The following is a 57,671-nucleotide window of genomic DNA, read 5'->3' on the forward strand; positions in this document are numbered from 1 at the left end:
TGCGCGACGGGCACGGGCGAGGGAGGCACTTGCGCGGCGCGCGGTTGGCTTGCCGTGGAGCTCGGAGCGCGGGCTGGAGGGCGATCCTGCGGTTCGCTCGAACAGGCTGCGCATATGAATGCAAGCGTGGTCGCGATAGCGCGCGATCCGGAGAGGCGTGCTCTGGACTGGTTCGGTTGCATCGCCGCACCTTTCGATTGTCCTGGGGAAGTGGGCGTGATCCGGTTCGATGGACAGGTTGACGACGCCGCTGCTCTTTCGAACCCGGCCGGTGCAGCGTAGCCGATTGCCGAGGGCATGCGCTGTGCACCGTCCTTCTTCACCAACCCCCATGTGCCTGCCCTCCTGCTACCAGCGCGCAGCAGGAGGGCAGATTTCTTCCCGACCCAACCAGGCGCTAGAAACCGACGGCCTGGAGGCCGGCGCCCATCTCACCCGGGCTCTCTCCGCGTGTCTTCGTATCGCCGAGCCCGAGCTGGCCATAGTCGTTGTCACCCCAGCACTTGACGTCGCCATCGTCGAGGGTGACACAGGTGTGGGTGCCAGTCGTGAGTGACGTCGCGGTTCGGCCCGTACCGAGGTTGACCGGAGGCAGCGCGTCGCCCATTTGAGCTGGGAGCTGACCGCGGTTCTTCGAATCGCCGAGTCCGAGCCGGCCACTCTCGTTGGAACCCCAGCACTTGACGGAGCCGTCATCGAGGAGCGCACACGTGTAGAATGCACCCAAGGAGAGCGCCTTCGCGGTCCGCCCCGTGCCGAGGTTCACCGGGGGCAGCGCGGCAGCCATCTCCCCGGGACCGTCTCCTCGGGGCTCCGTATCGCCGAGCCCGAGCTGGCCATATTCGTTGTAACCCCAGCACTTGACGGAGCCGTCATCGAGAAGCGCACACGTGGAATAGCCACCAGCGGCGATGGCCCGCGCGGTCCGCCCCGCGCCGAGCTCCACCCGGGGCAGCGCGTCGCCCATCTCGTCCGGGTCATCTCCCCGGTCTTCCGTATCGCCGAGCCCGAGCTGGCCAAAGACGTTGTAACCCCAGCACTTGACGGTGTCATCGTCGAGGAGCGCGCAGGTGTGACCAGAACCCGCGGCGAGCGCCTTCGCGGTCCGCCCCGCGCCGAGGTCCACCGGCGGCAACGCATCTCCCATCTCCCCCGGGCCATCTCCGCGGTTCCTCACATCGCCGAGCCCGAGCTGGGCACGGTCGCTGTCACCCCAGCACTTGACCGTGTCATCGTCGAGGATTGCACACGTGTAATCACTGCCATTGGCGGCGAGAGCCTTCGCGGTCCGCCCCGTGCCGAGGTCCACCGGCGGCAGTGCCTCATCCATCCCTCCAGGAACAGCTCCTCGGCTCTGCGTATCCCCGAGCCCGAGCATGCCAGCGATGTTCCTCCCCCAGCACTTGACCGCGCCACTCTCGAGGAGCGCACAGGTGTAGTAGGCACCGAGGTGGAGCGACGTCACCTTCTGACCCGCACCGAGGCGGACGAATGGGAGCAGGTCGCCCATCTCACCTGGGCCGTCCCCGCGGTTGGCCGCATCCTCGAGCCCGAGCTGACCATATTCGTTGAAGCCCCAGCACTTGACACGTCCGTCCTGGAAGACCGCGCAGGTGTGCAGCGGCCCGGCGACAACCGAGTTCGGAACATCGTCACGGACGCGCACGGCGACCGAGCCGGTCGCGGTCGTGCCGTGAATGTCGGACACCTGGTACTCGAAGCTGGCTGCGCCCGCGAACCCGGGCGTCGGTGTGAACTTCACCTCGTCGCCGACGAGTTCAACCGTGCCGTGGTCCGCGCTCGCGACCTGGCTCACCGTCAGCCCATCACCCTCCACATCGCTGTCATTGGCGAGGAGCTTCGCCACCGAGAGGGTCAGCCCGCCATTCATTCGGGTGACGGCCGAATCGGCGGTGGCAACGGGAGCGTCATTCACGGATTGGACGGTGACGGTCACCGTCGAAGTGCTGGTGTTCGTCCCATCGCTGACCGTGTAACCGAACGTCGCCGTCCCGAAGAAGTTCGCCTCCGGGGTGAAGGCGACATTGCCGCCCGCCAGCGTCACGGTGCCCTGGGTCGCGTTGCCAACGACGGTGACAGCGAGTGAGTCGCCGTCCGCGTCGGTGTCGTTGGCGACGAGCGTGGTAGCCGGGATGACCACGGCGGTGTCCTCGTCGGTCCTCACCCTGTCCGCCACCGCGACCGGGGCCTTGTTTGCCGGAGGAGTCGGCGGTGGCTTCTCCCCTCCTCCTCCTCCACACGCGGCGAGGACCCAGGAGCCAAGAAGGACGGCGCACCGGATGTCAGGGAAGAATCCCGGGGGGCAGGCGAACCGCGACAGCCACCGCGCGGAAGAACGACTCAGAGACAGACGACCAAGCTGATGTTTCACCAGTTCCCCTCATGGAAAGACGCACCACCCCTCGCGAAGAACCCCAACGGGATGCTGCCCCCCCATAACGGGGCCTGGCGACGCAGGTCGCAGAGCCAGACGCTCAATTCAACGAGATGGCCTCATCCGAGGAGTCACCAGGTCCCGGAGGGAGGGAACGTCGGACCGTGTGCGCGGGACGCATCAGAACACGCCCGCGAGCCCCAGCGCGGCACCCTCCGGGCCCAGCGCGGCCACGGGCAGGGACTGCGTGTCGGGCCACAGGAGCAGCAACGCGCCGCTCAGCACCGCGAGGCCTCCCGCGCCATAGAGCAGGCCGCCGGTGGTGTTGAGGTCGTGGATGCGGCCGTTGCGCCGGGCGACCTCCTGCTGCGGCAGGCCCGAGGTGATGCCGTCGCGCTGGCTCTTCGCCTCCAGCGTGGCCCATGCGCCAGCACCTAGGGAGAGTGTCCCGAGTGTGAGCGCACCCCACCCCAGCGGCTTCCTCCAGCTCCATGGGCCACCCCCGTCCGGCTCCACCAGCGTGAGCGGGGGCGGCCGTGGCTCGAAGCCCGCCACGAAGTCGCGTCCGAATGGCAGGGTGAAGATGTGCTGGAAGGCCGCGTGCGCCGCGCCGCGCGAGGCCACGCGGGGCGCCTCGGCGGACAGGGACTCCAGGTGGACGACGTCCTGGGTGGTGGGCAGCAGGTACTCAGCTTCGTCCTCCACGCGCCTCAGGAAGACAGGGCCGCGCGGGGGCGGGCGCAAGAGGCGCAGGGGCTGACCGGCGGCATTGTGGAACTCCGCCAGCCGCACACCATTGGCGTCCTCCAGCAGGTAGTGCGCGCCCCGGGAGCCATCGACCTCGAGGCGACGCTCCAGCCCGGCCCGAAGGTCCACGAGCTGCTCGGAGCCCTTTGGCGGGCGAGCGTGAACCTGGGGACGGAAGCGCTCGTTGGGGATGGCCGCGTTGGCGCGCTCCACGAAGGCGGCGATCTCCCGGTAGCTCACCTGCCCGTCACCGTCCGCATCCGCCGCGCCGAACAAGCCCGAGCGCACCTCGTGGTTGAAGATGCCCGCCTCGAAGGCCTCCCACTCGTGGCTCTCCCGGGCGGAGGACGTGGACAGCAACAGACCCACGTTGTCCGCCAGCGCCAGGCCCACCGCGCGGGTGAAGCCCGCGGGCAGGGGGCGACGCTGGCCGCCCGGGGCGCGGCTGTAGGCGAGGAAGTACGAGTAGCAGGCGTCGACGATGAGGTGGACGCGGTCCGCGCCGAGGCGGTCCACCACGTCGGTGGCGAGCATCCGGCCCGTGAGTGGCCCGTCCTCGAGGCTCACGTAGCCCTCGCCTTCGCGCACGTTGCCGTGGCCGGCGTAGATGACATAGGCCACGGTCTCCACGCCGCGCCTGCGCGCGAGCGAGATGTCCTCACCCAGCTTCTTCACAGCGGAGGAGAGCTCGGCGTGGTTCGGGTCCAGCGCCTCCGCTGAAGCCTGCGGGTGCAGCCGGCGCGTGTTGTCGTCCAGACGCGCCAGGAGGTACGTGCGCGCGCCGAGCATCCGGAAGAGGTCGAGATAGCGCGCGGCGTCGTCGTCCGCGAACCGCAGCGTCGGCGCATCCGGTTCGTGTCCCCGGTTGACGCCGATGACGAGCGCGAAGGCAGCGGTGTGCGGTGGTGCAGGTGCCCCGGTTGTATGGGGTGACGCGGGCGAGGTGGCGGTGTGTGGTAGCGCGGGCGCGGCGGCCGGGGGCTGCGATGTGTGTTCCCCGGTCGCGGGCGGTGGCGCGAGCACGGAGGCCGTGTGCGTCGGCGCAGTCACTACGGACAGAGGCATGGCGCCCACAGCGCCCGTGGCCAGCAAGGTCAGGAGCGAAGCGGCGGCTTTCATGGGGCAACCTGGAGTGTCATCGAGGTGGTATCCGCCCCCGCGGGGAGTCTCGACTCCAGCGGTCCAGCCGCGAGCAGGGCCTCCAGCTGCTTCACTGTGAGCGGCGAGTCCAGGAAGACAGCGTGGAGGGTGAGGAGGCCCGGCGCCAGCGGATGAGAGATGGCCTCGGGCAGCTCTCGCAAGTCACCACCAGGGGGAATCGGGAGGGCGGAGGGGTCGCTGGCCGGGTCGGTCCAGCTCGGGTGGTACCAGTAGACGTGGCCCGCGGCGTCGCGGGCGAAGACCATGAGGTAGCGGTGGCCATCGGGATTGCGGAAGGCGAAGGCCAGCTCCTGGTCGGGCTTCAGCGTGGGGCCGAGGAGCGACGTGTGCCCTCCGGGCTCCACCGCATAGGCCAGGAGCCGCGCGTCCCCGCCTCGCGTCCCCACGCTCCGCGCCGTGAAACCATCATCGCCAGTCGTCCCCACGCGAGGAAGACCGAGCACGAGCAGCCCCAGGCAGGCCATCGCGACGGGGACGAGGAGCCAGGGGCCGCGGCGAGCAGCGCCGTCTGAGCCGAGGACGAGGGCGAGCAGGGGCCATCGGCTCGGAAACGGGGACGCCGGGTCGTCCAGGCCGAGCCCCCGCGCCAGCCGCGTCTTCGCCTCCGGAGCCCGAGGATCCAACCGGGCGAGGAGGAGTCGGCGCTCGTAATGCTCGCGGCACCTGTCACAGTCCGGGAGATGGGTCCGCAGGCGCCGCTCATCCGGGGGCGAGCCGCGGCCAGAGAAGTGGCGGTCGACAAGGGAGAGGAAGTCACAGGTGGAAGTCATCGTGCCTCCGGGGTGAGGAGGAACTTCTCCAGGAGCCGGCGGACCCGCAGCTCCTGATAGGCGAGAGTGGTGCGGTGCATCCCCAGGGCGGTCGCGGCCTCCCGCTGGCTGAGGTGCCGCACGAAGCGAGCCTCGAAGACGGGCGCCCACTTCGCCGGGAGCCGCTCGCGGCGGAAGCGCTCCACCAGGAGGTCCGCATCGAGCTCCAACTCCGGGGGTGCGGGAGGCTCCACGTCACGGGGCTCGGCGGCGAGCTGAGCCAGGGCGGCCCCCTCCCGCTGCCGCCTGCGCACGCGGTCCACCGCGAGGTTGCGGGAGAGGGTGTGGAGCCACGCGGATAGCGAGCCTCCCTTGAAGGAGCGCCGCGCGGACTCGTCGGACATGAGCCGGAGGAAGACGTCGTGGACCACTGTCTCCGCGTCCACCGCCGGCAGGACGCGGGCGGCGGCCCGGTACACGGTGTCGAAATGCTCGCGATAGCACGCGTTCAGCACCGGGCGGTCCCCGGCGTGGAACAGAGACAGCCACCGGCGTGCCTCATCCGGGACGCCGTCGCTCATGAGTCCTGCCTCAAAGGGGGTTGCCGGGTCCACGCAAGGCCCAACGTCCGGTGCCGAGGAGTTGGACGAATCGATTTTTCTCCCGGGGGCATCCCAACCGATACGGACTGTAGGCGGAATGCAGGCCCCAAAAAATTCGGGCGCGGCTTCATGGGGGTGGGTGAGACGGGCGAGGTCCTCGAGTTCCAGCGTGGGCAAAGCGCCCGGCACGCTCGGGAAGGTAGAAGACTTCGTCCACCTCCGACCCGCCCGGCGTTGGAACCGCATATGACCTACCGCGCCCTCGTCCTCACCCTGGCTCTCGGTGCCACACTGACCGGGGGCTGTGTCTCCGAAATCCAGGAGGCGGGCCTCCCCTGCCCCTGCTCAGTGGGCTGGACCTGCTGTGAGGGGGAGTGCAGGCCCGGCGCCGGTCCTCAGGACTGCGGTGAGACGGGCGGGTCGAACCCGCCCCCTCTCCCGCCCCCGCCGGACACGCAGGCGCCCGAAGCCCCCAGCCTGGACAGCGCGCTGTCCGGCACTCCGACGAACCAGTTGCAGGTGACGCTCGCGGGCAGCAGCGAGCCGCTCGCCACGGTGCGCGTGTACTCGCAGCCCGGCTGCGGTGTCGCGCAGGTGGCCCAGGCGGTGGCGGACAGCGCGGGGGGCGTGCGCGTGGACGTGGGGCTCGCGGAGAACGCGACGCGAACCTTCTGGGCGACAGCGACCGACGCGGCTGGGAATGCCTCGCTGTGCTCCGCGCGGGGGCTCGCCATCGAGCACGACAGCGTGGCGCCCGCCGTGCCCGTGTGGGAGGGGGTGATGCCGGCCTCGCCCTCGCCGGTCGCCACGCCCACCTTCAGCGGCTCGGCCGAGCCCGGCAGCCTGGTGCGGCTGTTCACGGACGCCGCCTGTACCCTGGCGTCCGCATTCGAGCAGCGTGTGGATACGGCGGGGCGCTTCGCCATCTGGACGAATCTGGCACCGAACGCCGAGGTGGCGTTCTCGGCGCGTGCCTTCGACGCCGCCGGAAATGCCTCGGCGTGCACGGGCAGCGCACTCGCCTACCGCCACGACGATATCCCCCCGGTCGCCCCACAACTCACCGCCCTCACGCCGGCCTCACCCTCGCGCAATCGCGCGACGCAGTGGGAGGGCACGGCGGAGCCCGGCTCGCTCGTGGAGATGTTTGGTGAGGCCAGTTGCGCCGAGCCGGTGCCACCTCGGCTGACCGGCGGCAGCGCCGGCACGTGGTCCTTCCCTCTACAGGTCGAGGCGAACCTGGTCTCGCGGCGCTGGTCACGCGCGGTGGATGCCGCGGGCAACCGCTCGGAGTGCATGTTGCTGGGCAGCTTCGAGCACGACGACATCCCTCCCCCGGCGGTGTGGCTCATCAACACCGAACCCCTCTCACCCAACAATCACACCCGGACACCCGTGGTCGTGGGCCGGGGTCCGCCGGGAACGACGGTGTGGCTGCACGGGGGTATCGCGCCCGTGCGGACCGTGGTGGACGCGAACGGAAATCTGCGCGCACAACTCGAGGTCGGCGAGGGCACCCACTTCATCCATGCGCAGAGTGTCGACGCCGCGGGCAACGAGACCTACGCCCAGGGCTCGCGCATCTACGTCTACGACACCCAGAAGCCCGCACCGCCCTCGCAAGTACGGCACGCGGGGCTCTCGCCCGCGCTCGGCGCGCAAGGAGTGAACGTGTATGGCACCACCGAGCCCGAGGCCACCGTGCATCTGTACCTGGCTCCCGACTGCACCGGCCAGAGCGTGGGGACGGGAACGCTGTCGCCGCCCAACTCCTCGTCGCTCAGCGCGCCGCACTGGTTCACCGCGTACTCGGGGGTGCTGCCCCTGGGCACCACGGCCTTCGGAGTCACTGCCACGGACGCGGCGGGCAACACCTCGGCGTGCGCCGCCGCGGGGCAATCCTTTCAGCGCGTGGAGGCGGGACCCGCATGGCGGCCACGAGCGGGACTTGCTTTCAACAACACGAGCAGCTTCGCGACAGGGGAGCAGGGCGAAATCTTCGCCCTCACCACGACCTACGTGACGGTGGGCAGCGGCGGGCGAGTGGAGCTGCGCGTCCACCAACGCGCGAGCGACGAGGAGGGAGCGGCGTGGAGCAGCCCGCACGTGCTCACCCTCCAGGCCCGGCGCTACGACACCTCCTCTCTCGTGACGAATGCCCGCGGGGACGCCGCGGTGGTCTGGCAGGAGGGCGAGTCCCTGGGCCCCGTGCGCCTCGCCCGCTTCGACTCCCTGCTGCAAACGTGGTCCGAGCCCGTGCAACTGACGGCGGAGGGCGCGTCAGGGGGCGAAGCGCGGGCGGCCCTGGACCCACAGGGCAACGCCGTGGCCTGCTGGAGCTCCCCAGCACCGGAGCGCCAGCTGCTATGTGCCCGCGTGCCCCGGGGAGAATCGCCAGGTGCTCCCGCGCTCATCGGCCCGCTCTACACGCCTTACGCGCGCTCCCTGGTGTTGCTCGCGGATGGGCGCGCGCTGCTCTCCTGGCAGCGCACCGAGGGGAGGGACGGCCCCGTCGTCACGACAACACACCTGCTGGGCGCGGATGGGACATGGGGCACCGCGCCGGCGCCGCTGCCGGAGGGCACCTTCCTCCTGGGTGGCGCGCCGGACGGGCGCGCCTGGGCCACCTGGAGCGACGCGCAGGGCACGTGGCTGCGACGCTTCGACGAGAGAAACGACGACTGGACGGAGCCGGAGCTCGTCGCGCCCGTGAGCCTCACGCGGCTGCAGGTCGCGCTGGGCGGCGAGGTGGAGACCGTGCTCGGAATCACCGCCAATAACGTCGTGGCCAGCACCCGCGCGGCCGGCCAGCGCTGGGAGCCGCACAGCGTACCCCTGCCGGCCGGGACGTCATTGAGTGGCAACTCCATCGAGCTGGTGACGACCGCCGAGGGCGAGGGCTGGGTCTTCTACGAGCACGAGAAGTACGGGCCCTACTGGAGTGGAGGGGGAAGCTTCGACTGGCAGCGCGCCGCCGTCTACGCACGCCGCTTTCGGCACGAAGCCGGCTGGGAGGAGGAGCAGTTGCAGGAGGTCGAACCCACGCACCACGTCGGCATCATGGCCGCGCTAGGTCGCAAGGACGGCCGCGTCCATCTCTTCTGGTTCTACCTGGCCGACTCGATCTTCTACCGAAGCATGCGCACCTTCCGCTGAGCTCCACACCACGGGCGAATCCCCCGAGTCAGCGACGACGACATCGAGGTGATCTAATCTGCTCAATCGCAGCAATCCGACCAGCGGTTCAGCTTGCCAATATTGCTGTCGCCATCATCCGGAACGTTGCTGTCGCACCACTCCAGCGTCGAGTCATGACAGCCCCTGACGGTCGACCAGCGAGACATGCAGCCAGCGCATTCCTGGCGCAGCGGCCGCGATGACGCGGGCCTGCCACGGACTGGGCTTGTTGTGTCTGCCCAATAGCAATGGCATGATAGTCGGCCTGGCGGCTTCAGAGTCGCCCGGTGTTGGGCGCCTCCCACCAGGCAGGAGGAGATGGTCATGACCACGTCGTCCAAGTCGAAGCGGTTACAGGCGCAGCTCAAGGTACTCGACAGCGTACTGCCTGCCTCCACGGTGTCCGACCCCGGAGCGCCAACGGCTCCGAAGATAGACGAGGGCAACGACCGGTACGGCGGCTATCCCTAAGTCCATCGATTGATCGCGATGTTGCACGCCGACCTTGCGTTCGATGACCTTGCAGCCCCCCTTGGCCTCGTCGAGGGGGGCTTTTCCATCGGAAGATCGCGGGTCTTGCTCGTGCAGCACCGGATGTTGCGGGCCGTGCTCCTGGAGGGCGCCGAGCGGATCGTCGCCATTGTTCTAGAACGCTTCGCAGACGACCCGGAAGGGATTGAGCATGTCGTCGGCGCTACGGAAGGCTTGATCCAAGAACACCTCGATGAGCTTGAAGACTACCCGCTTGATTTCGCCGCATTGACCATCGACCGTCGGCGGCGGGCAATCCGCTACACGGCGTCGCCGACGATATCGATCCCGGTCTATTGCCTCGCGACGGAGGGCCGCGTTCGCTTCGATTGGGACTATGCCCGCCTGCTCGGCACCAGCCCCCACGAGATGGTGTGGGACTACGCGCTCGCCCAGATTGCCGGCATCTCCACCTATGGCCCGGCGACGATTCTGTCGGGGCTCTATCGCGCCACGGCAGGGGCGACCCTGGTGGTTACCACGGCGGGGGTGGATGCCGTTCTGCCAGAGCCCGTGCGCCACGACGGTCCACGCGAGACGCCGCACGGTGTCGATGTCGAGGCGTTGTTCCGAGAAACGGTGATCTCAATCCTCGACGCGCGCCCCCTTGACCCGCGGCGAACCGCGGTGGAGCTGAGCGGGGGTATGGACTCGGCGCTGACCGCTCTCGCCACGGCGCATGTGACTGGCGCCGGCGCGATGAGCATGGGCGCGCAGTTCGACGGCGCGATGGGTGAAGCACAACGCGCGCGCCGCCTGCTGTTGTGCCGTGCTGGCGGCTTCGCCGACCTTTCCCTACCGGCCGAGCGTTATGCCCCATTCGCCCCACGGAGCTTGCGGCGACGCCGCTATCAGGTGTGGCCCGAAGATGAGAACTACCCTGAAATCTTCGAAGCCGCATTTCACATGCTGCGCGCCGCGGGAATCGACACGCTCGTCTCGGGCTTCGGTGGGGACGAGCTCTATTTCGCCTATCGAGGCGAGGCCGAGGAGGCTGGGGTCGCGGCCGAGCCGCCGTCGTGCCCGTTCCTCACGGCCCGAGGCATGGCTACCGCGCTCAGCGCGCGCAGCACCTATCCGTCGGCCTGGCTGCAGCAGACCTGTTGGCAAAGCGCCGCGAGCCAATCGCAGCGCGTGCTGCGGTACGGCCTATGGCCGGTCTATCCCTATCTGAACGTCGCCCTGGCGAGATTTGTCTCACGCCTGCCCGCAACGCTCCGACGGGACCGCCGCATCCTGCGCCGGACGCTGACCCAGTGGCTGGGCGAACCGGCGTTCGAGACGGCGTACGTCAAGGAGAGCTTCGACCCGGTGGCGCGACGTGGCATCGCCGAGAACCGCGCCTATCTGCAACAGCTCGTCAAACAATCTCCGCTCTCGCGCCATGGAGATATCAACACCGCCGCCATCCTCGCGGCGCTGGCCGGCGACATCGACCGGCTCGATAGGGCCAGCTACAACGCGCTGTTCCGATTCCTTAAAATCGCCTGTTTCTTCCAGTCCGACTGAGCATTCTGGAGCAAGGACAGCCAGCCACCCGTGCCTACCCCCAATTCGGTCGCTGCGTCATGGATACGTCAGGCCAGTCCCGCATGTCGTCAATGCGAGTGAGCGCAGCACCAGCGAGTTGGCAGGGGTACCGGCATCGTCAACCTGGCCACGAGAGCGGAGCATTCCCAGCGGCCCGAGTGGGCCATCCCAGACGGCCAGAATGGCGGGCACCCGGTCGAGGGCCTTCAGGTATGCCAGCACGCGCCGCCTGCCGTCACTCCACGCGGGCCAACATGTCTAGCGCTTTCCGTCCTGCGCGGAGGCCCTGCCAAATCCAATCCTGGCGCGAACTCCTTCGTCGACTCCACCGTCGCGGCGAGGGCTGGGCTCGCGGCTCCAGCCCTGGCTTCGCCCCCGCCTGAGTGGGGCGCTATCGTGTTCGGAACGACAGCGCCTCTTCATTTCATATGCAGCAGAGTGGTAATTGTTTCCCCGAAGATGCTGCCCACCAGGACCTCGAGGACTCCGTCGTGGTCGACGTCCAGCAGGGCCAGCTCCGTGGGGAGTATTCCGAGGGTCCCGAAGCACCTTCCCGGGAGCCAGTCTTCGATTCCCCTGGAGGGCACGACACATATGGCTTGGTTTCGCACGTCGGAGACGAGAAGCTCTGGCACCCTGTCTCCGTTCAGATCCTCTATCGCGAGGCCCGAGGCGGTACTGCCGACGGGTTGAAGTTCTTTCGGGAAGAAGATGAAGTCACCCCAGGCCATGATGGGAAGCACCCCGACCCGCCCACACGAGACCGTCATGTCCACTCGGCCGTCAAGGTTGAGATCCTCGACCACCAATTTCGATGCGCTACAGGATACCCCGGGGGTGTACTCGCGCACTTTGAGCAGTCTGCCGTCTGCTCGCGCCTCGAACATGATGATCTCGAAAGCCGGTGCGACGGGACGTAACACCAACAGGTCCGCCCGGCCGTCCCTGTTGAGATCCGTCAGCGCGAGCTGCCTTAGCGAAGAGTAGGCGGCGAGCTTGCCTCCGTCCTCGAAGGTGCCGTCGCCCCGGTTGCGCAGCAGGTACACGTTGTTGGTCTGATACCCGGAGAAGTTGAGATGGGTGTTGAAGACGACATCCAGGTCGCCGTCGCCGTCCACGTCGCCTGCGGCGAACAGGTCTCCGATGGCACCCTCGGAAACATCGCCCAATAGGAGCGGCTCAGGCTCGGTGAAGGTGCCATCCCCCCTGCCGCGCACCAGCGACAGGTCGCGGACGGCCGGAGGGCCCGTGAGGCTCCTCACAAGCAGGTCCGTGGTGGGTCCCGCGTCGAACCGGCCTGGCAGTAGTTCCTCGGCGCCTGGTGGCGCGGTGGATGGGCCCCGGGGCACGAGTCCTCCCTCCGCCCGGGTGAGGTGTACCTGGAGGTCGCCGTCCATCAATGAAGCCACGTCCTTCCAGCCGTCGCCATCAAAGTCAGCCGTCGCGAACCGGTGGCCGATAGGCGGTGGCTGCGGGGCCTCCAGGTCCCGAATCACTCGCACGTTTCGGTGCATTTGACTGAGCACGGCGATGTCCAGTCGGCCGCTGCCATCGAAGTCCGCCACAGCGAGGCGTGTGGGGTGCTCCGTCGTGGGGATCTCCCGCAGCGTGAAGGACCCATCCCCGAGACCTTGCAGCAGCGTGACAACACTTTTGTCGATACGGACGTACGCGAGGTCCACCGCGCCGTCACCATCCAGGTCGCGCGCGACGAGGTCGCTCATGGGCCCCCAGTAGGGGCGCCACGTGTGGTGGTGCAGGACCGTGGGGGCCCCGAAGCGCCCGCGGCCGTCGCCCCGCAGGAGGAGGATGGAGGCCTCGTCATTCCCTATCGCCAGCGCCGCGATGTCGAGGTGGCCGTCCCCGTCGAAGTCCGCGGCCTCAGCGACAGAGATCCGCCCCTCGAGAGATCCGAGATGCTCCTTGGTGAAGTCGAGGCGGCCCCTCCCAATGAAGGCATGGAGGGTCGATCCCACCACCATCACGTCCGCCAGTCCATCCTCGTCGAAGTCTCCGGAGACAACCGCGCCGCGGGGGGTGACGAAGTCCTCGAAGGCAACGGCCATCTCACCGCCCCCTGTGTGGCGCAGGATGACGAGGCTGTTGCGCTGGGACACCACGAGTTCGGGACGTCCGTCTCCATCCAGGTCCGCGGCGACAGGGGCCGTAGGGTAGGGGGCGTCGTCCGGGGCCAGGACCCTGCTCGTCACCGCATCATGAAAGTCGCCATTGCCACGGCCGAGGAAGACGTGGACGCTCTCGCCAAAGAAGAAGCTGGGATTGACGGCGACGAGGTCAAGCACTCCATCCCCATCCATGTCCACGGCGACGAGATGGTTTTTCGTCGCCGGGGTGTCGAACTCCGCGAACAGGTCGAAGCTGCCGTTGCCGCGCCCCCACAGATAGCTGAACCCCGAGGGGTAGTCAGTGCCGACGACGAGGTCCGGCCTACCGTCCCGGTCGAAGTCACCGCTCGTCAGGGGGGCATTGAAGTTCCCGGTATCTGAAGCCAACTCCAGCACCGGAGAGGCGCCTAGCTCCACCTCGCAGCGGCGCCCGATGGGATCCAGCGGCACCGGGAGCGTGCTCGCGAAGGGCCGCGCGCCGGGGACGGTGGCGGTGATGCGCATCCGGGCCGCAGCAGCGGCGCCGGGCACGTCCCGGGAGCGGTTCCAGCGGAAGATGTGCGGCATTCCCACGGAAGATGTAGCGAGCGCCTCCAGTCCGGAGGTCGGCGGGAATCCGGGCCACAGGTACCGGGAGTCGCTGGCCTGCGTGGCCCGCCGGAACACTCCGTCTCCCGTCGAGTCCACTTCCACGAGGACGTCGGCGCGCTCGCCGTCCACCTGTCGCAGGGAGTACTCGATGTAGCGGCAGCCCGTCTCGTCCGCTGGCGCCTCCAGCCCGTACACCTCCGCGGGCGCGGGGTGCGTCCTCACCAGCGCGGGGGCCATCGCCGCGTCACCCGAGCCCACGGCGTTGTGAGCGGTAACGGTGATGACCTGCGCTCGCGTGCTGGGCACCGACTCCAACACGGCCTCTCGCGCGCTTGCCCCCACCTCCACACGCACTCCCGATGGCTCGGCGAGCACGGTGAAGCCGATGAGGGCCGAGCGGCCGTCGGAGACAGGCGGCCCCCACGAGACGAAGAGTGAGCGCACCCCGGGCTCCACGTGGACGACGGAGGGAGCCCCGGGCCGCGCGGGAGTGCGCGCGGTCGCCGAGGCGGCGTCCGGCCCCTGGCCCACCGCGTTCCGCGCGGCCACGGTGAAGGTGTACGTGGTGTCGTCCAGCAAGCGGGTGAAAGTGACACTTGTCTCGGCGCCGTCCACCTCGAGGGTGGCTCCTCCTGGAGCGGCCATCACCACATAGGCGTCGACCGGCAGGCCACCGGTGTCCTCCGGCCTGCTCCAGGTGACGGACGCCCCGCGAACACTCGGAGTGGCGGACACCGCGACGGGCAGCCCGGGCCACGCAGCCGGCACCACCGAGTGGGAGTGAGCCGAGTCGGGGCCCTCGCCCACGGCGTTGACGGCGCGTACCGTGAAGGTCGTGGACGCTCCATTGGTCAGGCCTCCGAGGACCGCCGTGCGCTCGGCGCTGTTCGCCATGACGCTTCGGCCCGTCGGCCAAGCCGTCACCACATAGTGGAGGATGGAATGGCCCCCGTCGGACGCAGGGGCCTCCCACTCGACGCCCACCTGCCGGTCTCCCTGGCGGATGGCCAGCACCCTGGGTGCGCCTGGCACATCCGGTAGTTTCACGGACTCCACCACCGCCGTGGAGCCCGCGCCCACCGCGTTCCTCGCGGCCACGGTAAACCGGTAGACGCCACCCGCGCGCAGCCCCGTCACGCTCGCGGAGTCTCCTTCCACGCGCACCTGCTGACCGTCCTCGCGCGGGTCGACTTCGACGCCGTAACCGGTGAGGGGACTGCCGCCGTCGTCCTCCGGCTCGAACCAGGTGAGCACCACCCGGCCTGGCTCCCGCGAGGCGGCCAGCGCGCGCGGCGCCGAGGGCGCGGTGAGGTCGGGCGGCTTCGGCTGGAGCTGCTCGCAGCGTGAGGCGTCCGCCACGCACACGTTTAAATCGGGGCAGCACGTCCAACCGGCGGCACAGGGACACGAGCGCTCACCCTCGCTCGCGGGGGAGCAGCCGGAGCACAGCAAGGCTCCCAGCAACAGGGCCAGGGTGCGGGGAAGGAGTCTTCGTGAGGTCGTCATGTCAATCTCCCAAACGGGTCGAGTCCCGAATCTTGTGTATTTTGTCGAGAGCGGTTGGAGAGGGAGTGCCCTGGAGTCATCCTGCGATGATGTCTGGGGTTGACTTCAATGGGGACGTGTCGAGGTAGTGGCGGTCGCGCCAGACGCCGATGACTTCAAGCGCGTCGCCAAGCACTGCGAGCCCCACGCCATAGCGCAGGCCAGTGGTGGAATAGTAAGTGGTTCCCCTTAATCACATACCGAGTCCTGGCTTGAGTTAGCGGGCAGAGTGTGGCGAAAGCACCACCATACTCGGGGAGTTCGAACGCATTGGCCGCGTGGGTGACGAGCTTTTCGAACACGCGCTCGAGCGGCTTCGAGGTGAGCATCCGGTAGAACTGGTTGCGCAGGAACAACCCGGGCCGCGTGCGGGGGGCGAAGAAACCGCCCACGCGCTTCGCGCCGTCCTGTGCCGGTGTCGCATAGGGCCGCAGCCAGGCCTCGAAGCGCGCGAAGGCGTCGGGAAGTCCACGGCCTGCCCGCCGGTGCTCAGCGAGTGGGCGCGTTCGACGACGGTGATGCGCCAGCCCTGGCTCGCGAGGCGACGCGCCCCGTGAGCGGGCGTGAGCGACTCCAGGCCCAGGTGGAAGAGGAAGTGGAGCGAGGAGAACCGTCACTCGCCAGCGTGTGCGCGCGCCTGGGAATGAGCCCGCGCGGTCTCCAGCGCCGACTCAAGGCAGAGGGGCGGACATTCCGCGAAGTGACCGAGGACATCCGCCTGGAGAAGGCCCGCCGCCTGCTTGCCGACGACTCGCTCAACGTCGCGGGTATCGCGGAGCGCGTGGGCTATTCAGATGCACGAGCCCTGCGACGCGCCTTCCAGCGATGGACGGGGATGAGCCCGGGACGCTACCGCCGGAGTACGTCCGCCGCGTGAGCCGTGGGCGCTCCGGGCTCGCGATTTCGGGTGTGCCGTGGCGCGGAGCGGTTCCCATTCGTTCCGTGCTCGGAACGGGTGCGTTGCACACCATGCGTTCGCGCCCGAGGAGAGGGCAATTGTTGGGGGGAGCGGCCTCGGGCTAGAAGTCTCCGACGAAGAAGGAGGAGTGAATGTCGAGTCGAACCGTCTCCCGGAGGACGTTGCTCCAAGGTGCGTTGGTGGCCGTGGCATTCAATCCCCTGAGCCGAAGCTGGGCCTCCACGCTGGAGGCGGGCTCGGCCCCGCTGCCGCCACTCGATGGCGAATTGCTGATGGACACGGCGTCGCGGACCGCGGCCTCGGAGGACTTCGGCCACATCCTCCACCGCACGCCGTGGGCGGTGCTCGTTCCGGGCTCGGTGAAGGACATCGTGGCCATGGTCCGCTTCGCGCGGCGCCAGGGCCTGAAAATAGCCGCCGCTCGGGGCCTCGGTGAGAGCCACAGCACCTTCGGCCAGTCCCAGGTGGCGGCGGGCATCGTCATCGACATGTCCACGCTGTCGACCATCCACGAGATTGACGAGGACAGCGCCTGGGTGGATGCGGGCGTCCGGTGGCACGAGTTGCTCCAGGCCTCGCTTCCGTGCGGCAAGAGTCCGCCGGTGCTGACCGACTACATCGAGCTGAGCATCGGTGGGACGCTGTCGGCGGGGGGCATCGGCGGGCAGGCGTTTCGCTGGGGCCTCCAGGTGGACAACGTCCTGGAAATGGACGTCGTCACGGGACGGGGAGAGCTCGTGCGGTGCTCGCGCTGGCGTGAGCGGCCCCTGTTCGACGCCGTGCGCTCGGGCCTGGGCCAGTTCGGCATCATCGTGCGAGCAAGGGTGCGGCTCGTCGAAGTGCCGCCCCGCGCCCGGACGTACACCGCGCTGTACAGCGACCTCCACCGCTTCATGGAGGACCAGCGGCGGCTCATCGAGGACGGTCGCTTCGACTACGTCGAGGGCTCCGCCGTCGCCTCCAACGGGAGCCGGGCGTATCAGCTCGAGGTGGTGAAGTACTTCACCCCGGGCTCGGAGCCGAACGATGCGAGACTGCTCGCGGGCCTGGGCTTCCAGCCGGGAACGCTCCAGGTGAGCGATGGCAGCTACTTCGACTTCGCCAACCGGCTCGCGCCGCTCGTCGAGCTGCTCAAGCAACTCGGCGTCTGGGGTTTCCCCCATCCGTGGCTGGACATGTTCGTCCCCGCCCGGGCCGCCGAGTCCTTCGTCCAGGAGGTCCTCTCACAGACCACCGAGGCCGACATGGGACAGGGGCCCATCCTGCTCTACCCCTTCCGCGCCTCGGAGCTGACCGCGCCCTTCCTGCGCACGCCCAACGACAGACACGTCTTCCTCTTCTCGCTGCTGCGCACCGCCATTCCACCGACGCCGGAGAACGTCGCCTCCCTCGTGCGGAAGAACCGCGCCATCTTCGACCGGCTCACGGCCATCGGCGGGAAGATCTATCCCGTGGATGCCGTGCCTATGAGTTCCGGCGACTGGCGCCGCCACTTCCACCCCGCCTGGGAGCGGTTCGAGCACGCGAAGGGGCGCTACGACCCGGACCGCATCCTCACGCCGGGACAGGGCATCTTCTGAGCGACACCCCGCCTGTTGTGAGACCACCAGCAGGCGGGGAGCGGAACGAGGGACGCTGACTGGCTGACCCAACGTATGGGAGATGCCCCTTCGCACTCGCCGCACCAGGCTCTGCGCGCCAGCAAGCACTGCATGGCGCGCATGGAGACAGCAGCCTCCGTAGGGCCGTCTCTCTCAGGTTCTCTGCGCACACAGCGCCGAACAGCACGAAAGCAGCCGTCCCTGCGCGAAACTAGCAGTGCCAACGGCGAGCCCTGCCGCGTTGAATGCCTGGAGATGGACTTCAGTGCGCTCCTTTGCCTGCCGAGGACGCAGGCGCGTAGGATTGGCATAAGCGCAGGGCAGCAGGTCGGCTTCGATTCCAACACCAGAGGCGCGAGGCGGGACGCATCAGCCACAGGGGCCGCGTCCCAGTAGCGGCGACTCATGGGAGGAATCATGTCGAGTATTCTCAAGGGCATGCTTGCGGCAATCCTGCTGGTGGGCTGTGGCACGGAGGAGGAAGTCGACTCATCGACCGAGCTCGAGTCCAGAGAGGATGCAATCTATGCCTGCGTTGTAGGGGCCGCGCCCTATTCGCTTTGCAATGGCACCGGCGGCACATGTGTCTATGTCAAGAATGGAAGCCGCAATGCGGACTGCCGCCCAAGGTGCGGAGTCGGGTGTGGAACAGAGCCCGAGGAGTGCTGCATTGGGTATGGGCCCTTTGACTATTGCGAGCTGAACAGGGGCTGCCTCAACTACCCGCCCCCTGGGCTCCCCTGACATTCAGGGAGGACCGTCCGCATCCCTGAGTTCGGGCGAAGTCAGAATCAATCGCGTGGACATCGTCGACGTTGAAGCCCGGGCTTCCACCTGTTTGTGGGACCACCGTCCTCAGCCCTATCAGGGGCCGAGGGCGGTGCGCCTACCCCAAACCTGGTCGCCGCGTCATGGGGTGCGCCAAGGCCGCCATGGGCAACGCGTCAATGCAATTGAGTGAGTCGCGCATGTCATCGCTCTGCCTGGGCTGGCAAAACGGAGCCGGAAGCACCGAGCAACCTTGAGAGTGGAAGCTCAGGAGCTGCTCAAGGCGCGCTCAATGCCTGAACGACCAGCACATCCAGCTCGATGACCTCGCCAGGGACGCCCTCGGCGCCAGTCACTGCCACGGACATCCGTTCCGTTCCCGCCGGAGCCGTCAGCTCGCGCGCGGTCCGGACCCACTTGGAGGAAAGCACCGGGCTGGAGAGCAGGTCCGACTGCAGCTCCCGGCCGCTTGCATCGCGCCAGCTGACCCGCATCTCGGCGACCGGGGAGCGCTCCGACATCCCGCGCACCCAGAACGAAGCGCGGTGCGCCCCCGGGGATGCGGCGAACCCGGGCCAGTTGTCGAGGTGCACGCCCCAGCCATACGGCTCGGTCACCTCCACGCGCAGGACTGCTTCACCTTCTCTCGCGTCGGTGGACGCTCTCGAAGCGGTGACGCCGTACCACGCAATCCAGGCGCCAGGCCCCGTCTCCAGGGAAGCCGACTCGGCATCGAGCAGATTGGACGTCGCCGAATGGTCGATGATGGCGGGCTCGCACGCGGTCAGCGCCGCTGCCAGCCACAGCAGGCTCCAGCCTCCCCGTTTCATCGCGCGCTCTCGCGGTCTCGGCCCTCGCAGGCCAGCGTCCCACGGGCACGCTGGACCGCCTCCGCGTAGTGCCCGCGCTGGAACTGCTGTTCGTGCCGGGCCCAGTGGGAGCAGGCACGCCGCGCGTCCTTGAGCTGGTACGTCAGCAACGAGCCCAGCTCGAAGCTCAGGCGCTCCCGCGTCGCCACCGGCTGCTTGCGCATCGCCTCCTCGAGGTACCTCGCCGCTTGCTCGAACTCGTGCCGACCGCGAAGGACCTCCAGCTCTCGCAAGACGTCCTCCGCGCTCGGAGTACGAACCGGTGTGGAGGGAACACGAGTGGGAGCAAGCTTCGGGCTGGGCGCCGCCAGCGGTGCGGGCCTTCCCGACTCGGGAGGCGCTGACTCGGGAAGGGCTGGCTCGGAGGGCACGGCCACCGGCCACGCCAACGTCTGCCCCACCCCCACGGGAACCACCGCGCCACTGAGCCCACGAAAGGCAATGGCGCCTTCGTGCAGGGTGACGGTGCCTTCCCCTCCCCGCTCCTCCACCGTGAAGCGCGTGCCCATCACCTCGATGGCGCCGCCCGACACGAGCACGACGGCGGGAGGCGCGCCTGGCTGGCGGTGATTCACCGAGAACTCCGCGCGACCGTGGACCAGTCGCACGCCGGAGGGTTCACGACGAACGACGAGCGGCCCCTGGTTCCTGAGGGTGATGCCTCGGGCCACGTCCATCAGGGCGGCCTCGCCCCCTTCAATCATCACACCCGCGGCATCTTCCCGCGCCATGAGGTCCACACTGGCCCGCGCGACCTCGAGTCCCCCGAGAGAGCGTGCGGAGGGGGCCCGCATGAAGAACACCGCGAAGGCCAGCGCCACCGCCGACGCGGCGAGTCCCCAGAACACGGGACGCCTGTGCCATGCGGGCTTCGGCGCGCGTGAGTTCCGCAGCCGCGACCACAATCGGGCCCGGACGGCGGGTGGCATCCCTTGCTCGCGGCGGAGCGGGTCTTCACGCCGGAGCTCTGCACGGAAGTCACGGGGAGCCATCATCCACCTTCCATCCCCAGGCCGTCAGGCGGCCCTGGGCGCGGCTGATCAACTTCGACACGTAGCCCTCTGACAGCGAGAGGAGCTGGGCAATCTCGCGCTGGCTCAGGTCGTCCAGAAGCTTCAAGGTCATCACCACCCGCTCCTGCCCCGGCAAGCGGTCCAACGTCGCCGTGGCGCTGCGCAACGCCTCGCGCCGCACGAGGGCCGCCTCCGGCGTGGACTCCGTCTCCGCGGGGTGCACAGGAAACAAGAGCTCGGCGATGCGCTGTCGGAACGTCTTCTCGCGCCGCAGGGCGGAGAACGCCACGTTCTGCGTGACTCGAAAAAGCCAGCCCCTCACATCCTCCTCGCGCAGCCAGGCCTGGTGCTCCCACGCCTTGAGGAAGACGTCATGTGCGACGTCTTCAGCCCAGCCCGACCGACCCGCCGCATACCGCATGGCCCAGACGTAGACGTCCTCGGCGTGCTCCTCGTAGAGCGTGTCGAATGACACAGGCCGGGCAGGCAGGGCGAGCGGGGCCTTTGAGTGCGGAGCACGCGACATCCATCACCTGCGAACCTACGAATGAAGCGGGAGAAACTTTCCTCGGAGGCTACTGCCCCCAAGAAAGCTGGGCGCCGGTTTCGAGCCTCACCCCTCCCCGAGACCACAGTGTCTCGCCCTCGCGCACATGCGTCACTGGCCGCAGCACCCCCAGGGCCACGCGCAACTCCGCCGCCAGACGCTCGGTGAACCGCCACCGGAGCTTCATCCGGGCCCAGCCCGCGGGAGACACCTGGGTACCGGTCCGGCCCGACGCCCAGGCGTCCTCGAGTCGGAAGGTGTGGAGGACGAGGCCCGCGCCCACACCCGGTTCGAGCTGCAGGTGCTCCTCCACGGGGAGCCGATAACTGAAGAAGGCGCCACCTTGCGCCTCGAACACGGTCAGCGCCGCATCGCGGGACACCCCGAGCCCCGCCTCCGCCTCCAGGCCGAAGGCCCCCAGGCCCCGCCTGACGGAGAGCAGGAGGTGTGGATCGACTCCAGGTCCGTGCCAGAGCGTCCCCAGCCCCAGGCCCAGGTCCAGCTCGGGGCGCGCTGGGGCGGCAGCCACCTCCACGGGAGGCTGGAGCACGAACTCGGGCAGAGGCGGCTCCGGCTCGGGCGGCTCCGGCTCGGGCTGCACCGCCCGCGTCATCTCGGAGAGCTTCTGTGCGACCTCCAGATGAAGCTCCGCGATGGAACCCCGTCCCACTCGGACGCCCTGTTCCACCCGTTGCCGCGGCCCGACGGCCTCGAGCAACAGCCCTTCGGGAGTGCGGCTCGCACGCAGTCGAAGCTGGGCCGGACTCTGTGGGGAGACGACCGCGAAGCCCTCCTGAATCAGCCGCAGGGCCACCTTGCGCTCCAACTCCACCGCGTCCCACCGCCGATAGTCCTGCTCGGGAAGCGCGCGCAGGTCGAACGACACCGACACCACCGGGGACTGGGTCAGGGCGACGAGGGAGAACGCGCAGAGCAGAGCAAGCATGCGGTGATGGCGAGAGTACCGTCGCCGGTGGCCCACCGGGCAGGAAAGTATTTTCGGCCCCGCGCGTAGCCAGGGACATGACGCTTCCTCGCTCCGTGGGCATCCTGCTTCTTTGCGCTGGCGTGGTCGCCTGTGAGGGCTCCGCCCAGCACACCCATCACCCCGGCGGAAACGAACCGGATCCGCCTCCGCCGGCCACGTCCGATTCCGTCCGTCCGGCGCCAGCGAAGTTCTCCTGTGACGCGAGCGCCGTCCCCGCGGACCTTCCGTTTCCCCGGCTGTCCCGGACGCAGGTGATGAACTCGCTTCGCTTCTCCCTTGCCCGTGCGCTGCCGAACGAGGCCGACGCCGTCTGGGAGAACCTCGCCCCCCTCCTTGCCCGCTACCCCACGGACCAGCGCACTCCCGCGCCTGGTGACTTGAAGGGTGGCTTCAGCCGGCTGGACCAGTCCATCCAGCAGACCCAGATTGACGTCATGTATGACCTGGGCAACGCCGTGGCCCAGGAACTCACCAGCACCGACGCGCGCCGCAACGCGCTCCTGGGAAGCTGCGCGAGCGACAGCCAGACCGCCAACGACCGGGCCTGCCTGGAGACCTTCATCCGGGGATGGGGCTCCCGCGTCCTGCGCTACCCGCTGCCGACGGCGGAGGTCACCGCCTTCGCGGACATCGCCGGGGCCACGCCGGTGAACAGGGCGGCGGTGGCGGATGTCATCACCACCGTCCTGAACTCGCCCTGGTTCCTCTACCGCGTCGAGCACGGCACCGCCGCCGGCCAGCCGGTGAGCCCCCTCTCCGCGTTCGAGCTGGCCGCGAAGCTGTCCTACCAGCTCTGGCAGGCGCCTCCGGACGACGCACTCTGGGCCGCGGCGACCGATGGCTCGCTCCTGACCGAGAGCGGCTTCAGCGCCCAGCTCGACCGGATGATGAAGAGCCCCCAACTGCGAGGCTCCCTGGACGAGTTCGTCAGCGAGTGGCTGCGGCTCGAGGAGCTGCCGTCGCTGGAGGCGCTCCGCAACGACCCGGTCTACCGGTCCTTCGTCGGAGCGCAGATGCCCTTGGACGCCACGCGCACCGCGATGTTCGAGGACGTCCAACTCTCCGCCTGGAACACCGTCGTGTCCGGTGGCACGGTGAGCGACTTCCTTCATGACAAGAGGTCCTACACGGCGGACCCCTTCCTGGCCGGCATCTACGGTGTCCCCGTCTGGAGTGGCTCCGGTCCGGCGCCGGTCATGCCGTCCCAGAACCGCGGCGGACTGCTGACCCGCGCGGCGTTGCTGGCCACGGGGACCCCGTCGACGCGTCCCATCCACAGGGGCTACCTGGTGCGAAACGCCCTGCTCTGCCAGCAAGTCGGGGCCCCTCCGCCCAATGCCAGCACCAGGCCGCCCGCGCCGACGGAGCGCATGACGACGCGACAGGTGGTGAGCCAGCTCACCTCCGGAGGCAGTTGTGGGGGATGTCATAACAACACCATCAATCCACCGGGCTTCGTGCTGGAAGGGTTCGACGCGCTCGGACGGGAGCGCGACGTGGAGCGGCTGTTCAACCCGCAGGGCCACGAGACGGCAACGCCCTCCGTGGACACCTCGGCGGACGTGTTGCTCTACGACTCCGAGCAACGCGTCATCTCCAGCGCCTCGGAGCTGTCGCGGATGATTGACGACAGCCAGCTCTTCGAGTCCTGCGTCGCGCAACACTACTTCCGCTTCGCGCATGCTCGCGTGGAGTCCACTTCCCGCGATGGGTGCCTTCTTTCGGAGATGGAGACGGTCGCGCGCAGCGGCGCACCGATGGCCGACCTGCTGAAGACCGTCGTCCAGCATCCCACGTTCAAGCAGAGGAGCTTCCAATGAGCAACACACCTGTCTTCCGTTGGGACCGCCGCATGTTCCTGCGCGGCGCGGGCGGAGCCGTGCTGGCTTTGCCGCTGCTCCCATCGCTCTTGAGCCCCCGCGAAGCGAAGGCCCAGGCCGCCTGGCGCCCGAAGTCCTTCGTGCATTTCCGCACCCCCCACGGCGCCATCTTTGGCGCGAGCATGTGGCCGGGGGACCCGGCGCTGACGCAGTCCCTGTTCTACGCGGACCACGACGTGCGGCGGGGAGACCTGGCCGCGACGGCCCAGGCGAACGGTGATGCGGTCATCAGCCGGGTGCTGACCGCGAAGTCGTCCGTGCTCACGCCCACGCTCATCTCGAAGATGAACATCCTGCGGGGACTCGATTTCCCCCTGTACATGGGTCACAACTTCGGCGCCCCGCTGGGCTACTACGACTTCGACAAGCAGAGGCCCGGCTCACCTCGAGCGACCATCGACCAGGTGATGGCCTATTCACCGGCCTTCTACCCGAGCGTCGCCTCCGTCCGGAAGCGAAGCGTCGCCATCGCCGGCGCAAGCACCTCGACCGGCAGCTGGGGATACAACACCCCCGGGGTTCGCTCCTCCGGAGTCGCCTCCAGCGCCATCGGCGGCACCGAGAGTTCGCTCGCCCTCTTCGACACCTTGCTGGCCGGCAGCAGCAACCCCGGCACCGCCCGGACTCCCGTGGTGGACAAGGTCCTCGAAAGCTACCGGCGGCTGCGCAACGGCAACAGTCGGCTCTCGGCCGAGGACAAGGGGCGACTGGACCAGCACATCGACGCGGTCGCGGAGCTGCAGCGCCGGCTGGAGACCACCAGCACCGGCTGCCAGGTGCCAGCCCGTCCCACCACCGACAACCTGTCGCTGCGAAACTCCAGCTCCTTCGCGGGAGACCCCGCGAAGAACGTCGAGTACTTCCGGCTCATCAACGAGGTGCTCGCCGTGGCGATGAACTGCGGCGTCTGTCGCGTCGCCACCATCAGCATCGACGAGCACAACCAGAACCTGACCTTCACCCCCCGCGCGCCCCAGGGCGAGGACTGGCACAACAACGTCGTTCATCCCTCGACCGTGCCCGGGGCGAACCAGGACCTGGTGGTCCAGTTCAACCAGGTCTTCTTCTCGCAAGTGTTCCTCGACCTCGTCTCTCGCTTCGAGCGGTTCTCGAACGGCGCGGGCGGGACCCTGCTGGATGACTCGCTGCTCGCGTGGGGACAGGAGAACGGCAACACGCCCCACTTCTCCTTCTCCGTCCCGGTGGTGACGGCCGGGAGCGCGGGGGGCGCCCTCAAGACGGGCAACTACTGCGACTACCGGAACATCACGCGCAAGGTGAGCGGCGACTCGAGCACGGGCAGCGAGGGCAGCTTCCTGTGGTCGGGCCTTCTCTACAACCAGTGGCTCGGCACGGCGCTCCAGGCGATGGGCATCCCGCAGGCGGAGTGGAGCGAAACCGACCACTCCGGCTACGGCTGGAAGGCGTCGTACCAGTCCACCTACGAGTACCTCTTCACGAACAAGGGCTTCAGCTCGGCGCAGGCCTATCCCGCGGTGATGTGGCAGAAGGCTGGAGAGCTGCTGCCGTTCCTCTCGCCCTGACAGACCCGAGGGGCCACGTGTGCCGCCCCCAGCTTCGCTGCATCGCTCACGCGCCAAGGCCACGGTCGGCTGTGCGTCAAGGCGCGTGAGCGAGGCCCTTCAGACTGTCATTTCGAACCCGGCTCCAGCTTCCGCAATTCTCGCTCCGCGTGCTTGCGTTGAGCCGCGGTGCCCTTGCGCTGCAGGAAGGACCGATAGGCCTTGATGGCCTCGGGTCCCTTCCCCATGTCCCGAAACAAATCGCCCCGATTCAGGTGGAGCACGTTGCGCTCGCGGCCCGTCTCGGTGAGCAGCGCCAGGCATTCGTCGAGGACGGCCTCGGCCTGGGACCACTCCTTTTGGGACCACAGCGCGAAGCCGAGGTTGTTGAGGATCTCCGCCCGGAGGTCGATGGTCGCATTCAACTGCTGGTTCATCTGCTTCCTCAGGCTGGCGTCCTCCACGGTGATCGCGGCCAGGGTGCCCTCAATGGTGAGCCGGCCGCTCTCGAGCCATGTCCGGTACAGCGTGGTCCACGCTGCGAGCGCCTCCTTCTGGTGCCCCGTTTTCCACTGACTGAGTGCCTCCTCGTTCGCGGCGAGCAGGCCCTGGTGGGTGCGACGGAAGTCTTCCAACTCCATCCGGTTCGCGTCCTCCATCTTCTTCGTCAGCCTTCCGTCCTCCGCCATCTCCTCGAACTCCGGAAGGGAGTATTCGCGCCCCATGTATTCCTTGCACGTGACGCTGGCTTCGCCCGTCTGCGCGAACGTGCAATCACAGGTAGGAAGCGCGGTGCCCCCACCCGTCCAGCTCATGGAGTACACCGTCTGGGGAAGTTCGAACTCCGTTTCGCCGAAGGAGATGGTCTCGTCGAGACACTCGCAGAGTTCCCGGGTCATCGCCTCGCTGGCGGTGGCGTTCACCTCGGAGGTGAGGCTGTCGACGACCCACAGGCCGCACTCCTTCGGGGACGCGGCGAGCAGCCAGCGGGAGTTGGGCAGGTAGGACCAATTGAGCTTGCGAGCCCCTCCGCCCCGGGGACCCAGCACCTTCTCCAGGGCGACCGCTGCCGCTGGGAAGGTCTCCACGGGGGAGCGGGCCTCATCCGGGGAGAGGGAGACGACCCAGGCCTCCTTCACGCGCCGCAACCGGAGCAGACACCGCTGAGCACCATTGCCAAAACGGACCGCGGCGGAGGTCTCGCTCTCGGGCTCGGGGATGAGCCGCGCGACCTTGCCCATCGTCGGACAGCCATTGAGCGGCAGACTCGTTCGTACCAGGGCCGGGGCAACGGGCTGCCCCGTGCGTGGGTCCACCACGAAGAAGGCATCATGGAACGGAGGATTATCCGAGGACTCGCGGGTCCGTGGGCTGGGGACGACGAAGTAGCCCACGCGAAGTCCGGCCTCCGGGAGTTCGACCCAGAGTTCCTCCAAGAGGAAGCGTCCGCCGCGCCAGTCCTGGAAGGCGGGGGTCTTCTTGAGGTTCGCCGACGAAATCTCCGGGGAGGTCGCGGGCGCGATGGCGACAAGGAGTGGCAGGAGGAATGAAAGCATGGGCCGTCTGTGACTGTAGTCCTCGCGCTGCCTTCGCGCGAAGTCCGGAACGCAGCGGTTCGTGTCGCTGAGGTTGAGCCACGGCGTCGCGGGCGACCAGGTGGTCACCGCGATGGAGAAGCTCAAGCAAGAGGGCAAGTACGGCTACATCGACTTGCGCGCCGTCCTGGACGACAAGGGCGAGGGATTATTCAAGACGCAGAAGGAGTGGGCGCAGGAGCCGGAGGACGACCAGAACCGTCCCGTCAACGGCCCCAGGCCCGGGTTCACCGACGCGCTTCGACTGGCACGGCAGCCCTCCCCGGGGCGAGCCAGCGTGCCGTCACGCGGTCGGCGGGGCGGCGTTGAACACCGCTCGTTGCGCGGCGAACGCACGCTGGTAGGCGGGCCGCGCTTCGGCGCGGGCGATATAGGCGGCGAGGCTCGGATACGCCTCGAGAATGCCCGACGTCTGCAGTCTGCGCAGGACCGTCACCATGAGGATATCGGCCGCGCTGAAGGCGCCTCCGAGCCAGTCCGCGTCGCCGAGAAACGCGGAGAGGTCGTCCAGCCGTTTCCGGATGAGGGTGTCCAGCGCGCGCAGGCGATGCTCGTACCAGGGCTGGTCGCGCTCGAGAATCATCACCAGACTGCGGTCGAAGATGGGCGGCTCAACCGTATTGAGCGCCGCGAACATCCACGCAATCACGCCCGCGCGGCCATTCGCGTCTTCCGGCAGCAGGCCGGCATGGCGCTCCGCGATGTGGAAGACAATCGCGCCGGACTCGAACAAAGCGAGACTCCCCTCCTCATAGGTCGGAATCTGACCGAACGGATGCAGCGCCTTGTGCGCGGGCTCCTTCATCGCCTCGAACGACAGCAGACGGACGTCGTAGGACTGGCCCACTTCCTCCAGCGCCCAGCGCACCCGCATGTCCCGCGCCAGCCCGTTGCCGCGATCAGGTGAGCGCTCAAAGGCGGTGATGGTGATGGTCATGTCCTGCTCCTTGCCCTCACCCATATCACTCCCGTCAGAGTGACTGGATGAACTTGAGCAGGGCCGCCCTCAGGGAGCCGCCCAGGGTGCGGAAGGCCTCCTTGGAGGACTCAGCTTCTCCACCGTGCCACAGGATGGCCTCGGAGAGGCTGCGCGCACGGCCGTCATGCAGATAGGCCTCCCCGCCGCTGACGCCAGCCGTCAAGCCAATGCCCCAAAGAGGTGGCGTGCGCCACTCCGCTCCCGTGGCCCCCTCCTCGGGGAGGTTGTCCGCCAGCCCCGGTCCCATGTCATGCAACAGCATGTCGGTGTAGGGACGAATCACCTGGCTGCGCAGCTCGGCGTGGGGGTGATACGGGCTGGTCGCCAACGTCGCGACGTGGCACCGGGCACAGCCCATGCTGCCGAAGAGGCCTTCCCCCTGAAGCGCCTGAGCGTCAGTGAGATTGCGGCGCGCGGGGACCCCGAGCAGGGCGACGTAGCGCACCATCCTATCCAGGTCCGCGTCAGCCAACTCGGTGCTTGCTCCGACACAGGTCTGTCCCGAGCCGCAATCCGGAACAGGGAAGACAGAGGTGGTGACCCCCATATCGACATTGAGCGCGCTCGCGATCTGATGCCTGAGCCGCGCCTTGCCCGCCTTCCAACCGAAGCGCCCCATGCGCGCCTGGCCCGTCTGTGGATCAACCACGGTCTGCATGCGACCCGAGATGCCGTCGGCATTGGCGTCGTTGGGATCGGCGAGGCTGGCAATCATGTTCTCATCGAGCGCCTCCAGCAGTCCCAGCCCGACCAGGGGCGGAGTGATTCGGGCCGAATGGTGCGTGGGAACGGGCCCCGTGAAGCTGTAGAGGGGGCGCCGCAACTGATAGCCCGTGCCATCACCGAACGTGCCGTTCGTTACCGTCCAGCCCGAGATGCTCACGTTGCCCTCGGGGCTCCCGCTGGTGCTCTGCGGTTGAAGGACCCACCCCAGTCCAGGATGCGCCGTCACGGTGGTGCCGACCGCGCCCACCCTGACGGTATAGAGGAGAGGAGGCGCGAGGACGACGTGGCCAGGATTCCCTCCACTGGCGCCACCGCCGTTCACCGTGAAGCTCACCGGGGACGTCGTGCTCAGCCCCCCCGAGATGTTGCCGATGGTGAAGTGGTACTGGACGGCCGTGCCCGCCGGGATGTTCTTGAGGAGATGGGTGTTCGCGTTGGAGCTGTCATGCGCCATCCGGAAGCTCTGCTGGGCGCCTCCGTTGAGCTTGTAGTGAAGGTCCGCCCAGGGCGCGTCATTCACATAGAAGCGCAAGGTATACAGGGACGTCGCCGGGTCGGGAGGAAGCCCGCGGCCATTGTTGGTGTGACAGGCCACGCAGCTGCGACCGATATAGGAGGGCCCGAGCTTGTTCTGCTGCGCGGTGAGGCTTGGGTTGCCAGCCTCCGAGTGGGAGCCATCGCTGAAGTCGGTGTGATGCAGGCGCCGCCCCTCGACGAATGGCTGAGCGTTCCCCGGCGCCGTGTTCGTCGCCATCTGCTTGAACAGGTGCGCCGGCTCGTTCGAGTAGCTGTAGCCAAGCGTCGTGCGCCCTCCCAGCCAGGCGGTCTCCGGCAGGGGAAACGAGTCCAGGTTCGAGCCCCTTCCTTCCCAGGGCACCATGCCACCCTGGCCCACGATGTAGAGGAACGCCGTCCCGTAATAGTTGGCGCGTCCCACGACGGGAGGGAGCAGGAACGGGCTGATTTCAATCTCCATGCGGTCGCCCATCTGGATCCGCCGGTTCTCCTTCGCATTGTAATTGATGGTGGCCGTGTAGTGCAGTGGATCCACCTGCGTCATGTCCACGTTGAACCAATACTGAGAGAGCACCGCCTGCCCCTGGTAGAACGCGCGGAAGTCCGGCGTGTCCAAGGGCCAGAGCGTGGTGATGTTGACGGTGATGTCGCCGCCACCCTTGGCGACCCTGTCGATGATCTCAATGCCGTGGGTGCGGTATTCGAAGTACAGCGGCAGGTAGTGCTCGTAGCTTTGGAACTGGGATTCACGGGCGTGGCGATCACGCGACCGGTCCGCGAGGCGGGTGATGAGCGCCGTCGGCGTATCCACCACGACCGCGGGCTCCAGCGGGGTGCTGGAGTCGAAGAGCGGGACCACCGAGAGCATGGACGCCGGCATCGAGGAAGGCGCGGGCTGCGCTTCATCGCGCTCGGCCTGGGGCGCGTTCCCGCAGGCGCCGATGAACACCCCCATGATGGCCAGACTCCAAGCCGCCGCTCGTGTGCTGGAAGGTTCTCTCATGCCCTGAAGTCTATCGCATCAAAAGCCGGAATAGACTGATTTCGAGCTTAACTCGCCATATGTATGGCGTCTGTGTGGAATGAGATAATCGAGCGGCTTGCTCAGGCGCGCCCTGGCGTCATCCGTCTGGATGACGCACACCGCCCATACACCAGCGCTACAGGAACTCGTCCCCTCCCCCAGCCTCCGGCTCCTGCGCGGAGAGCAGAACATTCCCGGGCCGCTGCTCCACGCGGAGGCCCAGGCCCAGGGCCGTCAACTCCTCGAGCGCGGCGAGGGCCTCCATGACGGGCTGGACATCCGCGACCCGGGCAGGCACGGCGATGCGCTCCAGACGCGAGCCCACCCGCTCCAGCAGCACGTGCGGAGGGAGTGCCTCGATGTATCGGCCATACAGATAGGCGGGCGCGCTCAGCTGGGCGACCTCGGAGGGTGAGAGGGTTGCGACACTCGTATCGAAGCGCGCCCTCACCTCCTCCACCGAAGTGTCCTGACGCCACAGCCCGAGCAGGGAGCGCAGGAAGTCCATCAACGGTTGCGCCCGGGACGAGCCCAACTTCGCCGAGGCGACCTCCAGCGCCCGCTCGGCGCGTGCGGTGTCCGGCTCGACGAAGAACAGCGGCAGCACTTCTTCGATGCCTGGGGTGTAGAGGGGTTCGGCGAGTTGCTCCGGCGCACCCGCGAACGCGCGCAGCGTCTCGGGTTCGAGCGGCTCACCCGCGAGCCACCGGCACCACAGCGCCTCCAGCGAGCCCGCGGCGAGCGAAGCGCGGCGCAGCAGATGGGGTCGGGCCTGCTCCACGCCTCCGAACAACACGACGGTCACCAGGTCCGCGGTGCAAGGCCCCTCGGGGAACTCGAGCGCATCCACCCCCGTCCAGCGCGCGTACCGTTTGCGCTTCAGGTCGCGCTGGACCTCGCTCGCCACCTCGCTCCACGCGGACCAGGGCACACCCAGCGCCGCGTAGTCCTTCCGGAGTCCCTCATCCGCGGGGGCCGAGACCTCGTTGGGGCGCTTCTTGAAGTCGGTCCGCACGCGCTTGAGTTCCTTCGCGAGCGCGGGCAGCTCTTCCGCTGGACAGCCCCCAGTCAGGAGCCGGAGGCGGGAGATGGGGACTCCGGGCAACTTGAGCAGCCAGGATTTGAACGCCGACCAGGCGGGTGCGGAGAGGTCTCGGGATTCCACGGTCTGTCCTCGTTCAGGCGCCAGGCCCGCGCCCCCTCGATGAGGCATGGGGTCATGTGGCCTGCCTGGTCCATCATGAAAGTTTGCTCCGGTGATGGCTACGCCCTCGGCCTGGACCCCCGGGGCGTCCAGGCTTTGTCGGCACATGTGGTCGGTCGAGCGCCAGCGTGGGCCCGGAGGGCGTGGTGTGCTCCATTTTCTGTCAGCCCCTCGCAGCCGAACGATATGCTGAACTCATGGAGACGCTGACTGACTGGCTCTTGATTCTTCTACCCTTCGCGGGATTGGTCTCGCTCTGGCTCGTCACGAACGCACGCGAAAAGCAAGTCGCCGAAATAGTATACCGAGCCGTGGACGAAGGCCGGCTGAGTGACGTCAAGTCCATGCTCTCAAAGCATGCCTTTCCGAACCAGCGCACAGTCGTCGTCGCGACCTCCATCGTCAGAGCCGTTCAATCAAGACAACCTGCGATCCTCGACTTTCTTCTCAGCAAAGAGCTGAAACCCATATCACTCACTCAGAAGCTTGATTCATTTCTTCACGAGCAGTCGCTGAGAGGTGGCTGGAGGGGCGTTGTTCTCTGGCAGTCGCGAACCTCGCACATGTTCGAGCCTTGGAGAGACCTGAGCAAAAGCGATAAACTCAAGCTGAGAAGCAGGGCCTCTCGCGGCGACACGGTAGAAACGGCAAAGGCCCATCTTCGTGGCGAACGTGGACGATGGACCGTCCCATGAAGAGGGAGAAGCTCGGCCACCCTGCATGAGTGCGTCAAAACGCGCATCACGACGGTGATCGATGCTCACGGCGAGCCGCCTTCCCCCCACTGAAGGAGCGCGAGTCAGCGCCGGGCGGGAGGGAGGCTCACCTCCGTCTTGCCGGGGGATGCGACGCCCTCACTCCTCGCGAACGCGCTCGGCATCAACCTCCCCGGCTCCAACCCGGATGGCGGCACCGCGGCGCGCTGAACCGCCCCTGCCGCTCCGTCTTCCGCCGTTCGGAGGCTGGGTGTACGCTCGGTGTCGCAGCGGTAGATGTCCTCCCCCTCATCGGATTTCCCTGATGCGCGACGGTGATGCCCTCAGTGAGGTCTGCCGCAGACTGGGACCGGCCATCTACCGCCGGTGTCTGAAGATCCTGCGCAATCCAGACGAGGCCGCGGACGCCTGTCAGAAGGTCTACATGCAGTTGGTGCGTCATCGCTCCCGGCTTCCTCCGGAACCCGAACAACTGCGCTGGGTCTACGTCGTCGCGACGCGGGTGTGTTTCGCCCAACTGCGCGACGATGCCTGGGAGACGGCGAGCGGGGCGGAGCTGAACCACGACGCGCCCGCGCCCACGGACAGCTTCGCGGAGGTGGCCGACCGGCAGATGGCGCTCAAGGCGCTCTCCTGCGCCACGGAGCACGAGCGCATGGTCGCGTGGCTCGTGCTCGTCGATGGCCACTCCCAGGAGGAGGCCGCCGAGCTTCTCAGCCTCTCGCGCAAGACGGTCGGCAAGCGCATCCAGCTCTTCCTGGCGAACGCCCGCCGAGGGGTCTTCGAATGAACGCGGCACGGACGGCGCAGTGCCCGAGCGACCTCGCGCTCGAAGAGCACCTGCTCCACGCGAATCCCGCCACTGCCCGGCACATCGCCGGGTGTGCCCATTGCCAGACCTGGGAGTGGTCCGCCGCGGAGGCCTCGCGCGCCTTTGCCCGCGAGAATCCTCGCTGGATGGCGAAGACCCAGGCCAGGTCCCGGCCTCTGCCGCGATGGGCACCGCTGCTGCCGGCGGCCGCCCTCGCCGCGGCCGCCCTGTTCTTCCTCCGCTCCCCTCCCCCGGAGGCCCCGCTCTATGCGACCAAGGGCGAGGAGCTCACCGTCTACATCGGAGGGCAGGGAGCGCCGCGAGCCGCGACCCAGGGCGAGCGGGTGCGACCGGGAGAGGCGCTCCGCTTCCAGGTGGCCCCGGGCTCGGCGGCCTTTGTCTGGATTGCCTCCGTCGACTCGACGGGCTCCGTCTCCCGCCTCGTGCCCGCGGAAGGGACGACACCACTCGCGGTGGACGGGACACAACTGCTTCCGGGCAGCGCGGTGCTCGATGCGACTGAAGGACCGGAGCGGATCTGGGCGGTGATGTCGCGGGAGCCCCTGAGCTGGGCCGTCGTGGAGCAGGCCCTCCAAGGGAGCCCGGTGCGAGACTCCACGGCGGTTCAAATCCCCGGCGCTCGGACCGCCACGGTGTTGCTCGAGCGCGGCGCGCCATGAGCCGGCTTGCGTTGCTCCTCGTGTTCTTCTTCGCGGCCTCCGCGGAGGCCCAGTTGCCCGAACGGCGCTTCGCTCTCGCGGTCGGCGGCAACGTGGGCGCACCGGGCCACGCGCGGCTCCGCTTCGCGGAGGCGGATGCCTCGCGCTTCGCGGACACGCTGAAGGAGCTCGGGGGCTTTCACGGCGAGGACGTGCGCGTGCTTCATCAGCCCACTCGCGCGCGGCTGCTCGCGGAGGTGCGAGCGCTCGAACAGCGCATCGCCGAAGCGGCCCGCCACTCCTCGCGGCGAACCCTGCTGCTCCTCTACTGGTCCGGGCATGCCACGGAGCAAGGCCTGGAGCTGGGAAGCGAGAGCCTCTCCTTCGCCGAGCTGAGGAAGCTGCTCGGGGCCTCGCGTGCGCACGTGCGACTGGCTTTCGTGGATGCGTGCAGGTCCGGAGGGCTCATCACCCCGAAGGGGGCGAAGGCCCTTCCCGGCGGCTTCGCGCTCGACGTCACGAGCGACGAGTCCCCGGATGGGACCGCGATTCTCGCGTCCTCGGGTCCAGGGGAGAACGCGCTCGAGAGCGCGGAGCTGCGCGGGAGCTTCTTCACCCACCACCTGACAGCCGGGCTCCGAGGCGCCGCGGACGCCGATGGAGACAGTCGCATCACGCTCCAGGAAGCCTATCGCTATGCCTATGCGAAGACCGTCTCCCACACGGCCGAGGTCTCCGGAGTCGCCCAGCGTCCGACGTATGCCCTGGACCTGAAGGGAAAGGGCGAGCTCGTGCTCACCGAGCTGCGCCACGCGGACGCGCGTCTCGTCTTCGCTCCGGGGACGGAGCCCGACAGGCGCTGGCTCGTCGTGCGCGACGAGGGGCTCGGCGAGGTGCTGGAGCTCCGAGAGGACCCGGTGAAGCCACGGCAGCTCGCGCTGCGTGCCGGAAGCTACCGGCTGATTCGCACGACCGCGGACGATGTCCGGACCGGCGCCTTCGCACTCATGCGCGGGGAGGAGCGGACGGCCACGACCGTCACGCTGACGCAGCGGCCTTTCGCCGAGCGCGGAGAGAAGGGAGGCGAGGCCGTCGGACGGGAGCTGGAGTTGTTCGCCGCGGTCGGTCTCAACACGCCGCCACTTCGGGGCATGGGACTTGCGCCCGCGCTGGTGCTGGGAGGGGACGTCGCGATGGGGACATCCCAGACGCTGCGGCTCCGCGCGAGATATCAGGACGGCCGGGGCCAGGATGCCGGGCTGCCCTACGCGCTCCGGAGCCTGGGAGGGGATGTCGCGTGGCTCTGGAGGCTTCCTATCCGGGGGCTCGAAGCCGGTGGCCGGCTGGGTGCGGATGCGGTCCGGCAGTCGGTGGCGAGCACGTCGGAAGGGACGGCGTTCCGCGGACGCGTGGGGGCGGTGCTCTCCCATGCGCTGCCCCTCGGGGGCCGGGTCTCCTGGTTCTCGGAGGTGGAGGCACAGCTCGCCTCGTTCAGGCTGAATGACCGCGTGGTCCTTCGACCCGCGGTCGAAGCCGTCACCGGCCTGGGCTTCCGACTCTGATGCGTGGCGTCCTCCTCGTCGCGGCCCTGGGCATCATCGCGTGCGCGTGTGGCGAAGGCCTCTTCGATGCACGCGGGCGGCCCGACGTGCGTGTCATCGGGCGCGAAGGCGGCACCGTCACCTCCCGCGATGGTCGCCTCCGGGTGACCCTTCCGCCGGGAGCACTCAAGAGCGAGGAGACCGTCTCACTCCGGGAGCTGGGGGTGCGGAACTGGTCGGTGGGGGTGGCTTATGCCCTGGAGCCTTCCATGCGGACGCTCGCCGTCCCCGCGCGGGTGGAGATGCGCGCCGAGTCGGCCCCGGGCCACCGTGGCCCCGCCTCCCTTGTCCGGATGACCCGGGATGGCCTCCCAGCCCCGATGGCCGGTTCCTGGAGCGAAGGGACGCGGAGCTTCGGCCAGCTCTCCGCGCTCGAGGACCTCGCGCTCGCGCAGCCCTTGTGCTCCGAACCCATCGAATGCGCGGATGGCTTCCGGTGCGAGGACGGCGCGTGCAAGTCCTGTCCCGCCAACGTCTCCTGCCGGGCCAACCCGGACCTTCCCGGCCCGCGGAACACCGGAGTCCCCCCGGGCACGACGCTGGTCCGGCATGAGGGAGACGTCGTGCTGGACACACCGGGGGCCGTGCTCGAGGACCGGGACATCCACGGTCGACTCATCATCCGCGCGAACGACGTCACCGTGCGCCGGTGTGTCGTGCACGCGCCGGTGCCCCGCGAGATTGACGGCATCATCAACGTCTCAGGGGCGACGGGCGTCCTGCTGGAGGACATCGAGGTCTTCGCCGAGGAGTCCTCGACGCTCCAGTGGGGCGTGGTGGGCGGAGGCTTCACCGCGCGCCGGCTCGACGTACACGGGGTGGTGGTGGGGATGGGCCTGCGGTCCGGCGCTCGGGTGGAGTCCTCGTGGATCCACGCATTGGACCCGGTGGGCGCCCAGTACGGCATCAGCGTCTTCGAAGGGCGCGACATCGGCATCTATGACAGCAACGTGCATGGCCCCGGGGAAGACATCGGCGCGGCGGTCTTCGTGAACCAGCAAGTGGGGCCCACGCGAGACGTGAGGGTGGAACGCAACCGGCTCGACCGCGGCAGTTGCATCGTGAACCTGGGACATGCGGGCGGCACAAGCCTTCAAGGCATGGTGGTGCGCAACAACGTCTTCGGCGCCCGGACGGTCTACGACTGCGCCGTGCTCGTGAGCACCCAGACGCAGCTGTCCGCCGAGGGCAACGTCTGGGAGGCCACGGGCGTGGAGGTCCCCATCGAGCGACACGATTGAGACCTCCGGGATGCCGCCCTGAGGCGGCTCGCTAGTTCGACGGAGGAAGGACCGTTCCGTCCTCCCAGGTGTTGTTGGACCAGACGTTCCCCGGCTCCGAGGTGTCGAAGCTGGTGATGGCCCCGTACCAGCCGCAGCGCCCGCTCTGACCGCGACCGAAGACATTGCCGATGAAGCGGATGTTGTTCGTCGCGCCCGAGTACGGCTTGCCCTGGGACGACCCGCCGTAGGCGCAGAAGCCGCCCGTCGTGCCGGGGAAGAAGTTGTTCTCCACCAGGTTGTTCTCCACCGGAGCGAAGTCGCCATAGCCGGTGAGCGCCGCCGAACAGCCCGCGTCGGGCGGCACGTCCGGCGCGTCGCAGACGATGGTGTTGTGCCGGAGCGTGACATTCCGGCCCATCCGGATGCCGGACTCGTGCGCGGTCCCCGTCTCGTCCGTCATCTGGCCATGGACGTAGGAGTCGCGAATCTCGCAGTCGTGCCAGCAGTGGATGGAGCGATTGCCACCCTGCACGTGCACGCGAACGGCGGTGAAGTTCACGGCGCCTACTCCCGTGACGATGCGGTCACCCGCGTCGACGTGGGAGTCGGTGAGCGTGAAGGAGAAGCCGGTGGAGTTCTCGTCGGTGGAGACACTCCCGTTGATCTTCGAGTTGCGGATGATGACGCCCGCCGCGCGGATGGTGAGGTCGCAATTCACCGTCTTGGAGTCGATGAGCGTGTTGGCCACGGAGATGGAGCACGGTCCGGTGTAGGGCGTGAGCTGCGTTCCCGCCGGCACGCCTGTATTGCTCGCATTCGGAAAGCCGCCGGCCGGAGGGCTGGAGCCGGTCGTCGCCGTGACGGCGTTCGAGTCGGCGCTGAGATTGCCCGCGGCATCACGCGCCTTCACCAGGTAGCTGTAGACCGTGGCCGCCGTGAGTCCCGTGTCCGAGTAGGTGCGGCTCGCCGTGGAGGCGATCTTCACGCCATCGCGGAAGACGTCGTAGGCCGCGACGCCGACATTGTCCGTGGAGGCATTCCAGCCCAGGTTGATGGCGCTCGCGGACGCCGCGGACGCGACGAGTCCCGAGGGGGCGGTCGGCGCCTGGGTATCCGGCGAGGGCTCGCTGCTGTCCGGAAGGAAGACCACATCCACGGCGTAGTCGGTGTTCTGGTAGCCCTGCGTCGGAAAGCCGCCGCCATAGCGATAGACGCCGTTGACCCCGTCCACGCCCGATGCGAGTCCCCGGATGGGGCCGCGTGACTTCTCCGTGTTGAAGCCGCCCACGGTGGCGCCGTACCGTCCGGCCGCCGCGTAGTACGACACGACATAGGTGGTCCCCGCGATGACGGTGATGGGGGAAGCGAAGCGCACCGTCTGCCAACCCGTCGTCGTCTCGCTCGTGGAGGTCGCCTCCGCGAGCTTCGCGCCCGCCCGGTTCCACAGACTCACGCGGTGCGGACCGGCATTCTGGGCCCCGCCCTTGAAGAAGCGCACGCCACGGACGGTGCCCGGAACGGACACGCGGAACTTCATCCCCAGCTCCACCGCGCCGGTATCGCTGTCCATCGCGATGGTGGGGCGCGCCGAGTCGAGGAAGAGCGAAACCTCGCCCGCCTCGAGGGATTGGTGCTCACCGGCGAGCGACCCCTGGCGCGGGGAATCGTCCACGGTGCCGGCGGAACAGGCGGACAACACGATGAAAAGGACCGCTGCAAGACTCCGAACTCTCATGGGCACTGCCTCCGAAGGATTTCTTTTCGGGCGGCTAATGCGCGAGCCGCGATTCATGGGAACCCGAAGCGCACGAAAAAGCCCTGGCACCTTTCTGTCGGTGAAAGTCCCTGAAGCTGCCCCGCGAAAAACGAGGCAGCTCCAGGCACCTGGTAGAACGCGACGCTATTTCTTGCAGGTCGTCGCCGCATCGACCTTGGCCACGTCGGCGCCCCACAGGCAGACGATGCGGTCCAAAGCCACGCCGCTGCGGGAGTTGCTGAAGAAGACGATGCCGTCGCCGGATTGCGGACGCATCGAGAAGAAGGCGCGGAAGCCGGCCTGGTTGCGTCCGTCGTGACCGACGGCGGTGCTGCCGTCACCGAGGCGTTCGATGAAGTGGCCCAGGCCGTAGGCCGGCGCATCGGGCGCGCGCGGCGTGCTCAGTTCCGCGGGGGTGTACAGCTGGACCAGTTGCGCCTGGCTCAGAGGGTGCGCGCCGGCGGTGTTCGTCATGCCGGCAATCATCCAGCGGGCGAAGTCGCGGACGGTGGTGGTCAGCGTCGACGGCGCCTGCTCGACGTAGTAGCGCATCGGCACCGGCGCACCATCGTCGCCGTGCCCCTGCGCCGCGCCGGCCAACACCTCCGGCGTCATGGCGACGCTGCTGTGTTTCATGCCCAGCGGCCTGAACACCAGCTCACGCGCCAGGTCTGAATACTTGCGCTTCGTGGTCCGCTCGATGGCCAGTTGCATCAGGGTGTAGCCGCCGCCGGAGTACTGGAGCTTCGCACCGACCGGTGCGAACAACTCCACCGCGCCGCGTCCATTCGTCTTGCCGGCCAGCGACTCATCCAGGCTCGGCAGCTCCTTGAAATCGAGCCACCCCTGATACCCACCCAAGGTCGTGCCCGCGGTGTGCGACAGCAGGCGACGGATTGTGATGAGTCGATGGTCGAACTGGCTCTGCGCCAGCGGCCACGGCGACAGCATATCGGCCACGGGTTTATCCAACGGCACGCTCCCCTGCTCGGCCAGACGCATCGCCACCCAGCTGGCGACCGGCTTCGCCAGGGAGGCGGCGCTGAACACCGTGTCGGGGGTCACCGGCACCTTGCCCGCGTGGTCCGCGAAGCCGAAGCCCTTGGCGTAGACCAGCTTGCCTCCGACAATCAGCCCCACCGCCGCGCCTGGGATACGGGCTTCTTTCATGAGGGCCGGCACTTCGCGCTCGATGACCTGGGCGAACGTCGGCGCCGCGACGGCGGGCACGGTGGGGGGGCCTGGCCTGGCCTGGAGGCCCTGGGCCTGGGCGAGGGACAGCGGAAGGATGAGGGACAGCAGGAGCACGGCACGCATGAGCGTTCCTCCGCAAGGGGGTACGGAGAAGAGGATGCGGTAGCCGGCGCGGCGCGTGGGGTGCCCGTCGCCCAACGTCTCACAGCGTCGCCGGAGTGCGCGTGGGGCGGCGCCGCGCGACGTCGTTCCTGGGGCTCACCGGCGCTGTTGCGGTGCGCTACCCTTCCCTGTCACGGCCCCGTCGATTCGCGGAGGCAGGCGGTTCCATGTCATGGACTTTCTGTCCATGGTCCTCGAGGGCAGGTCGGCTGGTGGTCTGAGGACGCCGGCCATCAAGGTGTTGCGCGCTGAGCCGTTGCGGGCAAGGAGAGGTGTCGTTCATTCCATGGGGGGGACGGTCCATTCCGGGCTCCATCCTGCTCTTTGGGGGAAGACACTCGATGCGAAGCCGTCCTGGCATGCCGTGGTCGTGGGGGCTGGGCCTTGCGCTGGCCTTGTCGCTGGGGGCGTGTGGTGTGGAGCCGTTGGAGGAGAAGGTTCGTCTTCCGGAGGATGGGGCGCTGACGCGTGAGCGTCTGAACGCCTTGTTGACGTGGGACCCGTATGCGGACGCCGTGGCGTCGGGCACCACGGCGACGGTGCTCAACGCGAGCGCGGCGCTGGGCGCTCCGGACGGGCAGGCGGCGACACTGCTGGGCTTGCTCAACTCAGCGCTGGTGCTGGACCTGGGCCAGGGAGAGGAAGGCAACGGCGACCTGCGCGTCTACTACCAGGGCCTGTCATTGGCGCTGGTGGCCCAGGTGGACTTCCTGAAGGCGGATGGGACGTTCATTGGCTCCAGTTCGTTGCACCTGGTGGAACTGGGCCTGGGGACGCATGTCGCGGTGGCGACGTACCCGGGGAATCAGCCCTATCGCTACGTGCGACTGAGGGGCGCGGTGCTCGCGCTCTACCTGGTGGACGCGGTGGAGACGTCGCTGCGGCCCATCTGTGGTGATGGGGTGATTGGTGGGGTCGAAATCTGTGACGACGGCAATCAGCTCTCTGGAGACGGCTGCAGCAGCGTCTGCAAAGTGGAGCCGGGCTACACCTGCACGGGACAGCCGAGCGTCTGCGACAACAACTCAGCGCCCACGGTCGAGGACGTCCACGCAACCACCCCCGAGGACACCTCGGTGAACATCACCATCCCCGCGGCGGACCCGGATGGCGACGCGCTTGTTTTCTCCTACACCTCGCCGAGCAACGGCACGCTCACAGGCACGGGCGCAACGGTGACGTACACCCCGAACGCGAACTTCGCCGGAGAGGACACCTTCCAGGTCACGGTCTCCGACGGCGAGAAGCAGGCAACGGCCACGGTGACGGTGACGGTGACTCCGGTCAATGACGCACCCGTGGCGGCCTCCGCCTCGGTGACGGTGAACTACAACACGTCGACGCCCATCACGTTGGCGGCCACGGACGTGGACGGGGACGCGCTTACGTACACGGTGACGGCTCCTCCCGCTCACGGAACCCTGTCCGGGACGGGCGCCCAGTTGCTCTACTCGCCAGCCGTGGACTTCCATGGGGAGGACTCGTTCACCTTCACGGCCAGCGACGGCGCACAGACCTCCAATACCGCCACGGTCAGCATCACTGTCAGGCCGCCGCCTGTCTGTGGCGACGGCAACACCGATTCAGGTGAGGTGTGTGACGACGGCAACCGCGTCGCGGGGGATGGCTGCCGGGCGGACTGCCAGGGCGTGGAGGTGTGCGGCGACGGCCTGGTCGACAGCGCCACGGGAGAGCAGTGCGATGATGGCGGCACGACCCCGGGGGATGGCTGCGACGCCACGTGCCAACTGGATGCCTTCTCGAATGTGCCCCCCACGCTCATCAGCGGGACGCTGAACTGCACCACGGCCAACTCGAACACAGGGCGCAAGGCGGCGGTGGATGCACTGGGGCGCTTCTACGTCGTCATGCGGTGTGGTGGCGAGGTCCATGTCAGCGTGAGCGTGGACCGTGGCGTCACCTGGGTGGGGCCCACTTCCCTGGGAATCACCAACGCGGCGGAGGTCGCGATTGAAGGCGGCCCCACGGGAGTCGCGTACGTCGCGGCGACGGCGAGCCCGGGCGTGGTGCTGTTCACCCGGACCGTCGACGCGGGAGCGAGCTGGGAGGCGCCGCGGTCCCTCAGTGCGGCCGCCAACGCCACCATCAGTCTGGATTCCAGGGGCGACGCCCTCTACATCTCCGTCTCGCGAGGCAGCGTAGGGGTGCGCGTCCTCCGGAACTTCGCACGAGGCGCGAACGACTTCAGCGCGACAGACGTGGACCAGGCCAATGCCTACTTCGACGTCCTCGTGGACAAGATCAGCGGAGATGTCTTCTCGGTGAGTGACTCCCCCGCCTTCCGCATCAGCCGCAGCAGCGACCAGGGGACCAGCTTCGGCCCGCTGAGCTCCCCGCCGGGGCAGGCTTTTTTCTCGGACTGGACGGGCTCCAACGGCTTCATCTACGCCACGGGCACCAACGGGGACAACAACGTGGACGTCATCCCCATGTCCGCGCCGGGGACAAGCACCCAGGTGCCGGGCCTCCCCACGGACGTCACTTCCGCTCCTCGTAGGACGATTGACTCGGACGCGCTCGGCAACGCGTACATCGCCACCCAGCGGGGGACGGGCGACATCCAGTTGGACCGGATGCTCGTGGGAGCCACCCTGATTCTGGCCACGGATGCCAGGACGGTGGGACCGGGCGCCGTGCCAGCGGTCGCGGCGCTCCCGTCGAATGGCGGCGCCCTGGTGGCCTATACGAACGGCACCAGTGTCTACGCCTCGGTAGTGGTCTACTGAATCTGAAGCCACCGAGTCACTGATGCGCGCCTCCCGGGTACCTCGGGAGGCGCGCATCCAGTTCACCGTGATTGGGGCCACGCCTTCGAGCGGCGTTCCGGAGGGACGAAACCGCGTCCCATGAGGACGCAATCGCTCCACCACGCCGCGCATCACCGGGCGAACACAGCCTTACGCCATGTTGGACTGTGCATTGCACTGCATTCCTGCCCACTCCGGAGGAACAGCCGCGTGCATGAACTCAACAAGAGGTTCAAGGCAGACCCGCTCGGTTTCATGAATCGGCTCATCATGGTCACGCTGCCGGCCCAGCCCTGCCCGACCTGCCATTGCGTGATGGACCTGGGTCAGGGGGGCTGGGCGGTCGACAACGTCTATGCCCGCCCGGAGCCGATGGTGCTCACGTTTGACTTCGTCGCGGGAGCCTTTGGCGGCAACATTCCCGCGGGACAGACCTTTGGCCAGGCACTGGGAGCAGCGGCACCGGCAGGACTGGCCTTCACCAACGCGGCTGCCAATTACGCGGCGCTGCAGGTGATGAAGGTCGGGCTCGCCCGCGTCGCGAATCCCGTGGGGCGGTGGACCCGCCAATACACCGCATACTGGCTACCCTGGGCGACGCAGGGCGCGAACGAACTGCATCTGAATGACCCGCACGTCCGGTTCTTCTTCACCGCCATGTTCAGCGGCTGCACGTTCTGCGTCGCCACGCCCGCGGGCGGCGCGGGGCCAGCCAACGTCTGGGTGACACACATTGCCTGGGATCCTGGGGTCAACGCACCCGCGGCCTGGGGCGGGGCAGCGCTCGCTGGCGGCGTCAACGTTGATGCCCGGAGGCTCAGCGCGGAGCGCGCCTTCTACACGGCCCGAATGGGCGCGGGCACGAATGTACGGTCGGTGGCCCTGCGCCCCGATGCGCTGCCCGGTTTCGCCGGCGTGCCGCCGGTGGCCGCCGTCCCCATCACGGCGCTCGGCGGGCCACTCCCCGCGATGCATGGCCGGTACTGCTACGGCGACAACCCCGCGCTCGTCCCCAACCCGGGCATCGCCTTCATCGCGGGATGGAGGGACGACAATGACCACTGGCACTTCGCGGTTCAAAAGCACCCCGGGGGCTTCACCGCGCTAGGAGCACCGATGCAGCGCGCCGTACACACCATCGTGCCGCAGGGCGTGCAACAGTTCTTATGAAGCGCGTCAAGGCGCGTGAGCACGGCATCCGGGCACGCGCAGGAAACGCTTCTGCTCGAAGGGCGGATGGGGGACGCTCCGAAGCCACCCACGAACGGAGCGTGTGATGGCGTACATGTTGTTGATTCTGGAAGAGAGCACCCGCAAGAGGAGCCGGACACCCGAGGAGGGAGGGCGCGAGATGGAGCGGATGGTGGGCTTCGTCGAGGACCTCAAGGCCCGAGGGATATGGAAGGCGAGCGACTCGCTCCGCTCCGTTTCGGAAGGGGTGCGGGTCGAGGTCCGAGGCGGTCAGCACACCCTCCGCGATGGCCCGTTCGCCGAGTCCAAGGAGATTGTCGGAGGCTACGTCCTCTTCGACTGCCCTACCCGTGCGGAGGCGCTCGAGATCGCCAGCAAGTGTCCCGCGGCCGAGTGGTCGACGGTCGAGCTGCGTGAAGTCGGCGTCTGCTACGAGGAAGACTGACTGCTGTCACGCCCCATCGCAGGGGGACCGCCGAGCTCCGGGTCCACGTCATCCAAGGGAGGCGCCGGGCTCGGGGTCACGTCTCCAGCCGGGGCTCCGCGCCCGCGTGGCCTGTCTGCTTGGGTCAAGTAAGCTTCCGCCATGCGCCTCAGGAGAGCCGAAACCGCCGATGCCACGGCCATCGCAGCCATCATCATCCCCACCATCCGCGAAGGCACGACGTACGCGCTCGACGCGAACATGAGCGAAGCGGACGCGCTGGCATACTGGATGGGTCCGGACAAGGAAACGTTCGTCGCGGAGGAGGACGGTGTCATTCTCGGCACCTACTTCATCCGCCCAAACCAGGCAGGCGGCGGACGACACGTCTGCAATTGTGGCTACATGACGAGCGCAGCCGCGACGGGCCGAGGCATCGCGCGTCGCATGTGCGCGCACTCGATGGAGTACGCACGCTCGCGTGGCTACCGCGCCATGCAGTTCAACTTCGTCGTCAGCACGAACGAACGTGCCGTGAAGCTCTGGCAGGCACTCGGGTTCGAAATCGTCGGGCGTCTCCCCCTCGCGTTCCAGCACCCCACCGCGGGCGAGGTCGATGCGTTCGTGATGCACCAGCCGCTCTGACACCCGCTCGACAAGGCCGCGCCTACCCAGACTCCGGTCACCATCCAACCGGACACCGCGACGCGGTTGGGATTGCAGCGGATTGTCAGAAAGGGAGCCAGTGGCCAAACCGGAGACTGGGTGCGGCTTCCTGACTTCCAGACCGAAGCCTGGATACCGGGCCCCCACTGGACCCAGGACCAGCTCCCCGTGGCCGCGGAGGTACAGGACCGGTCAACGTACGAGGATGGGATACTGGGCCAGGCCTGGTTCGCGGGGCGCGTCTGGACCTTTGATTATCCCGACAAGAAGCTGTGGCTGCGTGCTTCGGGAGATCTCCCGGCGGTGGAGCCTCGGCACCGGGTCCTGCTGGGATTCTCCTCGGATTCAAGCTGTCTTCGAACGCGCTTCCGAATAGGGCGGAGCATCCGTGACGGATGGCGACGAGGGCCCTGCCCGGGGGCCCTGCCTTGGCCTTCGTCGGAAACACGGCGTCCCGGCGCTCCCCGCTTTCCTCAAGACGCGGCGTGACGAAAAACATCGGGGCGCGGAAATGGATGCCGCACGTCGGGCGATGTCCCCTAGCATCCAGCGCCTCCCCCCGCTGAGAGCCGACTCCGCTGAACGCCACCGAACCGCGCCACCTCGCCGGCCTGGACCTGCTCCGGTGCCTGGCCATCCTCATCGTCGTCCTCTTCCACTACCCGCGCCCCGACGGCCACGAGACCTACCAGGTGCTCGCCAACTTCGGATGGACGGGCGTGGAGCTGTTCTTCGTGCTGAGCGGCTTCCTCATCGGCTCGCAGCTCCTGGAGCCGGTGTCCCGGGGCGAGACACCGTCCCTGAAGCGCTTCTACCTGCGGCGCTCGCTGCGCATCCTGCCGCCCTATCTCATCGTCGTGGCCCTGTACCTCTTCATTCCCGCGTGGAGTGAACGCCCCGTGGAGACGCCCGCGTGGCGCTTCCTCACCTTCACGCAGAACTTCGGACTGCGCCTGAACGGCTTCTCCCACGCGTGGTCCCTGTGCGTGGAGGAACACTTCTACCTGGTGCTGCCCCTCACCGTGCTCGCGCTGCGCGGACGCGTCCGGGCGCCGCACCTCCTCGTGGGCGCGGTGGGGTTGTTGGTGGCCGGAATGCTCTTGCGCGGCGGCCTGTGGCAACGCCACTTCTCGATGCTCGGGCCGGGTGAGGCCGGCTGGCGCGGTTACGACACGCTCCTGTACTACCCGACGTATGCGCGGCTCGACGGGCTGGCGTGCGGCGTGTTGCTCGCGGCGCTGCGCGTCTTCCGACCCGCGGCCTGGGAGCGCTGGACACGAGGGGCCCGCGCGGCAGGCCTGGCGTTGGTGGGGCTGGCGTGCCTGGGCGTCGTGCTCTGGCTGAACGAGGAACACTTCCGGTACCTCGCCCACACGATGCTCGCGTTCCCCCTGACCTCGGTGGGCTACGCGGCGCTGCTCGTGGCCCTGGCGGGCCCCACCGCCTCGCGTGTGTGCGCCCGCATCCCCGGCGCGAGGACCTTCGCGGTGCTGAGCTTCACCGTCTACCTCACCCACAAGGCCGTGCAGCACGCAGTCCGTGTCGCGCTGGAGCCCCATGGCATGGACGCCTTCCACCCCGTCACGCTGCTGGGAGGCGCCGTGGCGGTGCTGCTCGCGTCGCTCGCGCTGCACCACGGCGTGGAACGGCCCGCGCTCAAGTGGCGTTCGCGGCTGGAGACACGGCTCGTCGGTGAGCCTTCGCCTCAACCCGCCGCCCGCTAGCCCAACAGCCTGGCAAGAGGGCGCCCATTCCGCGTGGACTCCGGGAGCACCTCCTGGAGTGCCGAGCCTCTGGCGTCAGCGGTGGAATGCTCTGACATTGCGCGCTGAGTCACGAGTTTATCGGGGATTCCAGAGAACGATGTATTGATATATGACAGGGCTGCAACCCCTCACGGAGGACGCATGCGCACGTTCCTGATTGGCGGTCTGTTGGCGATGGCGGTGGGCTGTGGCGGTCCCATGGAGCAGGAGCAAGAGGAGGAGTCGAACCTGGCCTCGGAGGAGGCGCCGCTCCCGAACTGCACCAACCTCCCGACCAGCGTCACCCGCTACTACAACGCGTCCCTCACGGCGGTCATCGGTGAGCGCGGGTGCTCCTGCGGGAGCTATGTCAACTGGGGACGGACGTCGAAGTACTACAACGTCCGCGACAACTGCTAGCAAGCCGCTGAAGCAGCCTGCGTTGGAGCGCTGACGGGCGCTGCTTCATGAGGCGGCGCCCACCGGCGGGTCCGAGCGCCCGAGCGCGCTCGTGACTCACCACCGTCGGCGAACGGTCGCCTTGGGGCCGGTCACCAGGCTCGCCGCGGGCACGTCTTCAACGACGACCGCCCCGGCCGCGACCACCGCGTCGCGCCCGATACGGACCCCGGGCATGATGGTCGCGCCCGCGCCGATCCACACGTTCTCCGCGACGTCGATGGGTGCGCCCGTGAGGTACAGCCGCCGCTCGCCAGGGTCGACCGGATGGCTGACGGTGATGAACGTGGCCTTCGGGCCGACCATCACACCTTCGCCCAGCCGGATGCCGGCGTAGTCGAGGAACGTGCAGCCCTGATTGATGAACACGCGCTCGGCAAGCTCCAGACGCAGGCCGTGGTCCGTGTAGAAGGGCGGATAGATTGTCACCCTCCCCGGGAGCGGCCGGCCCAGGATCTGCTCGAACAGCGCGGCCTTGCCCGCCTCGTCCTCGAAAGGCAGGACGTTGAGGCGCGACGTCAGCTCGGTGACCCGTCGCACCCGCTCGCTCATCGCCGTGAACTCAGGTCCGAGGGCCCTCTCCCCCTTCGCCAGGGACTCAGGACTATGGATCCGCATGAGCCGGTCAATGGGCATCCCACGAGCTTCTCTCGACCCCACACCCAGGTCCAGCGCTGAAACATTCCTTGGGAGTGCGTCAAGAAGGCGCGGGCACCTGCCTGGCGATATCGATGATCGCGGCGCGCACGAAGGCGCACGCCTCGTCCTCATCCAGCGCCGCGGGCCACAGCAGGTCCATGCCACCAGCAGGGTGCGCGAAGGGGAAGCGCGCGCTGCGAAGGTGCGGCCGCTGCCGCAGGACATGCGCCGCGAAGACATCGGGCAAGGTCGCTACCAACGGGCTTCCGTCAACGATGGCGCCTATCGCGCTGAAGCTCGCGACCGAGCAGCGGACGCGTCGCTCGACGCCGAACCGGTCCTCGACCGTGCCGCGCAGGTCGCCGTTGAAGGAGACGATGACGTGCTCCTGCGCGAGATACGCGCGCTTGCCAGGTCGCGCGCCGAGGTTCACGTGGCGCGGGTCGAACAGGCAGACGAAATGGCCGCGGATGAGCGGCATGCGCAGAATGGCTTGCGGCAGCTTGTCGATGACCGTGGCCGCGAGGTCGACGCGACGGGTCGCCAGCGCCTCGACCACCGTGCGGAACTGGACCGGCGTGCAGACGAGCCGCATGTTGGGCGCGTCGCGACCGAGCCGGCGCAGCAGCGGCGGCAACAGCCACTCGTCCGCGTAATCGGCGAGTCCGACGCGGATGATCCTCTCGCTCTTGCGTGGGTCAAAGCGCGCCGGTGCGAGCGAGGCCTGGAGCATCGCCTCGAGCAGAGGACGGACCTCGGTCACGAGACGTGCGGCACGGCTGGTCAAGATCGCGCCGCGACCGTGGCGCACGAGCATCGGCGTTTCCAGCGACTCGCTGAGCCGGGAGAGCGCCGCGCTCACCGCCGACTGCGTGAGGTAGAGCCGCGCGGCCGCCTTCGTGACCGAGCCCGCGTCGGCGACGGCGACGAGCACGCGCAGCAGGTTGAGGTCGAGATTCCTGGCACGAACAACGTTCATGATTGGCATGCATGCTATTTGCTAGTGTGAATCGGGGCCAGCGTTAGATTTACGCCCATGACGAACACAGACAGACTCGGCGGTCGATTCACGCTCCCCGGCACATCGATCACGGTGCACCGCATGGGCTACGGCGCCATGCAGCTCGCGGGCCCGCACGTCTGGGGACCGCCAAGCCATCCCGAAGCGGCCGCGGCGGTACTCCGCGAGGCGATCGCGCTCGGCATTGACCACATCGACACGAGCGACGCCTACGGGCCACACGTCACGAATCAGCTCATTCACGCCACGCTGCATCCGTATCCCAAGAACGTCGTGATCGTGTCGAAAGTGGGTGGGCGACGTGGCACGGACAGGTCGTGGCTCCCGGCGCTATCGCCCGCGGAGCTCCGCTCAGGCCTCCAGGACAACCTGCGCAACCTCGGGCTCGACGCAATCGACGTCGTGAACCTGCGCATGATGAGCATGACGCCCACGGAGGGCCCTCTCGACAAAGAACTCGCCGTCCTCATCGAGCTCAAGCGAGAGGGGCTCGTTCGACACATCGGCCTCAGCAACGTGACGGCGCGCCAGGTCGAGCAGGCGCAAGCGCTCACCGAAATCGTGTGCGTGCAGAACCACTACAACCTGGCGCATCGAGGAGACGACGCGCTCATCGACGCGCTGGCGAAGCAGGGCATCGCCTACGTGCCGTTCTTCCCGCTCGGTGGCTTCACGCCGCTCCAGTCCTCGACGCTGTCGGAAGTGTCGAACGAGCTGGGCGCGACGCCGATGCAGGTCGCACTCGCGTGGCTGCTGCACCGCGCGCCGAACATCCTGCTCATCCCGGGCACGTCGTCGGTCGCGCATCTGCGCGAGAACGTGGCCGCGGCATCACTCGTGCTGCCGGAGAAGAGCATCACCGCGCTCGACGGAATCGCGCGTTGACAGTGCCCTGCGCCGGCTCCGGCCACCCCGGGGGCAGGCCGTGAAGAAGCGTCGGCTCAGCGTCGCCCCGGCGGAAGCGCGTCTCCGGGAGGGGGTCCACCCGCCCTCCTGGAAAGGTCGCAGTCCTCGGGACAGTCGCAGCCGGTCTCCCGCGCGTCACATACGCCGTCGCCGCAGCGGCGACAGACGGGCTGGGCCGCCGTGCCGAACCGCGAGTCACACGTCCCCTCCTTCGACACGACGCCGCAGCGAGGGAGCAACCCGGGACAGCAGGCGGCGGGGCCCGCGATGGCTCCTTCTCCGGCACACGCCTCCTCGCCGCTCCACGCAGAGCAGAAGCGGGTGCCATCACAGTAGGCCGCCTCCCGGCAGTGCTGGGGAAACTCCCCGCATCGCTCCACGGGCAATCCCTCACACCACACATCCGGGCGCGACTCCCGAGGCAGCCACTCCGTCGGCGCGGCCGGCACACCGACCCAGAGCACCACGGCGCCAACGGCGCTCCCCACGAGCATCATGAGCACGACCACGAGGAGGTGGTGCCCGGGAGATTGCGTGGCTCGCCCCGGGCGAGCAGAGACGTAAGCCCCGCCGCGTCACCGGAGGAGACGGCCTTCATCACCGCCGATTCCTCGACCTCATCGCCGGGGACCGGCTCCGGCGCCCGGTCACATCCCGACGCGAGCAGCACCCCCGCGGTGATGGCCAGGGAGCCCAGGACTCCACGGAGCCCCACGACCCACGTCTGACATTCAGGAGCCATGACTCCCATTCAACCCAGAGAAACCCCTGGATGGGAAGCCGGCGCCACCCCGAGGCTTCCGTGAGACAGCGCTCACGGAAGCCCGGGATGAGGGGCCGCTACCGGAAGTTGGGCAGCACCCACAAGTTGTAGCTGTTGGCGGTGAGGGTGAGGCTGACGAAGTACGTCCCCGGTTCGGGGTCGAAGATGGTGCAGGTCGAGTTCGGACTCGGGAAGGGATATGCGCAGTCGCGCTCCGTCGCCGTCGGCGGCGCATCCTTGCGCACCGCGAGGCTCAGGTTCCCGTAGTAGGAGCCCGTCTCGCCCGTGGTGCGATAGCCCGTCGTCACCGTGAAGTAGTCGACGCCGTCGGGAACGACAATCTTGTAGGTGCGCACCACGCCCTCGGAGCCGCTGACTCCGTAGAAGTAGTCCTGGTTGAGCAGCAGCGGGGCCTGGTCCAGACGGGGGCCATGGAAGGCCCCGACACGGACGTGGCTGAAGGACGTGGTGGCGCTCAGCACGCGGGCATACCAGGGACCCTCGGCGGGATTTTCGAGGGTGCAGCGCACGGAGCCCTTGGCCAGGTAGGCACAGCGCGGGCTCGCGGCGGTGGGCAGGGTGCCACGCTCGACGCGGACATCGAAATGCTCATACGTCGAGGTCGTGTCGTAGCGCAGCTCGAACGAATACATGGCCGCGTTGGCGGGCACGTCCAGGTGGAAGTATTGCGTCTTGCCCGCGTCGAACTGGAGGTTGGTCGCGGGGATGCCATTGGCGAGCGGCGTCACCGTGTCCGCCTGGAAGTAGCCACCCGTGAGGGTGACGAACTCGTACGCCTCCGTCCCCGTCAACGTGACGAACCACGTCCCCGGCTGCGGGTTGGCGAACGTGCACTGCTTCAGGTTGCCCGGGCCCGTCGTCGCGCAGTCCAGCGTGGCGCCGTCCACGGCGCGGCCACCCCGCTTCACCTTCAGGTTCACGCTCCCCGTCCCATTCTCGGTGGCGAACCACAGCGTGCCCTGGGCGGGAGGAACCTCCAGCTTCCACTGCTTCTGCGAATACTTCGGCCCCTTCTGTCCCGACAGAGAGACATGGGAGGTCAGCGCGGGAAGATGCTCGCCCGGCGTCATCGCGTAGGAAGCGCGCAGGACGGGCACGGACGCGCCCACCTGGTCCCGCACCGCCACGTACCAGGTGCCGGGCTGGGGGTTGGTGATGGCGCAGGTCTCCTCGTTGCCAGGACTGTTCGTGGAGGCGCAATCGTAGGCACTCGGGTCGGCCAGCGAGCCGTGTTTCACATACAGGTCCGCGTTGCCGGTGCCCGAGTAGGGAGCGCCCGACAACTGGAAGAGCAGGTCCGTCGCGCCCACGGGCACTTCGAGTCGCCAGTGCCTCGTCGCGCCCTTCGCGCCGTTGAACGGCCACTCCTGGATGTCATTGGCCAGGGGCCGCACGTCTCGTCCCGTCGTCGTGAAGCGGACCGCGCCTTCGAAGCCCTCCGTCGTCGGGCCGGTGGAGCCGTAGATGCCGCCCTGAACGGTGAGGTACCAGGTGCCGGGGGCGGGGTTGGGGATGTCGCAGACGGAGGCGGGCCCGCAGTCGAAGAACACGCTGGCGGGGGAGGCCTCGTGCCGCAGCCACTGATAGGCATACGCCGCCTTGGGCGTGCGGCGGGCATTGAGCAGCTCCGTGAGCAGGTAGGCCTGGCCCTCTGGCACCTGGATGCGGAACGTCTGGAAGGACCTGGACGCGCCGGCGACGGGCACGGGGACGCCATCCACGAGGTCGGAGGTGGGCCCCCGCTCCAGGTGCTGCCAGTAGAACGACTCGGTCGTCTGGGGGTAGTCCGACGGGAACTCCAGCAGGGCGAACCAGTCCCCGGGCTGGGGCGAGGGGATGCTGCATTCCTGCCGGACATGGCCCGGCTTCACGGATGCGCAGTCGTAGTCAGAGGACGTCGGCAGACGGCCCTGGCGCACGTACAGCTTCGCCTCGGAGTTGCCCCCCGTGTAGGCGTTGAGGCCCGTGCTTCCAACGGGGACCTCCAGCTTGAAGTAGCGCCGGGGCGGCCAGTTGTTGACGGTGGCGCCGTAGCCCAGGTCCTGCGTCGTCTCGGGCGCGGTGTAGTCCGCGGTCAGCGTGGCGTCCGAGTAGGTCGAGCTTCCCTCCAGCCGGATGTACCAGGTGCCGCCCTCCGGACGCTCGATGTCGCAGTAGCCCGAGCAGTCGTAGCTGGTGGACGTGGGCGCGGAGCCCCGCTTCGCGTGGAGCCACGTCTTGCCCGTGCCGACCGTGGTCGAGACCCTGAGCCGCGTCTGGTTCGGCGGAACCTGGAACACGAACATCCGGTCCTCGGTGGGGCGGCCCGCGATGCCCGTCCGGGGCTCGCCCTTGCGCAGCTCCTCGGGCGGAGGGGGCTCGGCCGCGGTGTACTCGGCGGTGAACGAGACGCCCTGGTAGTAGGAGCCCGACTCGGGCCAGAAGAACCAGGTGCCCGGCTGCGGGTTCTCGATGATGCAGGGCCAGTTGAACAAGCTCGCGCACTCGGCGGTCGTGGTCGTCGGGATGCCGCCCAGCCTCGCGTAGGCGTGGGGGAAGCCCGTTCCGCCGGTGCCCCAGAAGGCCAGGCGCTTCTGCCCCGGGGGGACTTCCAGCGAGTAGTAGACGTAGTCCCGGGCTCCCGCGGTGACGGGGCCTGTCGGCTGGCCGCTCTGCAGGGCCGTGGTCTCGATGCGACCCCCGTAGGTGCCCACGAGGTCCAGCCCCGTGAAGGAGGAGTCAGGGATGATGTGGACGAACCACGGGCCCGCCTGGGGCTTGTCGAACTGGCATTGCTCCCGGCCCGTGCCGAACTCGGAGCAGTCGTACACACCGCCCGCGGGCTCACTGCCATGGCGGACATACATCCAGTACCGGCCGCTGAAGATGTAGGAGACCTCGATGGTGAGGCTGCCCGTGTCGGGGGGCACGTCGAGGCGGTAGACGAACGGACCGCCATCGCGGCTGTTGAGCTCGACGGGCACGGCATTGGTGAGCGGCAGCCCGATGGGGCCACCTCCCGTCGTCGTCACCAGCAGCGTGGCGCCGCTGAACGCCGAGTAGCCGTAGATGAGGATGTGGTAGGTGCCGGCCTGCGGGTTCGTCACCGAGCAGCTCTCCGTGTTCGTGCCGCTCCGGGAGACACAGGCGTAGGTCGCGGTCGTCGGGGCGCTCGCGCGCTTCAGGTAGAGGTCCGCGTCACCCGTGCCGCCCGCGAGGCCGACCTTGAGGAGGCTCTGCCCGGTGGGAATCTTCACCGTGAAGTAGAGCGAGCCACCCTTGGCGCCGGTGATGTTGGCCTGGGGCTGGCCCACGGAAATCAGCGTGGGGACCGCGACGGCCGCGCCCAGCAGGCTCACGTTGCTGAAGGTCGCGGCGCCGCGAACCAGGAGGTACCACGTGCCCACCTTGGGGTAGCTCACCGAGCAGCCCTCCGTGGTGCCGACGACGCGGGAGCGGCAGTCGTAGGTGGCCAGCGTCGGCGCGCTGCCGTGGCGCAGGTAGAGGTCCACGTCGCCCGTGCCGCCAGAGGTGGTCACCTCCAGGGAGGACTGCTGGGCGGGGACCTCCATCGTGTAGAGGAGCCAGTCGCCCACGGCCCCGGCGACCTTCACCACCTGATTGTCCGCGAGCGCCTTGGCGACGCCGGTGCCCGTGCCAAGGGGGGAATAGGTACCGGTGAGGCTCAGCCCGGAGAAGGCGCTGGTGGCCTTGATGAGGACGTACCACGTGCCCGAGGACAGCCGGCTGGCCACGGTGCAGCTTCCCGTGCTGCCCGAGGTCGTCGAGCTGCATTGGGCATTGGCGGGCGTGGGGGTGCCCCCAAAGTAGACGTACATGTCCGCGTTGCCGCTCGCGCCGGACATGGTGAACGTCACCACGTTCTGGTTGGCCGGGACGTCCAGCGTGTAGAGGAGCTCCGCGCCGGTGGCCGCGGAGAGACCGGTGACGGGCTGGCCGTTGACCAGCGTGCCGTTGACCAGGGCCTGGGCCTCACGCTCGGTGGAGGAAGGGATATCCGCGGTCGGTGCGTCGACCGATTCGGGCGCACAAGCACCCAACAGGAGCAGCGCTCCCGCGAGCAAGGAGAAGAGATGGCGACGATGCACGGAAACCTCGTGTCGTGAATGAAGGGCTCGCCGCGACGCCGGCCTGTCGCGCGATGCTGACCGTCAAACGCAACCTGGTGTCATTTGTCGCGTCATCTACAAATGGTTCACCGCGCCGTGCGCGACGCAAGGCGTGGGGTGGCATCCCAGGGCGCGACGACCCTTGGAGTCAGCTGCCCGAACCACCGGGAGTGGAATTCGCGCTGAAGCGTGGAAACGCGTGGGGATGCGGGGCGCATTGACGGGTCGCGGACGATTCTCGTCCACCCTACCCGCGCACACGCCCCCCCGCGTACCCGCGCTACTGCTCGACGGCCGGGAGGGCGTCTCCCATCTCGCCCAGGGAGTCAGCGAAGACCCAGAAATTGCAAACGCCCGCGCCCCTCATGACGTCTCAAGACGGGGGACGGAGGTCCGAGCCGAGGACCTCAGCCAGGGGGACGCGGATATCCGACCCCGGCTGTCACATGCCTCCGGCGACCGGTGTCTTCAGGCCGAAGAGCTCGGAACCGACACATGGAGAAGACATGACCTCGACCAGGATTCCCCCGAAGGAAATCACCGGACTCTACGGCGTGTTGGTGAAGAAGTTCGCCAGCAGGACCTTCGGTCAGGTCCCCGCGTCACTCGGCGTGATGTGGCACCACCTGCCGGTACTGAAGGCCAGCATGGGCTTCGGGCAGAAGCTCCAGAAATGGGACCAGTGCGACGAGGGCCTGAAGTCGTACGCACACATGGCGGTGGCGTCGATGGTGGGCTGCTCGTGGTGCCTGGATTTCAACTACTTCATGGCCCACAATCGTGGGTTGGACGTGGCCAAGGCGCGGGAGATACCGCGGTGGCGGGAGTCGGCCGTGTTCACCCCGCTGGAGCGCGAGGTGCTGGAGTATGCCGAGGCGATGAGCCAGACGCCCCCCACGGTGACCGATGAGCTGGTCGCGAGCCTGAGGACGCAGCTCGGTGCCGCGGCGCTCATCGAGCTCACCACGGTCATCGGGTTCGCCAACCTGACGACCCGCTCCAATACCGCCCTGGGCATCGAATCGGAGGGCTTCGCCGCCTCATGCGGGCTGAAGCCGATGGCCCAGCCGAGCACCCGGCTGCGGGAGGCGTCCGCGTCATGACGGCCCCGATGCGCCCGACGTCGCCGCGAGGCGAACCTCCTGGCGACGAAGCCTGCTCGCCCGACGCGGCGCGCGCTCCGCACGATGCGATGGGCGCGGAGGAACTCTTCCTCACCCACCGCGGCCTGCTCTTCACGGTCGCGTACGAGATGCTCGGCTCCGCGGCCGACGCCGAGGACGTCGTGCAGGAGGCCTGGCTGCGGTGGGCGGACATCGGTGACGCGGGTCGGGCCGAGGTGCGCGACTCGCGTTCCTATCTGGTCCGGGTCGTCACCCGGCAGGCACTCAACCGGCTGCGCACGCTCGCCCGCCGCAAGGAGGAGTACGTTGGCGCGTGGCTGCCCGAACCGCTGCTCACCAGCCCCGACGTCGCCAAGGACGTCGAGCTCGCGGAGAGCGTCTCCATCGCGATGCTCACCGTGCTGGAGACCCTCACTCCGGTCGAGCGGGCGGTGTTCGTGCTCCGGGAGGTCTTCGACGTGCCGTACGACGAGATTGCCCCAGCGCTCGACAAGACGCCCGCCGCCGTCCGGCAGATCGCGCACAGGGCGAGGGAGCACGTGGCCGCGCGCCGGCCCCGGATGCAGGTCGACCAGGAGGAGCAGCGGGCCGTCCTGGAGCGATTCCTGACGGCCATCCACTCCGGCGACCTGAAGGGGCTGCTCGACGTGCTCGCCCCCGACGTGGTGATGGTCGCCGACGGCGGCGGACTGGCGGCGGCGGTGCGGCACCCGATTGTCGGCGGCAATCGCGTGGCCGGGCTCCTGTCTCGCTTCCCCACGCTCGCGCCTGGCGCGCGGATCGCCACCGTGTGGCTCAACGGCGCCCTCGCGCTCCGGATTGACGCCGCCGGAGACTTCGACACAGCGGTCAGCGTTGTCGTCGAGAGCGGTCGAATCACCCGGCTCTATGCCATGCGCAATCCGCACAAGATGGCCCGGCTCGACAAGGAGGTGACGCTGAGCCGGTAGCGTGCGCGGCTCGGTTCCGCCCGAGGCGCGCTCGCCATCCCCTGAACGAAGCGACGGGTCAGGCAAAGAGCGGTCTACCCTCCTCCATGGCTTCGCGGATTTCACCCGCGCTGATGTCTTCTTCACCCTCGAGGAGCGATGGATGGAGGATGCCCTGGACCGAGCTCGCCTCCTTCGGTGAGAAACCGAAATAGCTCGGCTTCTTCACTTCCTTCCCCTCGTCCCGGGCCCGCTTTTCCTCCTCCTCCCCGTACCGCGAAAACGCGCGGTAGCTGCCCTTTCCAACGCGGAGCAGCCGCGCCTGTGGCTTCTGGCCAATCTCGAAGAGGCCATTCCCCGTAGCCTCGAGCCAGCTCCCGGCGATCAGCGCCTCCCTGATGGCGAAGTGCGAGGGCTTGCTGAGCGTGGTGACGAGCAGCCCCTCGACATGCATCGATTTGCCGACGTACAGCATCGCGTCCACGCCGACGATTGCGTTCTGACAGAAGATCGATCCTGTCACCAGGAGCGCACCGTTGAAGTCGCCCTGGATGAAGAAGAGCGGGCCGTTGACGGTGAGGTTACCGTCGATGACATGCAGCGTGACGTCCCCGTCGTCAGCCGCACCAAAACTCACGGGGCCGTCGATGACCACGTCGCCCTCGTGAACAAGGTAGTGTGCGGGGTCCTCGAAGAAGACCTCGCCGAGACCGTCCTCGCTGATGCCATTGAGCGTGTACTTCGCGCTCGCGTCCTCGAACGGGACCTCGCTCCACTCCAGTTCCTTGTTCTCGGTGAACATCGGTTCCTCTTTCAAGACGCGGTCGCGTCGGTATCAAAAGTCGCGCCCGACCGTACCAATCGGCGTTCGAGCCTGTCGAGAAAGCGACGGCGAATGAGCCTCGAAGCGAGTGCACGGTGACTGCCCGGAATCATCACGGCTGCGTCGGAATGCGCGTCATGACGGTGAGCGGCGCGCACGACGAGACGACGAGGCCTTGACGAAGTCGACGAACGCGCGGAGCGGAGCCGGCACGAGACGCCGTCCGGGGTAGTAGAGAAACGGCCCGGAGAAGGACTGCCACCAGGGTTCGAGGACGGGTTCAAGGTCCCCACTGTCCAGGTGCGGGCGCAGCCAGTCCTCGAAGAGGTACACGATGCCGCACCCAGCAACCGCCGCGTCGACGGCGAGGTCCGTCGCCCCTCCGACCTGCACAATCAACTGCCCCGCCGGCTCGACCCGGACGACCTCATCGCCCCGCTCGAACTCCCACGCCGTCATCGTCCCGCTCGCGAAGCGGCCGCGCAGACAGGCATGCTCGAGCAGCTCGCGAGGGTGCCGAGGCCGACCCCGGCGCTCGAGGTAGGCCGGGGATGCGGCGGCGGAGAAGCGCTGGACTCGCGGCCCGATGGGCACGGCGATCATGTCTTGCTCCAGCTTGTCGTCGTAGCGGATGCCGGCGTCGCACCCGGCGGCG

General features: G+C 68.2%; 41 protein-coding genes and 1 pseudogene (2 of these 42 cut by a window edge). 20 read left to right on the forward strand and 22 right to left on the reverse strand.

All coding sequences use genetic code 11. The annotated features are described in order from the left end of the window. From HUA75_RS36535 to HUA75_RS36555, 5 genes are all read right to left on the reverse strand, one after another. Positions 1-14: the start of a hypothetical protein gene (locus HUA75_RS36535; protein WP_174489032.1), read on the reverse strand. 1,783 nt of this gene lie to the left of the window's left edge; the window shows 14 of its 1,797 coding nt (coding positions 1-14); it begins with the start codon at positions 12-14; its stop codon lies beyond the left edge, outside the window. A gap of 383 nt (positions 15-397) precedes the next feature. Then, the gene (locus tag HUA75_RS36540) at positions 398-2,392 is read right to left on the reverse strand and encodes an Ig-like domain-containing protein (protein WP_371746273.1); all 1,995 of its coding nucleotides are present in this window, start codon (positions 2,390-2,392) and stop codon (positions 398-400) included. 183 nt (positions 2,393-2,575) lie between these two features. Continuing rightward, entirely contained in the window at positions 2,576-4,261 is a 1,686-nt protein-coding gene (locus tag HUA75_RS36545) for a hypothetical protein (protein ID WP_254627953.1), read from the reverse strand. Continuing rightward, positions 4,258-5,073, reverse strand: a complete 816-nt coding sequence (locus HUA75_RS36550) for a hypothetical protein (RefSeq protein WP_174489034.1) — start codon at positions 5,071-5,073, stop codon at positions 4,258-4,260. The genes HUA75_RS36545 and HUA75_RS36550 overlap by 4 nt, the downstream gene beginning before the upstream one ends. Next, positions 5,070-5,633 (reverse strand): RNA polymerase sigma factor, encoded by a 564-nt coding sequence (locus HUA75_RS36555; RefSeq protein ID WP_174489035.1) that lies wholly within the window; start codon positions 5,631-5,633, stop codon positions 5,070-5,072. The genes HUA75_RS36550 and HUA75_RS36555 overlap by 4 nt, the downstream gene beginning before the upstream one ends. Positions 5,634-5,900: 267 nt before the next feature. On the opposite strand from HUA75_RS36555, the gene HUA75_RS36560 reads away from it, so the two are divergent. Both HUA75_RS36560 and HUA75_RS36565 read left to right on the forward strand, forming a co-directional pair. Beyond that, a complete protein-coding gene (locus HUA75_RS36560; RefSeq protein ID WP_174489036.1) occupies positions 5,901-8,810 on the forward strand; it encodes an Ig-like domain-containing protein in 2,910 nt (969 codons plus the stop codon). A gap of 510 nt (positions 8,811-9,320) precedes the next feature. Further along, a complete protein-coding gene (locus HUA75_RS36565) occupies positions 9,321-10,871 on the forward strand; it encodes an asparagine synthase (RefSeq protein WP_174489037.1) in 1,551 nt (516 codons plus the stop codon). Between the two features lie 440 nt (positions 10,872-11,311). On the opposite strand, the gene HUA75_RS36570 is transcribed toward HUA75_RS36565, so the two are convergent. Further along, entirely contained in the window at positions 11,312-15,115 is a 3,804-nt protein-coding gene (locus HUA75_RS36570; protein WP_174489038.1) for an FG-GAP-like repeat-containing protein, read from the reverse strand. A 535-nt stretch (positions 15,116-15,650) separates the two neighbouring features. On the opposite strand from HUA75_RS36570, the gene HUA75_RS48090 reads away from it, so the two are divergent. Both HUA75_RS48090 and HUA75_RS36580 read left to right on the forward strand, forming a co-directional pair. After that, complete coding sequence (locus HUA75_RS48090; RefSeq protein ID WP_174489039.1) at positions 15,651-16,031, forward strand: helix-turn-helix transcriptional regulator; 381 nt, start codon at positions 15,651-15,653, stop codon at positions 16,029-16,031. Positions 16,032-16,204: 173 nt separating this feature from the next. Then, a complete protein-coding gene (locus HUA75_RS36580) occupies positions 16,205-17,653 on the forward strand; it encodes an FAD-binding protein (RefSeq protein WP_174489040.1) in 1,449 nt (482 codons plus the stop codon). Positions 17,654-18,720: 1,067 nt separating this feature from the next. On the opposite strand, the gene HUA75_RS36585 is transcribed toward HUA75_RS36580, so the two are convergent. The 4 genes from HUA75_RS36585 to HUA75_RS36600 form a co-directional block, all read right to left on the reverse strand. After that, on the reverse strand, positions 18,721-19,272 hold the full coding sequence (locus tag HUA75_RS36585) for a hypothetical protein (RefSeq protein WP_174489041.1): 552 nt from the start codon (positions 19,270-19,272) through the stop codon (positions 18,721-18,723). Further along, the gene (locus HUA75_RS36590; RefSeq protein ID WP_371746274.1) at positions 19,269-20,159 is read right to left on the reverse strand and encodes a FecR domain-containing protein; all 891 of its coding nucleotides are present in this window, start codon (positions 20,157-20,159) and stop codon (positions 19,269-19,271) included. The genes HUA75_RS36585 and HUA75_RS36590 overlap by 4 nt, the downstream gene beginning before the upstream one ends. A 130-nt stretch (positions 20,160-20,289) precedes the next feature. Next, entirely contained in the window at positions 20,290-20,850 is a 561-nt protein-coding gene (locus HUA75_RS36595; RefSeq protein ID WP_141642085.1) for an RNA polymerase sigma factor, read from the reverse strand. A gap of 49 nt (positions 20,851-20,899) precedes the next feature. Continuing rightward, positions 20,900-21,817, reverse strand: coding sequence for a hypothetical protein (locus HUA75_RS36600; protein WP_174489042.1), 918 nt, complete (start codon positions 21,815-21,817; stop codon positions 20,900-20,902). Between the two features lie 77 nt (positions 21,818-21,894). Between HUA75_RS36600 and HUA75_RS36605 the strand changes: the two genes are divergently transcribed. Continuing rightward, entirely contained in the window at positions 21,895-23,679 is a 1,785-nt protein-coding gene (locus HUA75_RS36605) for a DUF1588 domain-containing protein (RefSeq protein WP_174489043.1), read from the forward strand. Further along, a complete protein-coding gene (locus tag HUA75_RS36610) occupies positions 23,676-25,283 on the forward strand; it encodes a DUF1552 domain-containing protein (RefSeq protein WP_174489044.1) in 1,608 nt (535 codons plus the stop codon). Before HUA75_RS36605 ends, HUA75_RS36610 begins: the two co-directional genes overlap by 4 nt. 107 nt (positions 25,284-25,390) lie before the next feature. Here the strand turns inward: HUA75_RS36610 and HUA75_RS36615 are convergent, their stop codons facing one another. The 4 genes from HUA75_RS36615 to HUA75_RS36630 form a co-directional block, all read right to left on the reverse strand. Further along, positions 25,391-26,818, reverse strand: a complete 1,428-nt coding sequence (locus HUA75_RS36615; RefSeq protein WP_174489114.1) for a tetratricopeptide repeat protein — start codon at positions 26,816-26,818, stop codon at positions 25,391-25,393. 322 nt (positions 26,819-27,140) lie between these two features. After that, the gene (locus HUA75_RS36620; protein ID WP_141642089.1) at positions 27,141-27,794 is read right to left on the reverse strand and encodes a glutathione S-transferase family protein; all 654 of its coding nucleotides are present in this window, start codon (positions 27,792-27,794) and stop codon (positions 27,141-27,143) included. A gap of 34 nt (positions 27,795-27,828) precedes the next feature. Next, positions 27,829-30,033, reverse strand: coding sequence for a di-heme oxidoredictase family protein (locus HUA75_RS36625; protein WP_174489115.1), 2,205 nt, complete (start codon positions 30,031-30,033; stop codon positions 27,829-27,831). A 205-nt stretch (positions 30,034-30,238) separates the two neighbouring features. Next, positions 30,239-31,267 carry a hypothetical protein gene (locus HUA75_RS36630; protein ID WP_174464080.1) on the reverse strand — a complete coding sequence of 343 codons (1,029 nt, stop codon included), beginning with the start codon at positions 31,265-31,267 and terminating at the stop codon, positions 30,239-30,241. 236 nt (positions 31,268-31,503) lie between these two features. Here HUA75_RS36630 and HUA75_RS47240 point away from each other — a divergent pair, with 236 nt between their 5' ends. From HUA75_RS47240 to HUA75_RS36655, 5 genes are all read left to right on the forward strand, one after another. Next, complete coding sequence (locus tag HUA75_RS47240) at positions 31,504-32,001, forward strand: hypothetical protein (protein ID WP_254627954.1); 498 nt, start codon at positions 31,504-31,506, stop codon at positions 31,999-32,001. Between the two features lie 325 nt (positions 32,002-32,326). After that, on the forward strand, positions 32,327-32,812 hold the full coding sequence (locus HUA75_RS36640) for an RNA polymerase sigma factor (protein ID WP_174465285.1): 486 nt from the start codon (positions 32,327-32,329) through the stop codon (positions 32,810-32,812). Continuing rightward, positions 32,809-33,513, forward strand: a complete 705-nt coding sequence (locus HUA75_RS36645; protein WP_174489045.1) for a DUF4384 domain-containing protein — start codon at positions 32,809-32,811, stop codon at positions 33,511-33,513. The genes HUA75_RS36640 and HUA75_RS36645 overlap by 4 nt, the downstream gene beginning before the upstream one ends. Continuing rightward, entirely contained in the window at positions 33,510-35,054 is a 1,545-nt protein-coding gene (locus HUA75_RS36650) for a caspase family protein (protein WP_174489046.1), read from the forward strand. The genes HUA75_RS36645 and HUA75_RS36650 overlap by 4 nt, the downstream gene beginning before the upstream one ends. Continuing rightward, a complete protein-coding gene (locus HUA75_RS36655; protein WP_174489047.1) occupies positions 35,054-36,334 on the forward strand; it encodes a hypothetical protein in 1,281 nt (426 codons plus the stop codon). The genes HUA75_RS36650 and HUA75_RS36655 overlap by 1 nt, the downstream gene beginning before the upstream one ends. Positions 36,335-36,365: 31 nt before the next feature. Here the strand turns inward: HUA75_RS36655 and HUA75_RS36660 are convergent, their stop codons facing one another. Together HUA75_RS36660 and HUA75_RS36665 are read right to left on the reverse strand one after the other, a co-directional pair. Next, entirely contained in the window at positions 36,366-38,051 is a 1,686-nt protein-coding gene (locus HUA75_RS36660) for a DUF4082 domain-containing protein (protein WP_217446442.1), read from the reverse strand. 165 nt (positions 38,052-38,216) lie between these two features. Then, positions 38,217-39,389, reverse strand: a complete 1,173-nt coding sequence (locus tag HUA75_RS36665; RefSeq protein ID WP_174489049.1) for a serine hydrolase — start codon at positions 39,387-39,389, stop codon at positions 38,217-38,219. Positions 39,390-39,769: 380 nt separating this feature from the next. Between HUA75_RS36665 and HUA75_RS36670 the strand changes: the two genes are divergently transcribed. The 6 genes from HUA75_RS36670 (at position 39,770) to HUA75_RS36695 (ending at position 46,642) form a co-directional block, all read left to right on the forward strand. Beyond that, positions 39,770-42,175: a tandem-95 repeat protein gene (locus HUA75_RS36670; RefSeq protein ID WP_174489050.1), complete on the forward strand. Its 2,406-nt coding sequence runs from the start codon at positions 39,770-39,772 to the stop codon at positions 42,173-42,175. A 231-nt stretch (positions 42,176-42,406) separates the two neighbouring features. Continuing rightward, positions 42,407-43,366 carry a hypothetical protein gene (locus HUA75_RS36675; RefSeq protein WP_141642099.1) on the forward strand — a complete coding sequence of 320 codons (960 nt, stop codon included), beginning with the start codon at positions 42,407-42,409 and terminating at the stop codon, positions 43,364-43,366. A gap of 106 nt (positions 43,367-43,472) precedes the next feature. After that, positions 43,473-43,832, forward strand: a complete 360-nt coding sequence (locus HUA75_RS36680; RefSeq protein WP_174489051.1) for a YciI family protein — start codon at positions 43,473-43,475, stop codon at positions 43,830-43,832. Between the two features lie 141 nt (positions 43,833-43,973). Continuing rightward, positions 43,974-44,456 (forward strand): GNAT family N-acetyltransferase, encoded by a 483-nt coding sequence (locus tag HUA75_RS36685; protein WP_174489052.1) that lies wholly within the window; start codon positions 43,974-43,976, stop codon positions 44,454-44,456. 638 nt (positions 44,457-45,094) lie between these two features. Beyond that, the gene (locus tag HUA75_RS36690) at positions 45,095-46,201 is read left to right on the forward strand and encodes an acyltransferase (protein WP_174489116.1); all 1,107 of its coding nucleotides are present in this window, start codon (positions 45,095-45,097) and stop codon (positions 46,199-46,201) included. 183 nt (positions 46,202-46,384) lie between these two features. Then, positions 46,385-46,642 carry a hypothetical protein gene (locus HUA75_RS36695; protein WP_141642103.1) on the forward strand — a complete coding sequence of 86 codons (258 nt, stop codon included), beginning with the start codon at positions 46,385-46,387 and terminating at the stop codon, positions 46,640-46,642. Positions 46,643-46,738: 96 nt separating this feature from the next. Here the strand turns inward: HUA75_RS36695 and HUA75_RS36700 are convergent, their stop codons facing one another. Both HUA75_RS36700 and HUA75_RS36705 read right to left on the reverse strand, forming a co-directional pair. Continuing rightward, a complete protein-coding gene (locus HUA75_RS36700) occupies positions 46,739-47,233 on the reverse strand; it encodes a DapH/DapD/GlmU-related protein (RefSeq protein WP_254627955.1) in 495 nt (164 codons plus the stop codon). A gap of 145 nt (positions 47,234-47,378) precedes the next feature. After that, complete coding sequence (locus tag HUA75_RS36705; RefSeq protein WP_254627956.1) at positions 47,379-48,308, reverse strand: LysR family transcriptional regulator; 930 nt, start codon at positions 48,306-48,308, stop codon at positions 47,379-47,381. Between the two features lie 48 nt (positions 48,309-48,356). Between HUA75_RS36705 and HUA75_RS36710 the strand changes: the two genes are divergently transcribed. After that, positions 48,357-49,226, forward strand: a complete 870-nt coding sequence (locus HUA75_RS36710) for an aldo/keto reductase family oxidoreductase (RefSeq protein ID WP_174489054.1) — start codon at positions 48,357-48,359, stop codon at positions 49,224-49,226. A 514-nt stretch (positions 49,227-49,740) separates the two neighbouring features. On the opposite strand, the gene HUA75_RS36715 is transcribed toward HUA75_RS36710, so the two are convergent. Together HUA75_RS36715 and HUA75_RS36720 are read right to left on the reverse strand one after the other, a co-directional pair. Next, positions 49,741-49,989: a hypothetical protein gene (locus tag HUA75_RS36715; RefSeq protein WP_174489055.1), complete on the reverse strand. Its 249-nt coding sequence runs from the start codon at positions 49,987-49,989 to the stop codon at positions 49,741-49,743. Positions 49,990-50,087: 98 nt separating this feature from the next. Continuing rightward, positions 50,088-54,119, reverse strand: a complete 4,032-nt coding sequence (locus HUA75_RS36720) for a PPC domain-containing protein (protein ID WP_174489056.1) — start codon at positions 54,117-54,119, stop codon at positions 50,088-50,090. 527 nt (positions 54,120-54,646) lie between these two features. Between HUA75_RS36720 and HUA75_RS36725 the strand changes: the two genes are divergently transcribed. Further along, a complete protein-coding gene (locus HUA75_RS36725; protein WP_141642109.1) occupies positions 54,647-55,243 on the forward strand; it encodes a carboxymuconolactone decarboxylase family protein in 597 nt (198 codons plus the stop codon). Continuing rightward, positions 55,240-56,214, forward strand: a complete 975-nt coding sequence (locus HUA75_RS36730) for an RNA polymerase sigma-70 factor (protein WP_246137110.1) — start codon at positions 55,240-55,242, stop codon at positions 56,212-56,214. Before HUA75_RS36725 ends, HUA75_RS36730 begins: the two co-directional genes overlap by 4 nt. Positions 56,215-56,272: 58 nt before the next feature. Here the strand turns inward: HUA75_RS36730 and HUA75_RS36735 are convergent, their stop codons facing one another. Both HUA75_RS36735 and HUA75_RS36740 read right to left on the reverse strand, forming a co-directional pair. Beyond that, a complete protein-coding gene (locus HUA75_RS36735; protein WP_141642110.1) occupies positions 56,273-56,995 on the reverse strand; it encodes a hypothetical protein in 723 nt (240 codons plus the stop codon). 156 nt (positions 56,996-57,151) lie between these two features. Beyond that, positions 57,152-57,671 (reverse strand): annotated as a pseudogene (locus HUA75_RS36740) (LysR substrate-binding domain-containing protein); its annotated part runs 62 nt beyond the window's last position; the annotation flags it as partial.

The sequence above is a fragment of the Myxococcus sp. CA040A genome (assembly GCF_013336725.1).
Lineage (GTDB): Bacteria > Myxococcota > Myxococcia > Myxococcales > Myxococcaceae > Myxococcus > Myxococcus llanfairpwllgwyngyllgogerychwyrndrobwllllantysiliogogogochensis.

What these genes read in the sequence shown, in the direction of transcription:
- HUA75_RS36545 (WP_254627953.1), bottom strand. Translation starts at nt 4,261, where the DNA reads ATGAAAGCCGCCGCTTCGCTCCTGACCTTGCTGGCCACGGGCGCTGTG.
- HUA75_RS36550 (WP_174489034.1), bottom strand. Translation starts at nt 5,073, where the DNA reads ATGACTTCCACCTGTGACTTCCTCTCCCTTGTCGACCGCCACTTCTCT.
- HUA75_RS36555 (WP_174489035.1), bottom strand. Translation starts at nt 5,633, where the DNA reads ATGAGCGACGGCGTCCCGGATGAGGCACGCCGGTGGCTGTCTCTGTTC.
- HUA75_RS36560 (WP_174489036.1), top strand. Translation starts at nt 5,901, where the DNA reads ATGACCTACCGCGCCCTCGTCCTCACCCTGGCTCTCGGTGCCACACTG.
- HUA75_RS36565 (WP_174489037.1), top strand. Translation starts at nt 9,321, where the DNA reads ATGTTGCACGCCGACCTTGCGTTCGATGACCTTGCAGCCCCCCTTGGC.
- HUA75_RS36570 (WP_174489038.1), bottom strand. Translation starts at nt 15,115, where the DNA reads ATGACGACCTCACGAAGACTCCTTCCCCGCACCCTGGCCCTGTTGCTG.
- HUA75_RS36580 (WP_174489040.1), top strand. Translation starts at nt 16,205, where the DNA reads ATGTCGAGTCGAACCGTCTCCCGGAGGACGTTGCTCCAAGGTGCGTTG.
- HUA75_RS36585 (WP_174489041.1), bottom strand. Translation starts at nt 19,272, where the DNA reads ATGAAACGGGGAGGCTGGAGCCTGCTGTGGCTGGCAGCGGCGCTGACC.
- HUA75_RS36595 (WP_141642085.1), bottom strand. Translation starts at nt 20,850, where the DNA reads ATGTCGCGTGCTCCGCACTCAAAGGCCCCGCTCGCCCTGCCTGCCCGG.
- HUA75_RS36600 (WP_174489042.1), bottom strand. Translation starts at nt 21,817, where the DNA reads ATGCTTGCTCTGCTCTGCGCGTTCTCCCTCGTCGCCCTGACCCAGTCC.
- HUA75_RS36605 (WP_174489043.1), top strand. Translation starts at nt 21,895, where the DNA reads ATGACGCTTCCTCGCTCCGTGGGCATCCTGCTTCTTTGCGCTGGCGTG.
- HUA75_RS36610 (WP_174489044.1), top strand. Translation starts at nt 23,676, where the DNA reads ATGAGCAACACACCTGTCTTCCGTTGGGACCGCCGCATGTTCCTGCGC.
- HUA75_RS36615 (WP_174489114.1), bottom strand. Translation starts at nt 26,818, where the DNA reads ATGCTTTCATTCCTCCTGCCACTCCTTGTCGCCATCGCGCCCGCGACC.
- HUA75_RS36620 (WP_141642089.1), bottom strand. Translation starts at nt 27,794, where the DNA reads ATGACCATCACCATCACCGCCTTTGAGCGCTCACCTGATCGCGGCAAC.
- HUA75_RS36625 (WP_174489115.1), bottom strand. Translation starts at nt 30,033, where the DNA reads ATGGGGGTGTTCATCGGCGCCTGCGGGAACGCGCCCCAGGCCGAGCGC.
- HUA75_RS47240 (WP_254627954.1), top strand. Translation starts at nt 31,504, where the DNA reads ATGGAGACGCTGACTGACTGGCTCTTGATTCTTCTACCCTTCGCGGGA.
- HUA75_RS36640 (WP_174465285.1), top strand. Translation starts at nt 32,327, where the DNA reads ATGCGCGACGGTGATGCCCTCAGTGAGGTCTGCCGCAGACTGGGACCG.
- HUA75_RS36645 (WP_174489045.1), top strand. Translation starts at nt 32,809, where the DNA reads ATGAACGCGGCACGGACGGCGCAGTGCCCGAGCGACCTCGCGCTCGAA.
- HUA75_RS36650 (WP_174489046.1), top strand. Translation starts at nt 33,510, where the DNA reads ATGAGCCGGCTTGCGTTGCTCCTCGTGTTCTTCTTCGCGGCCTCCGCG.
- HUA75_RS36655 (WP_174489047.1), top strand. Translation starts at nt 35,054, where the DNA reads ATGCGTGGCGTCCTCCTCGTCGCGGCCCTGGGCATCATCGCGTGCGCG.
- HUA75_RS36660 (WP_217446442.1), bottom strand. Translation starts at nt 38,051, where the DNA reads ATGAGAGTTCGGAGTCTTGCAGCGGTCCTTTTCATCGTGTTGTCCGCC.
- HUA75_RS36665 (WP_174489049.1), bottom strand. Translation starts at nt 39,389, where the DNA reads ATGCGTGCCGTGCTCCTGCTGTCCCTCATCCTTCCGCTGTCCCTCGCC.
- HUA75_RS36670 (WP_174489050.1), top strand. Translation starts at nt 39,770, where the DNA reads ATGCGAAGCCGTCCTGGCATGCCGTGGTCGTGGGGGCTGGGCCTTGCG.
- HUA75_RS36680 (WP_174489051.1), top strand. Translation starts at nt 43,473, where the DNA reads ATGGCGTACATGTTGTTGATTCTGGAAGAGAGCACCCGCAAGAGGAGC.
- HUA75_RS36685 (WP_174489052.1), top strand. Translation starts at nt 43,974, where the DNA reads ATGCGCCTCAGGAGAGCCGAAACCGCCGATGCCACGGCCATCGCAGCC.
- HUA75_RS36695 (WP_141642103.1), top strand. Translation starts at nt 46,385, where the DNA reads ATGCGCACGTTCCTGATTGGCGGTCTGTTGGCGATGGCGGTGGGCTGT.
- HUA75_RS36700 (WP_254627955.1), bottom strand. Translation starts at nt 47,233, where the DNA reads ATGAGCGAGCGGGTGCGACGGGTCACCGAGCTGACGTCGCGCCTCAAC.
- HUA75_RS36705 (WP_254627956.1), bottom strand. Translation starts at nt 48,308, where the DNA reads ATGCCAATCATGAACGTTGTTCGTGCCAGGAATCTCGACCTCAACCTG.
- HUA75_RS36710 (WP_174489054.1), top strand. Translation starts at nt 48,357, where the DNA reads ATGACGAACACAGACAGACTCGGCGGTCGATTCACGCTCCCCGGCACA.
- HUA75_RS36715 (WP_174489055.1), bottom strand. Translation starts at nt 49,989, where the DNA reads ATGGCTCCTGAATGTCAGACGTGGGTCGTGGGGCTCCGTGGAGTCCTG.
- HUA75_RS36725 (WP_141642109.1), top strand. Translation starts at nt 54,647, where the DNA reads ATGACCTCGACCAGGATTCCCCCGAAGGAAATCACCGGACTCTACGGC.
- HUA75_RS36730 (WP_246137110.1), top strand. Translation starts at nt 55,240, where the DNA reads ATGACGGCCCCGATGCGCCCGACGTCGCCGCGAGGCGAACCTCCTGGC.
- HUA75_RS36735 (WP_141642110.1), bottom strand. Translation starts at nt 56,995, where the DNA reads ATGTTCACCGAGAACAAGGAACTGGAGTGGAGCGAGGTCCCGTTCGAG.